The organism is Pseudomonas sp. C32, from assembly GCF_030417915.1.
Classification (GTDB): domain Bacteria; phylum Pseudomonadota; class Gammaproteobacteria; order Pseudomonadales; family Pseudomonadaceae; genus Aquipseudomonas.
Window position 1 is genome coordinate 224507 of the sequence record NZ_JAUHUK010000005.1, and the last position, 55342, is coordinate 279848.

General features: G+C 60.7%; 56 protein-coding genes and 1 riboswitch (2 of these 57 cut by a window edge). Of the genes, 29 read left to right on the forward strand and 27 right to left on the reverse strand.

The annotated features are described in order from the left end of the window. Window positions 1-626, reverse strand: partial view of a monofunctional biosynthetic peptidoglycan transglycosylase gene (gene mtgA, locus QYH43_RS08095; protein WP_095057387.1) — the 5' portion only. Its footprint begins 97 nt before the window's first position; only the first 626 of its 723 coding nucleotides appear in the window; the start codon lies at window positions 624-626; the stop codon falls past the left edge of the window. A 74-nt stretch (window positions 627-700) separates the two neighbouring features. Here mtgA and QYH43_RS08100 point away from each other — a divergent pair, with 74 nt between their 5' ends. From QYH43_RS08100 to trmB, 4 genes are all read left to right on the forward strand, one after another. Beyond that, the gene (locus QYH43_RS08100) at window positions 701-1081 is read left to right on the forward strand and encodes a DUF423 domain-containing protein (protein ID WP_095057388.1); all 381 of its coding nucleotides are present in this window, start codon (window positions 701-703) and stop codon (window positions 1079-1081) included. 71 nt (window positions 1082-1152) lie between these two features. Further along, window positions 1153-1353: a sulfur carrier protein ThiS gene (gene thiS, locus QYH43_RS08105; protein ID WP_162184594.1), complete on the forward strand. Its 201-nt coding sequence runs from the start codon at window positions 1153-1155 to the stop codon at window positions 1351-1353. 60 nt (window positions 1354-1413) lie between these two features. Beyond that, on the forward strand, window positions 1414-2208 hold the full coding sequence (locus QYH43_RS08110) for a thiazole synthase (protein ID WP_095057389.1): 795 nt from the start codon (window positions 1414-1416) through the stop codon (window positions 2206-2208). 9 nt (window positions 2209-2217) lie between these two features. Beyond that, window positions 2218-2943: a tRNA (guanosine(46)-N7)-methyltransferase TrmB gene (gene trmB, locus QYH43_RS08115; protein WP_301156846.1), complete on the forward strand. Its 726-nt coding sequence runs from the start codon at window positions 2218-2220 to the stop codon at window positions 2941-2943. Window positions 2944-3421: 478 nt separating this feature from the next. Here trmB and QYH43_RS08120 read toward each other — a convergent pair whose 3' ends face one another. The 9 genes from QYH43_RS08120 to QYH43_RS08160 form a co-directional block, all read right to left on the reverse strand. Continuing rightward, a complete protein-coding gene (locus tag QYH43_RS08120; protein ID WP_095057391.1) occupies window positions 3422-3745 on the reverse strand; it encodes a DUF3392 domain-containing protein in 324 nt (107 codons plus the stop codon). Window positions 3746-3767: 22 nt separating this feature from the next. Continuing rightward, window positions 3768-4973, reverse strand: a complete 1206-nt coding sequence (gene hemW / locus QYH43_RS08125) for a radical SAM family heme chaperone HemW (RefSeq protein WP_301156847.1) — start codon at window positions 4971-4973, stop codon at window positions 3768-3770. After that, window positions 4970-5566: an RdgB/HAM1 family non-canonical purine NTP pyrophosphatase gene (gene rdgB / locus QYH43_RS08130; protein ID WP_095057393.1), complete on the reverse strand. Its 597-nt coding sequence runs from the start codon at window positions 5564-5566 to the stop codon at window positions 4970-4972. Before rdgB ends, hemW begins: the two co-directional genes overlap by 4 nt. Beyond that, window positions 5563-5997, reverse strand: a complete 435-nt coding sequence (locus QYH43_RS08135) for a DUF4426 domain-containing protein (RefSeq protein ID WP_301156848.1) — start codon at window positions 5995-5997, stop codon at window positions 5563-5565. The genes rdgB and QYH43_RS08135 overlap by 4 nt, the downstream gene beginning before the upstream one ends. A 26-nt stretch (window positions 5998-6023) precedes the next feature. Next, on the reverse strand, window positions 6024-6644 hold the full coding sequence (gene metW / locus QYH43_RS08140; RefSeq protein WP_095057395.1) for a methionine biosynthesis protein MetW: 621 nt from the start codon (window positions 6642-6644) through the stop codon (window positions 6024-6026). Window positions 6645-6651: 7 nt separating this feature from the next. After that, complete coding sequence (locus tag QYH43_RS08145; RefSeq protein ID WP_301156849.1) at window positions 6652-7791, reverse strand: homoserine O-acetyltransferase; 1140 nt, start codon at window positions 7789-7791, stop codon at window positions 6652-6654. A 182-nt stretch (window positions 7792-7973) separates the two neighbouring features. Continuing rightward, window positions 7974-8564 (reverse strand): YggT family protein, encoded by a 591-nt coding sequence (locus QYH43_RS08150; protein WP_095057397.1) that lies wholly within the window; start codon window positions 8562-8564, stop codon window positions 7974-7976. Window positions 8565-8574: 10 nt separating this feature from the next. Continuing rightward, window positions 8575-9393 carry a pyrroline-5-carboxylate reductase gene (proC, locus tag QYH43_RS08155; protein ID WP_301156850.1) on the reverse strand — a complete coding sequence of 273 codons (819 nt, stop codon included), beginning with the start codon at window positions 9391-9393 and terminating at the stop codon, window positions 8575-8577. Between the two features lie 21 nt (window positions 9394-9414). Then, window positions 9415-10113, reverse strand: a complete 699-nt coding sequence (locus tag QYH43_RS08160; protein ID WP_301156851.1) for a YggS family pyridoxal phosphate-dependent enzyme — start codon at window positions 10111-10113, stop codon at window positions 9415-9417. A gap of 56 nt (window positions 10114-10169) precedes the next feature. Between QYH43_RS08160 and QYH43_RS08165 the strand changes: the two genes are divergently transcribed. Beyond that, window positions 10170-11204 (forward strand): type IV pilus twitching motility protein PilT, encoded by a 1035-nt coding sequence (locus tag QYH43_RS08165; RefSeq protein ID WP_301156852.1) that lies wholly within the window; start codon window positions 10170-10172, stop codon window positions 11202-11204. A 139-nt stretch (window positions 11205-11343) separates the two neighbouring features. On the opposite strand, the gene QYH43_RS08170 is transcribed toward QYH43_RS08165, so the two are convergent. Then, window positions 11344-11961, reverse strand: coding sequence for a C40 family peptidase (locus QYH43_RS08170; protein WP_095057401.1), 618 nt, complete (start codon window positions 11959-11961; stop codon window positions 11344-11346). A gap of 250 nt (window positions 11962-12211) precedes the next feature. On the opposite strand from QYH43_RS08170, the gene QYH43_RS08175 reads away from it, so the two are divergent. After that, the gene (locus QYH43_RS08175; RefSeq protein WP_095057402.1) at window positions 12212-12640 is read left to right on the forward strand and encodes a TM2 domain-containing protein; all 429 of its coding nucleotides are present in this window, start codon (window positions 12212-12214) and stop codon (window positions 12638-12640) included. Window positions 12641-12737: 97 nt separating this feature from the next. Here QYH43_RS08175 and QYH43_RS08180 read toward each other — a convergent pair whose 3' ends face one another. The 7 genes from QYH43_RS08180 to gshB all read right to left on the reverse strand — a co-directional run bounded on the left by QYH43_RS08180 (window position 12738) and on the right by gshB (window position 18746). Continuing rightward, complete coding sequence (locus QYH43_RS08180; protein ID WP_095057403.1) at window positions 12738-14009, reverse strand: dihydroorotase; 1272 nt, start codon at window positions 14007-14009, stop codon at window positions 12738-12740. After that, a complete protein-coding gene (locus tag QYH43_RS08185) occupies window positions 14006-15010 on the reverse strand; it encodes an aspartate carbamoyltransferase catalytic subunit (protein ID WP_007897943.1) in 1005 nt (334 codons plus the stop codon). Before QYH43_RS08185 ends, QYH43_RS08180 begins: the two co-directional genes overlap by 4 nt. A 27-nt stretch (window positions 15011-15037) precedes the next feature. Beyond that, window positions 15038-15541: a bifunctional pyr operon transcriptional regulator/uracil phosphoribosyltransferase PyrR gene (gene pyrR / locus QYH43_RS08190; RefSeq protein WP_095057404.1), complete on the reverse strand. Its 504-nt coding sequence runs from the start codon at window positions 15539-15541 to the stop codon at window positions 15038-15040. An 82-nt stretch (window positions 15542-15623) separates the two neighbouring features. Further along, window positions 15624-16061 (reverse strand): Holliday junction resolvase RuvX, encoded by a 438-nt coding sequence (ruvX, locus tag QYH43_RS08195; RefSeq protein ID WP_095057405.1) that lies wholly within the window; start codon window positions 16059-16061, stop codon window positions 15624-15626. After that, window positions 16061-16633 carry a YqgE/AlgH family protein gene (locus QYH43_RS08200; RefSeq protein ID WP_095057406.1) on the reverse strand — a complete coding sequence of 191 codons (573 nt, stop codon included), beginning with the start codon at window positions 16631-16633 and terminating at the stop codon, window positions 16061-16063. Before QYH43_RS08200 ends, ruvX begins: the two co-directional genes overlap by 1 nt. Before the next feature lie 182 nt (window positions 16634-16815). Continuing rightward, complete coding sequence (locus QYH43_RS08205; protein WP_095057407.1) at window positions 16816-17715, reverse strand: energy transducer TonB; 900 nt, start codon at window positions 17713-17715, stop codon at window positions 16816-16818. A 77-nt stretch (window positions 17716-17792) separates the two neighbouring features. Beyond that, the gene (gene gshB / locus QYH43_RS08210; RefSeq protein WP_095057408.1) at window positions 17793-18746 is read right to left on the reverse strand and encodes a glutathione synthase; all 954 of its coding nucleotides are present in this window, start codon (window positions 18744-18746) and stop codon (window positions 17793-17795) included. Window positions 18747-19105: 359 nt separating this feature from the next. Here gshB and pilG point away from each other — a divergent pair, with 359 nt between their 5' ends. From pilG to madM, 15 genes are all read left to right on the forward strand, one after another. Next, entirely contained in the window at window positions 19106-19510 is a 405-nt protein-coding gene (gene pilG / locus QYH43_RS08215; RefSeq protein ID WP_095057409.1) for a twitching motility response regulator PilG, read from the forward strand. A gap of 57 nt (window positions 19511-19567) precedes the next feature. After that, complete coding sequence (gene pilH, locus QYH43_RS08220) at window positions 19568-19933, forward strand: twitching motility response regulator PilH (protein WP_027926574.1); 366 nt, start codon at window positions 19568-19570, stop codon at window positions 19931-19933. A 10-nt stretch (window positions 19934-19943) separates the two neighbouring features. After that, window positions 19944-20483 carry a chemotaxis protein CheW gene (locus QYH43_RS08225; RefSeq protein WP_301156853.1) on the forward strand — a complete coding sequence of 180 codons (540 nt, stop codon included), beginning with the start codon at window positions 19944-19946 and terminating at the stop codon, window positions 20481-20483. Window positions 20484-20648: 165 nt separating this feature from the next. Next, window positions 20649-22682 (forward strand): methyl-accepting chemotaxis protein, encoded by a 2034-nt coding sequence (locus QYH43_RS08230; protein ID WP_256580309.1) that lies wholly within the window; start codon window positions 20649-20651, stop codon window positions 22680-22682. Between the two features lie 37 nt (window positions 22683-22719). After that, window positions 22720-28722, forward strand: a complete 6003-nt coding sequence (locus QYH43_RS08235; RefSeq protein ID WP_301156854.1) for an Hpt domain-containing protein — start codon at window positions 22720-22722, stop codon at window positions 28720-28722. Then, window positions 28715-29173 carry a chemotaxis protein CheW gene (locus tag QYH43_RS08240; RefSeq protein ID WP_095057413.1) on the forward strand — a complete coding sequence of 153 codons (459 nt, stop codon included), beginning with the start codon at window positions 28715-28717 and terminating at the stop codon, window positions 29171-29173. Before QYH43_RS08235 ends, QYH43_RS08240 begins: the two co-directional genes overlap by 8 nt. A 218-nt stretch (window positions 29174-29391) precedes the next feature. Then, on the forward strand, window positions 29392-31062 hold the full coding sequence (gene mdcA / locus QYH43_RS08245) for a malonate decarboxylase subunit alpha (RefSeq protein WP_008050304.1): 1671 nt from the start codon (window positions 29392-29394) through the stop codon (window positions 31060-31062). Continuing rightward, the gene (locus QYH43_RS08250) at window positions 31062-31934 is read left to right on the forward strand and encodes a triphosphoribosyl-dephospho-CoA synthase (protein ID WP_301156855.1); all 873 of its coding nucleotides are present in this window, start codon (window positions 31062-31064) and stop codon (window positions 31932-31934) included. The genes mdcA and QYH43_RS08250 overlap by 1 nt, the downstream gene beginning before the upstream one ends. Continuing rightward, a complete protein-coding gene (locus QYH43_RS08255) occupies window positions 31934-32233 on the forward strand; it encodes a malonate decarboxylase subunit delta (RefSeq protein ID WP_095057416.1) in 300 nt (99 codons plus the stop codon). Before QYH43_RS08250 ends, QYH43_RS08255 begins: the two co-directional genes overlap by 1 nt. After that, entirely contained in the window at window positions 32226-33077 is an 852-nt protein-coding gene (locus QYH43_RS08260) for a biotin-independent malonate decarboxylase subunit beta (protein WP_301156856.1), read from the forward strand. Before QYH43_RS08255 ends, QYH43_RS08260 begins: the two co-directional genes overlap by 8 nt. Beyond that, entirely contained in the window at window positions 33074-33877 is an 804-nt protein-coding gene (gene mdcE, locus QYH43_RS08265; protein ID WP_301156857.1) for a biotin-independent malonate decarboxylase subunit gamma, read from the forward strand. Before QYH43_RS08260 ends, mdcE begins: the two co-directional genes overlap by 4 nt. Beyond that, window positions 33871-34491, forward strand: a complete 621-nt coding sequence (locus QYH43_RS08270; protein ID WP_095057419.1) for a malonate decarboxylase holo-ACP synthase — start codon at window positions 33871-33873, stop codon at window positions 34489-34491. Before mdcE ends, QYH43_RS08270 begins: the two co-directional genes overlap by 7 nt. Then, the gene (gene mdcH, locus QYH43_RS08275) at window positions 34488-35399 is read left to right on the forward strand and encodes a malonate decarboxylase subunit epsilon (protein ID WP_301156858.1); all 912 of its coding nucleotides are present in this window, start codon (window positions 34488-34490) and stop codon (window positions 35397-35399) included. Before QYH43_RS08270 ends, mdcH begins: the two co-directional genes overlap by 4 nt. 64 nt (window positions 35400-35463) lie before the next feature. Further along, entirely contained in the window at window positions 35464-35880 is a 417-nt protein-coding gene (madL, locus tag QYH43_RS08280; RefSeq protein WP_053163237.1) for a malonate transporter subunit MadL, read from the forward strand. A gap of 1 nt (window position 35881) precedes the next feature. Further along, complete coding sequence (gene madM, locus QYH43_RS08285) at window positions 35882-36646, forward strand: malonate transporter subunit MadM (RefSeq protein WP_053163234.1); 765 nt, start codon at window positions 35882-35884, stop codon at window positions 36644-36646. Window positions 36647-36755: 109 nt separating this feature from the next. Here madM and QYH43_RS08290 read toward each other — a convergent pair whose 3' ends face one another. Next, window positions 36756-37670 carry a LysR substrate-binding domain-containing protein gene (locus tag QYH43_RS08290; protein WP_053163230.1) on the reverse strand — a complete coding sequence of 305 codons (915 nt, stop codon included), beginning with the start codon at window positions 37668-37670 and terminating at the stop codon, window positions 36756-36758. 234 nt (window positions 37671-37904) lie between these two features. Between QYH43_RS08290 and QYH43_RS08295 the strand changes: the two genes are divergently transcribed. Then, entirely contained in the window at window positions 37905-38522 is a 618-nt protein-coding gene (locus QYH43_RS08295) for a hemolysin III family protein (RefSeq protein WP_301156859.1), read from the forward strand. 83 nt (window positions 38523-38605) lie between these two features. Here the strand turns inward: QYH43_RS08295 and QYH43_RS08300 are convergent, their stop codons facing one another. Continuing rightward, entirely contained in the window at window positions 38606-39325 is a 720-nt protein-coding gene (locus tag QYH43_RS08300; RefSeq protein WP_095057423.1) for a 16S rRNA (uracil(1498)-N(3))-methyltransferase, read from the reverse strand. Between the two features lie 145 nt (window positions 39326-39470). Beyond that, a complete protein-coding gene (locus QYH43_RS08305) occupies window positions 39471-40877 on the reverse strand; it encodes an adenosylmethionine--8-amino-7-oxononanoate transaminase (RefSeq protein WP_301156860.1) in 1407 nt (468 codons plus the stop codon). Between the two features lie 222 nt (window positions 40878-41099). On the opposite strand from QYH43_RS08305, the gene QYH43_RS08310 reads away from it, so the two are divergent. Then, entirely contained in the window at window positions 41100-42824 is a 1725-nt protein-coding gene (locus QYH43_RS08310) for a flavin monoamine oxidase family protein (protein WP_301156861.1), read from the forward strand. Window positions 42825-43199: 375 nt separating this feature from the next. Here the strand turns inward: QYH43_RS08310 and QYH43_RS08315 are convergent, their stop codons facing one another. Next, the gene (locus QYH43_RS08315) at window positions 43200-43685 is read right to left on the reverse strand and encodes a hypothetical protein (protein WP_301156862.1); all 486 of its coding nucleotides are present in this window, start codon (window positions 43683-43685) and stop codon (window positions 43200-43202) included. A 481-nt stretch (window positions 43686-44166) separates the two neighbouring features. Between QYH43_RS08315 and QYH43_RS08320 the strand changes: the two genes are divergently transcribed. Together QYH43_RS08320 and QYH43_RS08325 are read left to right on the forward strand one after the other, a co-directional pair. After that, window positions 44167-44718 (forward strand): cytochrome b, encoded by a 552-nt coding sequence (locus QYH43_RS08320; RefSeq protein ID WP_095057427.1) that lies wholly within the window; start codon window positions 44167-44169, stop codon window positions 44716-44718. Between the two features lie 32 nt (window positions 44719-44750). Next, window positions 44751-45338, forward strand: a complete 588-nt coding sequence (locus QYH43_RS08325) for a YceI family protein (RefSeq protein WP_095057428.1) — start codon at window positions 44751-44753, stop codon at window positions 45336-45338. A 158-nt stretch (window positions 45339-45496) separates the two neighbouring features. On the opposite strand, the gene QYH43_RS08330 is transcribed toward QYH43_RS08325, so the two are convergent. The 4 genes from QYH43_RS08330 to ahcY all read right to left on the reverse strand — a co-directional run bounded on the left by QYH43_RS08330 (window position 45497) and on the right by ahcY (window position 51033). Then, on the reverse strand, window positions 45497-47371 hold the full coding sequence (locus QYH43_RS08330; protein WP_301156863.1) for a DEAD/DEAH box helicase: 1875 nt from the start codon (window positions 47369-47371) through the stop codon (window positions 45497-45499). 225 nt (window positions 47372-47596) lie between these two features. Then, the gene (locus QYH43_RS08335; protein ID WP_095057430.1) at window positions 47597-48412 is read right to left on the reverse strand and encodes an ABC transporter substrate-binding protein; all 816 of its coding nucleotides are present in this window, start codon (window positions 48410-48412) and stop codon (window positions 47597-47599) included. A gap of 191 nt (window positions 48413-48603) precedes the next feature. Next, window positions 48604-49449, reverse strand: a complete 846-nt coding sequence (gene metF, locus QYH43_RS08340; RefSeq protein ID WP_053163204.1) for a methylenetetrahydrofolate reductase [NAD(P)H] — start codon at window positions 49447-49449, stop codon at window positions 48604-48606. A 174-nt stretch (window positions 49450-49623) separates the two neighbouring features. Then, window positions 49624-51033 (reverse strand): adenosylhomocysteinase, encoded by a 1410-nt coding sequence (ahcY, locus tag QYH43_RS08345; protein ID WP_301156864.1) that lies wholly within the window; start codon window positions 51031-51033, stop codon window positions 49624-49626. A 23-nt stretch (window positions 51034-51056) separates the two neighbouring features. Continuing rightward, window positions 51057-51159, reverse strand: a riboswitch (S-adenosyl-L-homocysteine riboswitch). Window positions 51160-51357: 198 nt separating this feature from the next. Between ahcY and QYH43_RS08350 the strand changes: the two genes are divergently transcribed. Further along, window positions 51358-51762: a hotdog domain-containing protein gene (locus QYH43_RS08350; RefSeq protein ID WP_103396738.1), complete on the forward strand. Its 405-nt coding sequence runs from the start codon at window positions 51358-51360 to the stop codon at window positions 51760-51762. Window positions 51763-51922: 160 nt separating this feature from the next. Continuing rightward, on the forward strand, window positions 51923-52810 hold the full coding sequence (locus tag QYH43_RS08355; RefSeq protein WP_095057434.1) for a formate/nitrite transporter family protein: 888 nt from the start codon (window positions 51923-51925) through the stop codon (window positions 52808-52810). A 12-nt stretch (window positions 52811-52822) separates the two neighbouring features. Here QYH43_RS08355 and QYH43_RS08360 read toward each other — a convergent pair whose 3' ends face one another. Beyond that, window positions 52823-53992 (reverse strand): MFS transporter, encoded by a 1170-nt coding sequence (locus QYH43_RS08360; RefSeq protein WP_095057435.1) that lies wholly within the window; start codon window positions 53990-53992, stop codon window positions 52823-52825. A 278-nt stretch (window positions 53993-54270) separates the two neighbouring features. On the opposite strand from QYH43_RS08360, the gene QYH43_RS08365 reads away from it, so the two are divergent. Together QYH43_RS08365 and QYH43_RS08370 are read left to right on the forward strand one after the other, a co-directional pair. After that, complete coding sequence (locus QYH43_RS08365) at window positions 54271-55104, forward strand: EamA family transporter (protein WP_301156865.1); 834 nt, start codon at window positions 54271-54273, stop codon at window positions 55102-55104. Between the two features lie 49 nt (window positions 55105-55153). Next, on the forward strand, window positions 55154-55342 hold the start of the coding sequence (locus QYH43_RS08370) for an MAPEG family protein (RefSeq protein WP_095057437.1). 195 nt of this gene lie beyond the right edge of the window; 189 of the gene's 384 nt are visible here — the first part of the coding sequence; its start codon is at window positions 55154-55156; its stop codon lies off the right edge, out of view.

Sequence of the window (55342 nt, forward strand, 5' to 3'; positions counted from 1 at the left end):
CGCGCCACGTACCCGGTCGGATGGCTGGCACTCCATACCCGAGGATTGGGCAATACGGCAGCGAGCATGCTCGATTGTTGACGGCTGAGGTTCTTGGCGCTCACACCGAAATGATGCCTGGCTGCCGCTTCGGCGCCAAACACGCCGTCATCCCATTCGACACTGTTCAGGTAAACCTCAAGGATCCGCTGCTTGGGCCAGAAAATTTCGATCAGCCCGGTGAACCAGGCTTCCAGGCCTTTGCGCAGCCAGCTGCGGCCGGACCACAGGAACAGATTCTTCGAGACTTGCTGGCTGAGCGTGCTGGCACCGCGGATGGTGCCGCCAAGTTCGTTGTGGGCCAGGGCTTTCTGAATCGCGCCGAAGTCGAAACCCCAATGCTCCGGGAATTTCTGATCTTCGCCCGCAATCACGGCGAGCTTCAGGTCATCGGAGATCTTGTCCCAGGGTTCCCAGTCACGTTGCAGATCGATAGGTTCGCCGTCGAACCAGGATTCGATCTTGCGCTCGACCATCAGCGTCGTCCCCGGTGGAGGCACGAACCGAAAAATCAGCACCAGCAAAACGCTGCCGCCCATGAACCAGAGCACGGCCTTGGTGAAACGACGGAAATAGATACGCAGCATAGAGATGGCTTGGCCGAACCCGTTGAGCGGGCCATTATACAGACCCTGCTGATCGAGACTGACTGGAGTTCTTCATGCTGCGTGGCTTTTTGATGCTGGCCGCTTTTTTCGGTTTCACCGGTGTCGGTCTTGGGGCCTTTGCCGCCCATGGATTGAAAAACCGCCTGAGCGCCGAGTACCTGGCGATTTTCCATACCGGCGTCACCTACCAGTTGGTGCACACACTGGCGTTGTTGGGCGTCGCATTACTGGCCACGCAGATTCCCGGGCGTCTCGTGACGTGGGCGGGTGCATCGTTTGCCATCGGTATCTTGTTGTTCTCCGGCAGTCTGTACGTGTTGACGCTGACCGGTGTCAGCAAGCTCGGGATCATTACGCCTTTCGGTGGCCTGGCCTTCCTGGTGGGCTGGTTTTGCCTTGGGTTGGCCGCCTGGCGCTTGCCGCTGACCGCTTGACGCTTGTTGCTGACCTTTAGGTCATGATCGGGCTAGAATGCCAGCCCCTAAAAATGATGGCGGCATTCGGCATGCGCATTCAGTTGAACGGTGAATCCTTGGAACTGCCCGACGGTGAAACCGTTGCGGCCCTGCTTACCCGTCTGGACCTGACCGGTCGCCGGGTGGCGGTCGAACTCAATCTGGATATCGTCCCGCGCAGTCAGCATGCAGACACTGCATTGAACGACGGCGACAACGTCGAAGTGGTGCACGCCATCGGCGGCGGCTAGCAGCCTCGGCCCAGTGGCCACAGAATTCTGCAAGTACCTCACCCCTACAGAGGATTTCCCATGAGCATCGTTCGTAGCGACAAGCCTTTCGTCCTGGCCGGTCGTACTTACCAGTCGCGTTTGCTGGTCGGTACCGGCAAGTACCGTGACATGGAAGAAACCCGCCAGGCCATCGAAGCCTCGGGTGCCGAGATCGTCACTTTCGCCGTGCGCCGCACCAACCTCGGTCAGATCGAGGGCGAGCCGAACCTGCTCGAAGTGCTGTCGCCGGATCGCTACACCTTCCTGCCAAACACCGCCGGTTGCTACGACGCTATCGAGGCCGTGCGCACTTGCCGTCTGGCCCGTGAGCTGCTCGATGGCCACAATCTGGTGAAGCTGGAAGTGCTGGCCGATCAGAAAACCCTGTTCCCCAACGTGATCGAAACCCTCAAAGCCGCCGAAACGCTGGTCAAGGAAGGTTTTGACGTGATGGTCTACACCAGCGATGACCCGATCATCGCCCGCCAATTGGCGGATATCGGCTGCATCGCGGTCATGCCGCTGGCCGGTCTGATCGGTTCGGGTCTGGGCATCTGCAATCCGTACAACCTGCAGATCATCCTGGAAGAAGCCAAGATTCCGGTGCTGGTGGATGCCGGTGTGGGTACCGCGTCCGACGCCACCATCGCCATGGAATTGGGTTGTGATGCGGTGCTGATGAACTCGGCCATCGCCCACGCCCAGCAGCCAGTGATGATGGCCCAGGCCATGCAACACGCCATCCTTGCAGGTCGCATGGCCTACCTCGCCGGCCGTATGCCGAAAAAACTCTATGCCAGCGCCTCTTCGCCGCTGGATGGTCTGATCAAGTAAGAGCCATTGATGACTGAATCGAACGACACGCCAATCCCGACGGAAGAAGGCGACGAGCGCCAACACCGCCGCATCAAGAGTTTCGTGATGCGCGCCGGGCGCATGACCGAAGGCCAGCAAAAGGGCCTGGAGCAGGGCACGCCGCTGTTCGTGCTGCCACTGGCCGATGCGCCGGTGGACTTCGACCAGGTGTTCGGTCGCTCGGCTCCGCGCTCGCTGGAAATCGGTTTCGGCATGGGCCATTCGCTGCTGGAAATGGCCGCGGCTTCGCCAGACCAGGACTTCATTGGCGTGGAAGTGCACCGTCCGGGTGTCGGCGCACTGCTCAATGGCGTGCTGACGCAGGGCCTGACCAACCTGCGGGTCTACGATTGCGATGCGATCGAAGTGCTCAACCGTTGCGTGGCCGATAACAGCCTCGATCGCCTGATGCTGTTTTTCCCGGACCCGTGGCACAAGAGCCGTCATCACAAGCGCCGTATCGTTCAGGCATCCTTCGCTGAGCTGGTGCGCAGCAAGTTGAAAGTCGGCGGCATTCTGCACATGGCCACCGATTGGGAACCGTACGCCGAGTACATGCTGGAAGTGATGAACGTTGCGCCGGGTTATAGCAACCTGGCTGAAGACGGCAAGTGCGTGCCCCGCCCGGCCGAGCGCCCGATCACCAAGTTCGAACGCCGCGGCGAACGTCTTGGGCATGGCGTGTGGGATTTGAAGTTCGAAAAACTGTCGTAAGCCGTAACGCTTCAAACCTGTAGGAGCCGGCTTGCTGGCGATGGAGTGTCAGTCAACGTTGAGGTGGCTGACCCGCATCGCCAGCAAGCCGGCTCCTACGGTTTTTTGTACGCCCCGATATCAGCGGCGGTCAGCAACTACGCCAATCAACACCAGTACCCGTAACCCGGCTGAATACGGCAAGTGCGTATCACGTCCAACCTGTAGGATCCGGCTTGCTGGCGATGGAGTGTCAGTCAACGTTGAGGTGGCTGACCCACATCGCCAGCAAGCCGGCTCCTACGGTTTTTTGCGCGCCCCGATATCAGCGGCGGTCGGCAACTACGCCAGTCCCCGTAACCCGGCTGAATACGGCAAGTACGTATCACGTCCAACCTGTAGGAGCCGGCTTGCTGGCGATGGAGTGTCAGTCGACATTGAGGTGGCTGACCCACATCGCCAGCAAGCCGGCTCCTACGGTTTTTTGTACGCCCCGATATCAGCGGCGGTCAGCAACTACGCCAATCAACACCAGTACCACCAGCAACACCGGCGCGAGGCTGTAGTTGTTGAACTGGCTCAGGCCGCGAACAACCCAAGGCGTGGCATAGATCAGCGCAGCGCCGCTGCCGATCATGCACAGCAGGGCCATCATCGGTACGCGCAGGGCGCCGGCAATGTTGCCCAGGCGTTGCTCGACCCAGCCTTTGAAATCCGCACCGAACAGCACCAGCAGGCAGCCCACCAGGGCCAGGGCGATTTCCGAGAGATTGCTGCGGCTCCAGCGAGACACGGTGGCGAGCAGGTCGAGTACCAAATCCATTCGTTTTCCCTTAAGGCTGAAATCAGCTCAGAAATTTCTGCAACAAGTCGTTGAGGAAGAGTTGTCCGCGCTCGGTAGCCGCCAGACGTGACGGTTCGACCTGCAACAGGCCGCTTTGTTCGGCTTCGCGACGCGCTTCGGCGAGGCTTTCCAATGTCATGCCGGTGCGCTCCGGATAGAGCCGCGATTCGACGCCCTCCGTCAGGCGTAGCGCGTTCATCAGGAATTCGAACGGCATTTCATCGTTGGTCAGCGCTTTCTCGCCCGCCTTGAAGCTTTTCGCCGGATTCAGGTAATCCTTTGGCAAACGCGTCTTCCAGGTGCGGACGATGCGCCCGTCCGGATGGCTGAGCTTGCCGTGGGCGCCGGCACCGATACCGATGAAGTCACCGAAACTCCAGTAATTGAGGTTGTGCCGCGCCGGGCGACCGGGTTGGGCATAGGCCGAGACTTCGTATTGCGCGTAACCGTGTTCGGCCAGCAGCGCTTGGCCCGCCTCCTGAATGTCCCACAAGGTATCGTCTTCCGGCAGCGTCGGCGGCTGGTTCCAGAACACCGTGTTCGGTTCCAGAGTCAGCTGATACCACGACAGGTGCGTCGGTTTCAGGGCGATGGCGGTGCGCAGGTCATTAAGGGCGTCGTCCAGGGATTGATCGGGCAAACCGTGCATCAAATCCAGGTTGAAGTTATCGAACCCGGCCTGACGTGCCATGCCCGCGGCGCGGACGGCTTCGTCACCGTTGTGAATCCGGCCCAGCGCCTGGAGTTTTTCCTGCTGAAAGCTCTGGATGCCGATCGACAGGCGATTGATCCCCAGTTTCCGGTAGGCCACAAACTTGTCTTGTTCGAAGGTTCCCGGATTGGCCTCCAGGGTGATTTCGATGTCGCTGGCAAACGGGATGCGCTGTTCGACGCCTTTGAGCAAGCGACCCAAGGCCTCGGCACTGAACAGGCTCGGCGTGCCACCACCAAAGAAGATCGAACTCAACTCGCGGCCATAAACGGCGTGCAGATCCTGATCGAGATCCGCCAGCAGTGCATCGACGTACTCTTCTTCCGGCAGCACGGGGCTGGCGGTGTGGGAGTTGAAGTCGCAATAAGGGCATTTACGCACGCACCACGGGATGTGGATGTACAGCGCGAGAGGGGGCAGCACGGGCAGGGCGGCCCGAGGCGATTGCGCATCGCCGCCGAAGATCAGCGGCGACGCGGTGGATTCGCGGGTCATTTCAGGCCCAGACGCTGGCGCAGCAGATCCATTGCACGGGCGCGGTGGCTGATCTGGTTCTTGTCGGCCGGGCTCAACTCGGCGCTGGAGCAGTTGCGCTCCGGCACCCAGAACAGCGGGTCGTAGCCAAAACCGTGTTCGCCACTGGCAGCGGTCAGGATGTGCCCGTGCCACAGGCCTTCGCAGAGGATCGGTAACGGATCGTCGGCGTGACGCACCAGCGCCAACACACAGACGAACTGTGCACCGCGTTCAGCTTCAGGCACGTCTTTGAGCACGTCGAGCAGTTTGGCGTTGTTCGCCGCGTCGCCCTTGCCGTCGGCGTAACGCGCCGAATAGATGCCTGGCGCGCCGCCGAGGAAATCCACCGCCAGCCCGGAATCGTCGGCCAGCGCCGGAAGCCCGGAAATGCGTGCGGCATTGCGTGCTTTGAGGATGGCGTTTTCGACGAACGACAAACCCGTCTCTTCAGGCTCGATGCTGCTGAACTCGCCGATCGAGCGCAGGTGCACCGACTCGCCGAGCATGGCCTGGAGTTCTTTGAGTTTGCCGGCGTTATGGCTGGCCAATACGAGTTGCGTGAAGTTGATCATTGGCCGGGGAAGAGCTCTTGGTTGAAATTGATGGTGTTGATTTTGTCACCGGTCTGCACCTTGATGTCGAAGGTGCGGACTTCCTGCTGATCCACCGGAAATTGCGCGATGTAGTAGATCGCGCCTTGCTCGGTGATCTGCTTGAACTTCAGAGGCACGGTTTGGCTGGTCAGGTCTTTGACCGAGCCACTGACCTGGGCCATCAGTGGCTTGCCTTCCTTGATGACCGAAATGTTGATCACACCCTGGTTCTTGCTGCGGATCAGTTCAGCCGATTTGGCGATATCGGGTGTCAGGTACGTGGAGTTGAAGGTGTTGTAGTGCACCGTCACGTCGCCAAAGGTTTCCTGGCGCTCGCCCTTGATGGCGTCGGCGGCCATGGCGGTGACGCTCAGGCAGGCAGTGAGTAGAAACAGCGCTAGACGACCCATGATCGTTCTCCTCGAAATGTGGTGGTTCAGACCGCGACCTTGTGGTCTGCAAGCCCCGGGCTGCTGACGCGGTAAATACCGATCTCACCTAACAGATTAGGCCAAAGCTTACTGGCCCACCCGTGTCGATGCTGTTGATCCACGGCAAGCCGATCAATGACCTTCGCTTCACGTTCGCGGCACAAGGCTTCAAAGTCGGCGAAGGTGCAGAAGTGAATGTTCGGCGTGTTGTACCAGGTGTACGGCAGGAATTCGGAAACCGGCATCCGGCCCTTGCTCGCCAGGTACCAGCGGCAGCGCCAGTGGCCGAAATTGGGGAAGGTGATGATGCATTGGCGGCCGACGCGCAGCATTTCGTCGAGGATCTTGTCCGGGTAATGCACGGCTTGCAGCGCCTGGGTCATGACCACGACGTCGAAGCTGTTGCTGGCGAAGTTGCCCAGGCCCTTGTCCAGGTCCTGCTCGATGACGTTGATGCCCTTGGCTATGCACTCGGCGATGTTGTCCGCGTCGTTTTCCAGGCCGTAGCCGGTCACTTGCTTGTTGTCGCGCAGCCACGTCAGCAGCTCGCCGTCGCCGCAACCGAGGTCGAGCACGCGGCTGCCGGCGGGGATCCATTCCTGGATGATTTCCAGATCAGCTCTCATGGCTATCTCACAACGTAATGCGGTTCATGTAATTGCCGAACGCCTGCAAGTAACGCGGGATCGGAATCAGAAAGGCGTCGTGGCCTTGCGGCGCATCGATCTCGAGGTAGCACACGTCTTTGCGCGCCGCCATCAGCGCATCCACCAGTTCCCGCGAACGGGCAGGGGAAAAGCGCCAGTCGGTGGTGAACGACATCACGCAGAACTTGGCCGTGGCGTTTTCGAAGGTTTTTGCCAGGTTATCGTCGAAGTTGGCCGCCGGATCGAAATAGTCCAGGGCCTTGGTCATCAACAGATAAGTGTTGGCGTCGAAACGCCCGGAAAACTCTTCGCCCTGATAGCGCAGGTAGCTTTCGACCTGGAACTCGACGCTGTGGAAGTCGTAGTTGAGCTTCTCGCTTTTCAGGCCGCGACCGAATTTCTCGCCCATGGAATCGTCGGACAGGTAGGTGATGTGCCCGACCATCCGCGCCAGCATCAGCCCGCGCTTGGGGATCACACCTTGTTCCTGGAACGAGCCGCCGTGGAACTCCGGGTCGGTGAGAATCGCCTGGCGCGCCACTTCGTTGAAGGCAATGTTTTGCGCCGACAGCTTGGGGGCCGAGGCGATGGCCAGGCAGTGACGGATGCGCTCAGGGTAGGTGATGCTCCATTGCATCGCCTGCATGCCGCCGAGACTGCCGCCGATCACCGCCGCGAATTGGCGGATACCCAGCAAATCGGCCAGCCGCGCCTGGCTGTGCACCCAGTCTTCCACGGTCAACACCGGGAAGTCGGCGCCGAACGGTTTGCCAGTTTCCGGGTTGATGCTGCTCGGGCCGGTGGAGCCGTTGCAGCCTCCGAGGTTGTTCAGGCTGACCACGAAGAACTTGCTGGTATCGATCGGTTTGCCGGGGCCGATGCAGCTGTCCCACCAACCGGGCTTGCGGTCGTCGACGCTGTGATAACCGGCAGCGTGGTGATGGCCGGACAAGGCGTGACAGATCAGCACAGCGTTGCTCGCCGTGGCGTTCAGCGTGCCGTAGGTTTCGTAGATCAGGTCATAGGCTGGAAGCGAGCGACCGCAGGCCAAGGCCAGGGGGTCGCTGAAGTGCGCCGTTTGCGGCGTCACCAGACCAACAGAATCGGGGGGGAAGGCAGCTGGCATCGACCCTGCTCTCATTGAAATGAGGCGTAAGTCTAAAGACCGCTGGGGTTAGCGGCAAGCAACGATCGGGCCTGAATTTTCCCTGTAGGACCGAGGTGTGGCCATCGCGAGCGAGCTCGCTCCTACAGGGGGAACGCATTCCAATGCAGGAGCGAGCCTGCTCGCGATGAACGATGACGCGATTAGATCAGAATGCGCAGGATTTCCGGCATCATCGTCATGGCAGCAAGGTTGTTGATTACCAGCATGTCGATCAGCTTGAGTGCCAGGAACGCGAAGATCGGCGACAGATCCAGCCCGCCCAGGTTGGGCAGGAACTTGCGGAACGGCGCCAGGGCCGGTTCGCAGAGGTCGTTGACCAGTTCAGCGCCCGGGTTATGGCTGCCCGGAGCGACCCAGGACAGAATCACGCTGATGATCAGGGCGAAGAAGAAGATCTTCAGGAACAGCGCGGTCACGCCGATGAGAGACCAAATCAGCAGTTGCAGCGGGTTGCCGGTGGTGCCGTAGGTCAGCAGCAGGGTCAGGGCCATCAGTGCCAGTTGCACCAGAATCGCCAGCACCAGCGAGGACATGTCCAGGCCGAACATGCTCGGGATGATCCGGCGCAGTGGTTTGAGCAGCGGCTGGGTAGCCTTAACGATGAACTGGCAGAGCGGGTTGTAGAAGTTCGCCCGCACCAGTTGCAGCACGAAGCGCATCAGCACGATCAGCAGGTACAGGCTGCCGAGGGTTTGCAGCACGTAGACCGCTGCAGTGTTCAATCCAATCATGAAAAGCTCCTTATTTGCCCAGTTGTTCGGCCATCTCGGCCGAGCGGTGCGCGGCGGCGCCGAGTGCTTTTTCGACCAGAGATTCGAAACCGTTGGCCTGGAACGACTTGATGGCGGCTTCCGTGGTGCCCGCAGGCGAGGTCACGCGACGGCGCAACTCAGCGGCGTCGACGTCGCTGGAGACGGCCATATGCGCGGCGCCCAAGGCAGTTTGCAAGGTGAGTTGCGCTGCGATGTCCGCTGGCAGGCCAAGTTTTACGCCGGCAGCGGTCATCGCCTCGATCAGCAGGAAGAAGTACGCCGGACCCGAACCGGAAACGGCGGTGACGGCGTCCAGTTGCTGCTCTTCATCCAGCCACAGGGCGATGCCGACTGCGGACAGCAGCTCTTGAGCCTGTTGACGCTGATCGGCAGTCACTTCGGCGGTCGCGAACAAACCGCTCACGCCCTGACGCAACAGGGCCGGGGTGTTGGGCATGCAGCGCACGATCGGGTGGGCGCCGAGCCAGTTGTTCATGCTGGCGCAAGTGATACCGGCGGCAATCGATACCACCAGTTGATTGGGCTTGAGGCTTGGGCGAAGGGCTTCGCAGACGGTTTTCATCGCCTGGGGTTTGACCGCCAGCACGACCACGTCGGCGCCTTCGATGGCCTGGGCGTTGTCAGCGAAGGTTTCGATGCCGTGCTCGGCGCTCACGCGGGCGCGGGTTTCGTCACCCGGATCGCTGGCGCGGATCTGCGCGGCATCCAGACCCTTGGCCCGCAGGCCGCCGATCAGGCTGGCGGCCATGTTGCCGGCACCGATAAAGGCAATACGCGTCTTGCTCATGTCAGGTCCTTAAAAGAGAGTTCATGGTTGACCATGCATTTGTGAATAGTCGCGAGCACCAAACAGGGCGGTACCAATACGCACCCAGGTGGCGCCTTGAGCAATGGCCGACTCGAGATCGTGGCTCATGCCCATGGAAAGTGTGTCGAGCGGCAAGTTCAGGCTGGCTTGCAGGCTTTGCACAGCAGCAAAGGCAGCATCCTGTTCGGCGCGGTCTTCAGTCGGCTCGGGAATTGCCATCAACCCGCGTAACTTCAAACGCGGCAGGGCGCTGATGGCGTGGGCCAGGGCCGGCAGGTCGGCCGGCGTGCAGCCGGATTTGCTGGCTTCATCGCTGACATTGACCTGGATACAGATGTTCAAGGGCGGTAAATCGGCAGGGCGTTGCTCGGACAGGCGTTGTGCGATTTTCAGACGATCCACGGAATGCACCCAGTCGAAATGCTCGGCGATGGAGCGAGTCTTGTTCGATTGAATGGGGCCGATGAAGTGCCAGATCAAGGGCAGGTCAGCCAGTTCAAGCTGCTTGCCCAGTGCCTCTTGCAGGTAGTTCTCACCAAAGTCACGCAGGCCGGCGGCATAGGCTTCGCGCAGGGCTTCGGCGGGTTTGGTCTTGCTCACGGCCAGCAGCTGGACGCTGTTTTCGGCGCGGTTGGCAGCAAGTGTTGCGGCATGTATGCGCGAACTAACCTGAAGAATGTTGTCTGCTATGGTGGACATCAAGAGGCGCCAGCGGTCTGAAGGTTCGCGGCATTCTACTGGAATTGAGAGGCGCAATGGATATCACTGAACTGCTGGCGTTCAGCGCCAAACAGGGTGCATCCGATCTGCATTTATCTGCCGGCCTGCCGCCGATGATTCGGGTGGATGGCGATGTACGACGGATCAATCTGCCAGCGCTGGACCATCAGCAAGTCCAGGCGCTGATCCACGCCATCATGAACGACGCCCAGCGGATGGACTTCGAAAAGCACCTGGAAACCGATTTTTCGTTCGAAGTGCCTGGTGTGGCGCGTTTTCGGGTCAATGCGTTCCACCAGAACCGTGGTGCGGGCGCGGTGTTCCGCACCATTCCCTCGAAAGTGCAGAGCATGGAAGAGCTGGGCATGGGCGAAGTGTTTCGCAAAATGACCGATGCACCACGCGGCCTGGTGTTGGTCACCGGGCCGACCGGTTCCGGCAAATCGACCACGCTGGCGGCGATGATCGACTACCTCAACACCCACCGCCATCACCACATTCTCACCATCGAAGATCCCGTCGAATTCGTGCACGAACCGCGTAAATGCCTGATCAATCAGCGCGAGGTGCATCGCGACACCCGCAGTTTCGCCGCAGCCCTGCGCTCGGCATTGCGCGAAGACCCTGATGTGATTCTGGTGGGGGAGATGCGTGACCTGGAGACCATTCGCCTGGCATTGACCGCCGCCGAGACGGGCCACCTGGTGTTCGGCACGTTGCACACCACATCGGCGGCGAAGACCATCGACCGGGTGGTGGACGTGTTTGCACCAGACGAGAAAGCGATGATGCGTTCGATGCTCGCTGAATCGCTGGTGGCCGTGGTGTCGCAGACACTGATCAAGAAGATTGGCGGCGGGCGCATTGCCGCGCACGAAATCATGCTGGGGACTTCGGCAATCAGGAACTTGATCCGCGAGAACAAGGTGGCACAGATGTTCTCGTCGATTCAGTCGGGCGGGTCGTTGGGGATGCAGACGCTGGATATGAGCTTGAAGGAATTGGTGAACAGAGGGTTGATCAGTCGAGATCATGCGCGGGAGAAGGCGCGGTCACCGGATGGTTTTTGAGGGTTAGTGCTACCTGTGGCGAGGGAGCTTGCTCCCGCTGGGCTGCGAAGCAGCCCCAAAAATCCGGGAGCGCTGCGCACTCCAGCGGGAGCAAGCTCCCTCGCCACAAGTGTTCGGCTTCAGACGAGCACTTGGCTAATCAGCGCTGAACAACCCGCAACGCGTTCTGTTCTTTTGGCAGTACGCGCTTGGCAACCACGTAGTGCTTTTCCCAGTACGGCTTCTTCAGGGTGTCGATGGAAACCGACTTGCCACGACGCGGTGCGTGGATGAAGCGGTCGTTGCCCAGGTAGATGGCAACATGATTGACTCGACGGCTCTTGATGTTGAAGAAAATCAGGTCGCCCGGCTTCAGGTCTTCGCGATCCACTTTCTCGCCATGACCCTTGGCCATGGCATTGGAAGTGCGAGGCAGGTCAAAGGTGGCGTCGTTGAACGCGTACTTCACCAGACCGCTGCAATCGAAGCCTTTGCTCGGGCTGCTGCCGCCCCAACGGTACGGCGTACCCAGGACGTTCACAGCGCGGCTCAGCACATTGCTGCTTTCCTTGGATGCCATAGGTGGCACCAGGCTGCTTTTGCTGGTCAACTCTGGAGCGGTTTTGACCGATTTACTGCTTTTGCTGGAAGGGGCAGAAGCGTGGGATTTTGGGGTGTAACCATTAACGTTTGGAAGACGTTGCTCACGATTGGTGGCGTGGGCGGCCAGTGGCATCAAAAGGCAAATGGTTAGCCATGTCTTTAAAAATGAACGCATTAAGCAAGGCTCGGATAGGTGAACGCGCAACTTTATAACAGCTTTTTTTGCCCTTCCGAGGCCGTTGGTCGATTCAACCCGGAGGTCAACGGAACCAATCAAGCGGCATTTGGGTGAAATTGTCGGACAGAAGTCAGGTGCTATAAGGCTTTGGCGGGAATGACAGTAGCATTTGCCATACGTCGGGTGCCTGTAAAAAAGTCACAAAGAATTCAAGAATATTTATCTATCGTGTGAAACGAGGTTATCCATGAACCCCTATCAACAAACTGTTCAGCAGCAAGATACGCACAGCAAAGTCATCGGTTATTTGCTGTGGGTTTTCGGTTTTACCGGTGCTCACCGCTTTTATTACGGCAAGCCGGTGACCGGAACGATCTGGTTCTTCACCTTTGGATTGTTGGGGATTGGCTGGCTCATCGACCTGTTCCTGATTCCGGCAATGGACCGCGAGGCTGATTTTCGGTTTACCGCAGGGCCGATCGAATACAACGTGGCGTGGATTCTGCTGACGTTTCTCGGCGTATTCGGTGTGCACCGGATGTATCAGGGGAAATGGATCAGCGGGCTGCTGTACCTGGTGACGGGCGGGTTGTTCTTTTTGGGAGTGCTGTATGACTTCTGGACGCTGAATGATCAGGTTTCCGTGCGTAACGCCCAGAATCGCGGCGCCTTTTAAGTAAGCCATCGCTAGCAGGCTAGCTCCCACAGGTGATTTGTGTTGTTCACAGATCCTGTGTGGGAGCTAGCCTGCTAGCGATTGGGGCAACGCGGTCTTAAGCCTGGTGGCTGATCCGTCCGTCCACCAGGGTGTAACGCACTACGCCCGGCAGGCTGTGGCCAATGAACGGGCAGTTCTCGCCTTTCGACAGCCAGGTTTCACCCGCGACGGTCGAAGCCGCAGGGTCGAACAGCACGATATCCGCCGCACCACCCACCGCCAATTTTCCCGCCGGCAGGCGCAAGGCCTCGGCAGGACCGGCACTGAGGCGTGCCAGCAGCGTCGGCAAATCCAGCAAGCCGTCTTCCACCAGTGTCATCGCCAGGGGCAGCAGCAATTCAACACTGCTGATGCCCGGCTCGGTCGCGCCGAACGGTGCCAGTTTGGCGTCACGCTCGTGGGGTTGGTGGTGGCTGGAAATAGCCGAGATCACTCCCGACTTCACCGCAGCACGCAGGCCATCGCGGTCGGCGCGGGTGCGCAGCGGCGGCTGGACGTGATACAGGCTGCTGAAATCGATCAGCGCTTCGTCGGTCAGGATCAATTGATACAGCGCCACGTCCGCCGTGACGTTCAGGCCGCGAGCCTGAGCCTGGGCAATCAGTTCCACGCCACGGGCGCTGGTGAGCTGGCTGAAGTGCGCGCGCACGCCACTTTGCTCGACCAGAAGCAGGTCTCGGGCCAGAGCCACGGTTTCGGCGCTTTCCGGAATGCCCGGCAGGCCAAGGAAACTGGCAGTCGGGCCTTCGTGGGCCAGTCCGCCTTCGGCGAGGTCGTGATCCTGGGAGTTGAAAATCACCGTCAGGTCGAAGGTAGCCGCGTACTCCAGCGCCCGGCACAGGGTGCGGGTGTTGCGGAAACTCTCCAGACCATTGCCGAAGGCCACGCAACCGGCATCGCGCAGGGCGACCAGTTCTGCCAGCTGTTCGCCGTCCAGGCCTTTGCTCAGGGCGCCGATCGGGAAGACTTTGGTGTTGCCGGCCTCGCGGGCGCGGTCGAGGATCAGTTCGGCCACGGCCGAGGTGTCCAGCACCGGTTTGGTTTTTGGCGGGCAGCACAGGCTGGTAACGCCACCGGCCGCGGCGGCGCGGGTTTCGCTGACGATCGAGCCTTTACGGCTGTAACCCGGCTCGCGCAGGGCGACGTTGAGGTCGACCAGGCCAGGCGCGGCCACCAGGCCTTGGGCGTCGAGGGTGTCGACGGCGACAAAACCGGCCGGTGCGGCGCCAAGGGCGACGATCTTGCAGGCTTCGATATGAATGTCGGTCACTTGATCCAGGCCGCTGCTTGGATCGATGACGCGTGCGCCGAGAATGCTGAGCTTCACTGGGCGTTCTCCTGCTCGAATTGACGTTGCGCAGTCTGCCCGCTCATGGCCATCGACAGCACGGCCATACGAATCGCGATGCCGTAGGTGACCTGGTTGAGGATCACCGAGTGCGGACCGTCGGCCACCGCCGACTCAATTTCCACGCCGCGGTTGATCGGCCCCGGGTGCATGACGATGCAATCGGGTTTGGCCCCGGCCAGGCGCGCGGTGGTCAGGCCGAACAGGCGGTAGAACTCACCTTCGCTCGGCAACAGGCCACCGGTCATGCGCTCACGCTGCAAGCGCAGCATGATCACCACGTCGACGTCTTTCAGGCCTTCGGTCATGTCGGTGTAAACCTTCACACCGTATTGCTCGATGCCGATCGGCAGCAGGGTTTTCGGTGCAATCACGCGAATGTCCGGGCAGCCGAGGGTTTTCAGCGCCAGCATGTTCGAGCGTGCGACCCGCGAGTGCAGGATGTCACCGACGATGGCCACCGAGAGGTTTTCAAAACCACCCTTGTGCCGGCGAATGGTGAGCATGTCGAGCATGCCCTGGGTCGGGTGCGCGTGACGGCCGTCACCACCGTTGATGATTGCCACTTGCGGGCACACATGCTCGGCGATGAAGTGCGCGGCGCCGGAGTCACCGTGGCGCACAACGAACATGTCGGCAGCCATGGCTTCAAGATTGCGCAGGGTATCGAGCAGGGTTTCCCCCTTGCTTGCCGACGATGTCGACACGTTCAGGGTAATCACGTCTGCCGACAGGCGCTGGGCCGCCAGTTCGAAGGTGGTGCGGGTGCGGGTCGAGTTCTCGAAGAACACGTTGCACACGGTCTTGCCGCGCAACAACGGGACTTTTTTCACAGCCCGTGCGCCCACTTCGAGGAAGGAGTCGGCAGTGTCGAGGATTTCCGTCAGCAACTCGCGGCGCAAACCGTCGAGCGAGAGGAAGTGACGCAGCTGGCCCTGATCATTGAGCTGCAGCGGGCGCTTGGTTTCTAGAGGCGTCATCGCGAGGGGGACTCTCAATAGGGCGAATTAAAGGGCGAGGTCTTGCAGTTCGAGCGCAAGCTCCGGACCGGACAGCTTCACGCGCTCGTGGGCGGCCAGCGACAGGGTCGCACCGACTACGTTCGGACGGATCGGCAGTTCGCCGGCGTCCAGGTCTAGCAGGCACACCAGCGTCACGCTGGCCGGACGGCCGTAGTCGAACAATTCATTCAGGGCGGCGCGGACGGTCCGGCCGCTCATCAGCACGTCATCGATCAGCACCAGGTGCTGGCCTTCGATTTCGAACGGTAGCGCCGAAGGGCGCACTTGCGGGTGCAGGCCGTTCTGGCTGAAGTCGTCGCGATAGAAGGAAACATCCAGGGTGCCGAGGGGCTCGTCGCTGCCCAGTTCCTTGAGCAAGGCCTGGGCGACCCAGACGCCGCCGGTACGAATGCCGATGTAGCGCGGTTCGCTGATAGCACGGTGTTCCAGATGGGCCTTTAGACGCGTGGCCATCTGGCTGATCAGTTCGGCGGGATTGGGCAGGCTCATGGTTGCTCCTTCTTGGGCCCGAGCCGGTGCTGCTTCAACGGCAGGCTCGGGTTGTAGCTAAGAGAGGCGTGTAAACGACTCGTCAGGATTCGAACAATGCAGTGTTTGCGTCGAGCCAGCCTTGCAGCAGCAGGGCGGCGGCGATGGCGTCGACCGGGTTGTCGCGGTAGCTGCCCTTTTGTCCGCCGCGATCACGTCGCTCGCCTTTGGCTTCAAAGGTCGTCAGGCGTTCATCGTGGGTGTAGAAGGGCAGGTTGAAACGGCCGTTCAAACGGCGGGCGAACTTTTCGGCTCGCAGGCACATGTCGCTCGGTGTGCCGTCCATGTTCAATGGCAGGCCAACCACCACGGCATCGGGTTTCCACTCTTTAATGAGGGCCTCGACCTGGTTCCAGTCAGGAATGCCGTTCTGCGCTTTCAAGGTGCACAGCTCACGGGCCTGGCCGGTGATCACCTGGCCGACCGCAACGCCGATCTGTTTGGTGCCGTAGTCAAATCCGAGAATCAGCCGCAGGGCCATCAGGCGTGCCCCGCCTGGCTGGTGAGCAGGCTGAGATTGACGCCCAGGTGTTTGGCGGCCGCTTCCAGGCGCATTTCGCTGCTGGTATTGAACAGGATGTCGGCGTCGAAGGGGCAATTCAGCCAGGCGTTCTGGGCCAGTTCGGCCTCCAGTTGACCGGCTTCCCAGCCCGCATAACCGAGGGCAATCAAGCTTTTTGCCGGACCGACACCGTCAGCGATGGCGAACAATACGTCCTGAGAGGTCGACAGGGACAATTCGTCCTCCAGATCAACGGTTGCCTGGAAGCTCAGACCTTTAGGGTGCAGCACAAAACCGCGATCGGTTTGCACTGGGCCACCGATGAAGATCGGCACATGCTGGCAGAGCGCTGGCGGCTCGATATCCGGGCGCAATTGCTCAAGAATATCGGCCAGGCTCAGGTCTTGCGGACGGTTGATCACCAGCCCCATGGCACCATTGGCCGAGTGCTCGACGATATAGGTCAAGGTGTGCGCAAAGTTCGGGTCGGCCATGTGTGGCATGGCGATCAGGAATTGATGCTTGAGGTAGCTGGGGCTGACGTTTTTCATGAGCGCTAGTGTGGCGTTCGAGGGGCGAACTGACAAGCTGGGGAGTGATGTTTGCTTGAGATTGGTCGCTGGTTCGCATGGTCAAACGGGTGTAACGCGGTCCTGCAGGAGCCGGCTTGCTGGCGAATGCGATTTCAAGGACGCCATCGCCAGCAAGCCGGCTCCTACAGGTCATAGGCCCGTCAGTTGCTGGAGAGTCGATCGCCGCGGGCAAACTTCCAGGTGCGGATGATTTCCAGGCGGTCGATGTCCGACAGGTCGCCGGTAAACGGTGCAAAAGGCGCCGCCAGTCGCACAATCCGCTGGGCCGCCTGATCCAGCAGCGGTTGCCCGGAAGATTCCAGTACCAGCACTTCATACAACGAGCCGTCGCGGTTGATCGAAACCATCAGGCGCAGGTTGCCGTAGATCTGTTTGCGCCGTGCTTCGTCGGGGTAATTGAGGTTGCCGATACGCTCGACCTTCTTGCGCCATTCGTCTTTGTACCAGGCGCCCTTGTCGCGCATGGTCGAGGCGGCGCTCAGGCGGTGGATGCGCGGGCGCTTGGCGTACAGCTGTTGTTCGGCCGCCAGTTCCGCTTCGAGGCTGGCGATGTCGCTGGACAACTGCTCGCTGTCGAACGTCGGCGCCTGGACCATGGGTTTGGCTTCGGTCTTGGGCTCTTCGGTCTTGGCGGGGGCTTTTTTAGGTTTTGGCGCGATGGTGGTCACGGCAGCCTTTGGCGGCGCTTGCTGCACTTCTGGCTTGGCGGCCGGTGGTGGCGTGACCTTCTGTACTTTGTTGTCCTGGAAGGGCGCGACCTCGGTGGTCTTGGGAATCGCCTTTTTATCCAGCGTGCCGCTGCCTTGCTGATTTTCCTGGGCGAGGAAATCGGCTTTTTCAGGCTTTTTTTCGCTTTTGAACGTGGCGAGGGTGATTTCCAGGGTTTTGCTGATCTGCTTGGGCTCGACCACTGCAAACCCGACGCCCAGCAACAGCGCCAAGTGGATCAGCGCCGCGAGAAACAGGGTAAAACCGAGGCGATCGGCCGGGCGCACGCCACGGTGGGCGAGTTCTGCGGGCAGATCGGACGGGAGTGTCATGACAAGGAAACCAACATCGCGTTTTTCACAGGCCGGGCATGATAACGCAATGTGGGTTCTTCATCGGCTGTTCTATATCAACGCGCTTTGAGCTTCTGATCGATGGCATCCATAAGCATGCCGCCGATGTCGGTGCCAAACGCGTTGTCGATCTCGCGAATGCACGTCGGGCTGGTGACGTTGATTTCAGTCAGGTGCTCGCCGATCACGTCCAGACCAACGAACAGCAGGCCTTTTTCACGCAGGGTCGGGCCGACTTGTGCGGCGATCCAGCGATCCTTGTCGGTTAGTGGACGCGCTTCGCCACGGCCACCGGCCGCCAGGTTGCCACGGGTTTCGCCTGCCGCGGGAATGCGTGCCAGGCAGTAGTCCACCGGCTCGCCGTCGATCATCAGGATGCGTTTGTCGCCGTCCTTGATCGCCGGCAGGTAGGCCTGGCCCATGATCTGCTGGGCGCCGAGGGCGGTCAGGGTTTCGAGGATCACCGAGAGGTTCGGGTCGCCAGCGCGATGACGGAAGATCGACGTGCCGCCCATGCCGTCCAGCGGCTTGAGGATCACATCGCCGTGTTTGGCGGCGAATTCACGCAGCACGTCGGCACGGCGGCTGACCACGGTCGGCGGCGTGCACTGCGGGAACAGCGTAGCGAACAGCTTTTCGTTGCAGTCACGCAGGCTTTGCGGCTTGTTGACCACCAGCACGCCGGCGCGCTCGGCCTGCTCCAGCAGATAGGTGGAGTAGACGAACTCCATGTCGAACGGCGGATCCTTGCGCATCAGGATCACGTCCAGATCGCTCAGCAACGCATCGCTTTCGGCGCCCAGTTCGAACCATTTTTCCGGGTTGGCGAACACCTGCAACGGCCGCATCCGCGCCCGGGCCTGGCCTTCGGCCTGGTACAGGTCGCGCTGCTCCATATAGAACAGTTCCCAGCCACGCTTCTGCGCGGCCAGCAGCATGGCCAGCGAGCTATCCTTTTTATAGGAGATGCTGGCGATAGGGTCCATGACAATCCCGACGCGAACGCTCATTGGGTTTTCCTCGAAATTTGGGGGAGCGAGAACCGCTTTTCTGTAGAAGCGAGCATGCTCGCGATGAACCCAAGAACACCGCGGGGTGTCAGGTTTCGCGCGTCATCGTTGACGTCAATCGCGAGCATGCCCGCTCCTACAGTTAATAGAAGCAGTGCCGTATAAAAGTGGCGTCAGAGTGGCGCTGAGTGTGTTCCCGGTCAAGGAAAAACCACCTTGAGGGTCGGCCGATAGATTGGTACTGGAGACTGTGCTAAAAAGACTGCCGAGTGGTACTGGCCCTTGAGTATCAAGGGCTTCGAGCCGCGTTAGCCGGCAAACGGACAATTTGTTTCGCAAAGGCGACGGTAGAGCATTTTATGGAACAGCAAACCAGCGCCTTGAAGGTCATGGTGATCGACGATTCGAAGACGATTCGCCGCACCGCCGAAACGTTGCTCAAGAATGTGGGTTGTGAGGTCATCACGGCCATCGACGGTTTCGATGCCCTGGCCAAGATTGTCGATAACCACCCCGGCATCATCTTTGTCGACATCATGATGCCGCGCCTGGATGGCTACCAGACCTGCGCCCTGATCAAGAACAACAGCGCGTTCAAGTCCACGCCAGTGATTATGCTGTCGTCCAAGGACGGGCTGTTCGACAAGGCCAAGGGGCGCATCGTCGGCTCCGATCAGTTTTTGACCAAGCCGTTCAGCAAGGAAGAATTGCTTGATGCGATCCAGGCCCATGTGCCGGGGTTCGCCGCTGTATTGCCGCAGTAGGACACGCACAGTGATGCTCGGCCAACGGGTCTGGCGTCGACAAAAATGGGGAAGACCATGGCACGTATTCTGATCGTCGATGATTCGCCGACCGAAATGTACAAACTGACCGGCATGCTGGAAAAGCACGGTCATGAAGTGTTGAAAGCCGAAAACGGTGCCGACGGCGTTGCGCTGGCCCGTCAGGAAAAGCCCGACGCGGTCCTGATGGACATCGTCATGCCCGGCCTCAATGGTTTCCAGGCGACCCGTCAGCTGACCAAAGACCCGGACACCGGGCACATCCCGGTGATCATCATCACCACCAAGGATCAGGAAACCGACAAGGTCTGGGGTACGCGCCAGGGCGCCAAGGACTACCTGACCAAGCCAGTCGATGAAGAAACCCTGATCAAGACCCTGAACAACGTGCTGGCCGGTTGATCGGTCGCCCATGAACGAATCGCTGACGGCTTTCGAGCTGCTGCTGCAGATCGACCAGCGCTGTCGTTTGCTGGCGGCGGACTTGCCGTCCCAGCCGACTCGACGGGACAGTTGGAGCGGCATCGGTTTTCGCCTGGGCGAGCACTGGTACGTGGCGCCCATGAGTGAAGTCTGCGAGGTGCTGCACGAACCACGCTTCACTCAGCTGCCGGGGGTCAAACCCTGGGTCAAGGGTGTCGCCAATTTGCGCGGACGCTTGCTGCCGATCATGGATCTGGGGGGCTTCTTCGGGCATGAGCAGTCGGCGGCGCGCAGGCAACGGCGGGTGTTGGTGGTCGAGCACGGGGATGTGTTTGCCGGGCTGATGGTCGATGAGGTCTTCGGCCTCCAGCACTTTGCCCAGGACAGCCTGGAGCCGGTGTCGGCAGATGATTTGCGGGGGCCGATGTCGACGTTCGTCAAAGGACGTTTTCAGCGTGAGCAGTGCTGGCAGGTGTTCAGCCCGTTTGCGTTGGCGCAGTCCCAAGGGTTCATGAACGTCGCGTTGTAACTGCGACCCTTGTAGGAGCGAGCTTGCTCGCGATGGTGGATCAGTCGACACCCATGTGGCTGACATCCATCGCGAGCAAGCTCGCTCCTACAGGGATTTCGGCAAGCTGCGCAAGTGTGGGTTAACAGGCGAGTACCGATGACAAAAGCAAAAGCAGGCAAGCCAATGGAAGGGTCGCGCAGCCGGTCGCAGATTATCGTGCTGTTCATCGCGCTGATCATCTTCATCATGCTGCTGTTCGCCAACTTCGCGTACCTCAACACCCAGGCCACCTACGATAAACAGTACATCGGCCACGCCGGCGAGCTGCGCGTGCTGTCCCAGCGCATCGCCAAGAATGCCACCGAGGCTGCCGCCGGCAAGGCCGCTGCATTCAAATTGCTTAGCGACGCGCGCAACGATTTCGCCTTGCGCTGGGGTTATCTGAAGAAGGGTGACCCGTCCACCGGCCTGCCTCCGGCACCGTCCGCCGTGCGCCCTGAAATGCGGGCCGTGCAGCAGGACTGGGATCGCCTGCTGAAAAACACCGACGCCATTCTCTCCAGCGAACAGACCGTGCTGTCGCTGCATCAAGTCGCTGCGACACTGGCCGAAACCGTGCCGCAGTTGCAGGTCGAGTACGAAAAAGTCGTCGAGACCCTTTTGCAACGAGGTGCGCCCGCCGCGCAGGTGGCGATGGCCCAGCGTCAGTCGTTGCTGGCCGAGCGGATTCTGGGTGCGGTGAACACCGTGTTGTCCGGCGACGAAAACTCGCAACAGGCCGCCGACGTCTTCGGCCGTGATGCGGCGCAGTTCGGCAAAGTGCTCAACGGCATGCTCCAGGGCGACCCGGCGCTCAAGGTCAGCCAGGTGGAAGACCGCGATGCCCGTGCGCGGCTCCAGGAGATTTCCGAGCTGTTCGAATTCGTCTCGGGGTCGGTGGATGAAATCCTCGAAACTTCGCCGGAGCTGTTCAAGGTCCGAGAGTCGGCGACCAATATTTTCAGCCTGTCGCAAACCCTGCTCGACGAAGCCTCGCAGCTGGCCGGTGGTTTCGAAAACTTCGCCGGCGGACGCGACACCCATACCATCGGCGGCTATGTGCTGGGCTTGGCGGCGCTGATGTCGATCATCCTCATCGGTCTGGTGATGGTCCGTGAAACCAATCGCCAACTGCGCGAAACCGCCGAGAAAAACGAGCGTAACCAGAACGCGATCATGCGCCTGCTCGATGAAATCGAAGACCTGGCCGATGGCGACCTGACGGTAACGGCTTCGGTGACGGAAGACTTCACCGGCACCATTGCCGACTCGATCAATTACTCCGTGGACCAATTGCGCGATCTGGTGGCGACCATCAACCTCACCGCTGGCCAGGTCGCCGCTGCCGTGCAGGAAACCCAGGCCACCGCCATGCACCTGGCCCAGGCCTCGGAGCATCAGGCCCAGCAGATTTCCGAAGCGTCCACGGCGATCAACGACATGGCCGAATCCATCGACCAGGTGTCGGCCAACGCCGCTGAATCCTCGGCGGTGGCCGAGCGCTCCGTGGAAATCGCCAACAAGGGCAACGAGGTGGTGCACAACACCATCCACGGCATGGACAACATTCGCGAGCAGATTCAGGACACCGCCAAGCGCATCAAGCGTCTGGGTGAGTCCTCTCAGGAAATCGGCGACATTGTCAGCCTGATCGATGACATTGCCGATCAGACCAACATCCTCGCGCTCAACGCCGCGATCCAGGCTTCCATGGCGGGCGATGCCGGGCGCGGTTTTGCCGTGGTCGCCGATGAAGTGCAACGTCTGGCCGAACGCTCGTCAGCCGCTACCCGGCAGATCGAAACTCTGGTGCGGGCGATCCAGACCGACACCAACGAAGCGGTCATCTCCATGGAACAGACCACCACCGAGGTGGTGCGCGGCGCGCGTCTGGCGCAGGATGCCGGGGTGGCCCTGGAAGAAATCGAAGGCGTCTCCAAGACCCTGGCGGCGCTGATCCAGAGCATTTCCAATGCCGCACAGCAGCAGACAACGTCGGCCGGGCAGATTTCCCTGACGATGAACGTGATCCAGCAGATCACCACACAGACGTCGTCTGGCTCCTCCGCCACGGCCGAGAGCATCGGCAACCTGGCGAAAATGGCCAGTCAGTTACGCCGGTCGGTGTCCGGCTTCACCTTGCCGGCGGCCAAGGCGCAGGTTGTGGATAAAGCTTGAACCGCCCATGGGTATCTGAATTGTGATTGGAGTGGTTATGGGTGATCGGCACGACTATGTGGCCCTTGAGTGGGTCAAAGGCGAGATTGCCGAAACGCTGAAGCAGGCTCATCACGCGATCGAAACCGTGCTCGATGACCCGCAGGCGACGCACGCGCTGGATGAAAGCCTTTCGTGCATCCATCAGGTTCACGGCAGTTTGCAGATGGTCGAGTTCTACGGCGCGGCCTTGCTCGCCGAAGAGATGGAACAGCTCGCCCTGGCCTTGCAGGACAATCGCGTGAGCCATCGCGACGAGGCGTTGCACCTGTTGATGCAGGCCTTGGGGCAATTGCCGATTTATCTGGATCGAATACAAGGCGCACGCCGCGATCTGCCGCTGGTGGTGTTGCCGCTGATCAACGATCTGCGCAGTGCCCGTGGCGAAAACCTGTTGTCGGAAACCAGTCTGTTCAGTCCACAACTGCCCGACTTGCCGTCGCTGACGGATGAGGCGCTGGCACAGCTCGAGCCGGTGGATTTCCCCGGTGTGGTGCGCAAGCTGCGGCAGATGTTGCAGATGGCATTGGTGGGGTTTCTGCGTGAGCAGGACAGCGAAACCAACCTCGATTACCTGGCCAAAGTCTTCGCCCGCCTCGAAGGCGTGTCCGGCAACGCACCCTTGAGTCCGTTGTGGCAGATCGCTTCGGCGCTGGTCGAAGGCATGCGGAGCGGCGTGATCGCCAACAGCCCGGCACTGCGCAGTCTGTTCAAGGACGCCGACAAGGAACTCAAGCGCCTGCTCGAACAGGGCATGCGCGGCATCAATCAGCCGGCACCGCCGGAGTTGCTCAAGAGCTTGCTGTTCTACATAGCCAAGGCCGAACATCCCACCGGGCAGATGCTGACCATGAAAGAACGCTACTCGCTGGACGACGCACTGCCCGACAGCGCGATGGTCGATGAAGAACGCGCGCGGCTGGCCGGTCCCGACCGCGACGCCATGCGCTCGGTGCTGGCGGCTCTGTGCGAAGAGCTGGTGCGGGTCAAGGAGCGCCTGGACCTGTTCGTACGCAGCGACCGCCAGCACACCTCCGATCTCGACAGCCTGCTGGCGCCTTTGCGGCAGATTGCCGACACCCTGGCGGTGCTGGGTTTCGGCCAGCCGCGCAAGGTCATCATCGATCAACTGGCGGTGGTGCTGAGCCTCGCCCAGGGCCAGCGTGCGCCGGATGACGCGATCCTCATGGACGTCGCCGGGGCGCTGCTCTACGTCGAAGCGACGCTGGCCGGCATGGTCGGCACCGTGGAACCCGAGAGCCAGGAAGACAGTCGCCTGCCGACCACTGACCTGACGCAGATCCACCAGATCGTGATCAAGGAGGCCCGCATCTGCTTGCAGCAGGCCAAGGACATGATCGTCGACTACATCGACGCGGACTGGGACTGCCAGCATTTGCAGGCATTGCCGGCCTTGCTGACTCAGGTGCGTGGCGCGCTGGCGATGATTCCGCTGAGCCGTGCGGCGAGCCTGGTCGAGACCTGTAATCACTTCATTCGCGAGCATTTGCTGCTTGAACCGGGTCAACCGGGTTGGCAGGAACTGGACAACCTCGCCGACGTGATCACCAGCATCGAGTATTACCTTGAGCGTCTCAGCGATGACCCGGAAGCGCCTGGCGAAAGTGTGCTCGACGTCGCGGAAAAAGGTCTCGCGGCCCTCGGCTTTTTCCCCAGCGAGCAACATGTACCGGTACTGGATGATGTGCTGAGCCCCAGTGAAGCGCAGTCCATGCAACTGATGCAGGAACTGGATGATCCGCAGCTCGTTCAGACCCTGGCCGACATGCTCGCCAGCCCGGTATCGGCACTGAACCCTCCCGCGCTGAACACGCCGGGCAGCCTGTTGCCGCCTCCCGCGGGTGAGGCGCCGGTGGACGAGGAGCTGCGGGAAGTCTTCCTGGAAGAAACCGACGAAGTCCTGGAAATCCTTCGCGAATACCTGCCGCGCTGGTCGATCAACCCCGACAACCGCTCGGCCCTCAGTGAACTGCGTCGCGCCTTTCATACGCTCAAGGGCAGCGGCCGGATGGTGCGCGCGCTGGTGCTTGGCGAGCTGGCCTGGGCGGTGGAAAACCTGCTCAACCGCGTGCTGGAACACAGCGTCGAACCGGGTGCCACGGTGCAACAGCTGATCGGCGATGTGCTGAACCTGCTGCCGGGGCTGGTGGCCGAATACGCCGCGAACGCCCAGCGTCAGCGCAACGATGTCGATCAGTTGGCCGCCCGCGCCCATGCCTTGGCCAAGGGTGCCGAGCCGGTGTCCGACGAGGACACGCAAGACGTGTCGGCGCTCGATCCGTTGTTGCTGGAGATCTTCCGCAAGGAGGCCGAAACCCATCTCGGCAGCCTTGACCGCTTCCTCGAGCAGGCCGCCGAACACGTGCCGTTGCAGGCCAGCGACGAGTTGCAACGGGCCTTGCACACCCTCAAGGGCAGCGCCTCCATGGCGGGTGTCCTGCCGATTGCCGAACTGGCGACGCCGCTGGATCAGTTGGCCAGGGAATACAAGGCGCATCGGATTGCCCTGGACCTGGACGAAGTCGAATTGTTGCTGGAAGCCGAAGGGCTGTTTCACTTGGGTTTGCGTCAAATCAAGCGCGATCCGCTGGCGACAATTCCTGGTGCCCAGCGCGTGATCGAGCAGGCCAGGGCCTTGCTGGCCGAGCGTCTGGAAACCCACCTGAGCGAGCCAAATACCGGGCTGCGCCTCAAGCGTGATCCGCAGTTGATCAACAACTTCCTCGCCCAGGGTATGGACATTCTGCTGGACGCCGAAAGCCTGTTGGAGCGTTGGCAGCAACACCCCGGCGAGCGTCAGGAACTCAGCGCGCTGCTGGACGAACTGACCACCCTGGGCGAAGGCGCGCACCTGGCCGACCTGCATCCGGTGGATGAATTATGCGAAGCCTTGCTCGACCTCTACGGCGCTGTGGAAGAAAGCAGCCTGGCGGTCAGCGAACGGTTTTTCCAGGAGGCGCAGGGGGCCCACGAGGCGCTGATCAACATGCTCGACGAACTGGCCGCGGGCCAGGAAGTCAGCCCGCAACCGCAGCGGATCAGGGCTTTGCGCGACTTGCTCGATGAAGGCCTCGATCCATCGGCCATGGGCCTGATTCGCAGCGACGGCAGCCGCACCCTGAGCATCCGCGAATTGGGCGACGCCACAGCGGATCTGGCACGTTCCAATGTAGGAGCTGGCTTGCCAGCGATGGACGTCAGCGAAGTCGCGTTTCCATTGGAAGAATACGGTGCCGGTGAGTCCTTCGCTGGCAAGCCAGCTCCTACAGAGGGCCGAGCGGCCGGGCTGGACGATGAAATCGTCGAGATTTTCCTCGAAGAAGCGGTGGATATTCTCGACAGCGCCGGCCAGGCCTTGCAACGCTGGCTGCGCGACCCGGACAACGCCGCGCCGCTGTCCTCCCTGCAACGGGACTTGCACACCCTCAAGGGCGGGGCGCGCATGGCCGAAGTCGGGCCGGTCGGTGACCTGGCCCATGAACTGGAGAGCCTTTACGAAGGCCTGGTCGATCGCCGCTACGCTTTCAGTAACGCGCTGGCCTTGCTGCTGCAACAGAGCCATGACCGCTTGGCACTGTATCTGGAACAGCTGCAACGCAATCAGTCCCTGAGCGGCAGCGAAGAGCTGATTGAGTCCATCCGCGCCTACCGTCAGGGTCACGCGGGCAACGCCGACGTGAGCGAACCCGCCGCCAGTAACGACTCGCCGGGCCATGATCCCGAGCTGCTGGAGATCTTCCTGGAGGAAGGTTTCGACATTATCGAAAGCTCAGGTGCAGCCCTGGCACGTTGGCAGGCGCAGCCTTCGAACCGTCAGGAAGTGGAAACCCTGCTGCGCGACCTGCACACCCTCAAGGGTGGCGCGCGGATGGTGGAAATCACCGCGATCGGTGATCTGGCCCATGAACTGGAGTTTCTCTACGAAGGCTTGTCCACCGGCATATTGCAGCCGACCCCACCGTTGTTTGCACTGTTGCAGCGCAGCCATGACCGGCTCGCCCTAATGCTCGATGCCGCCCGCGCCGGCGAACCGATGCCACCGGCCGATCGCCTGATCGACGCAATCAAGAATTTCAGCCACCCGGCCGTGCCGCAAACATCTGTTGCACCCGCCACAGCAAAACCCGAACCGCTGGCACCGCAACAGGATGTCGGTGCGGACATGGTCAAAGTCTCGGCGGAGCTGCTCGATGATCTGGTCAACCTGGCCGGCGAAACGTCGATTTTTCGTGGCCGGATCGAACAACAGGTCAGCGATGCGCAGATCGCGCTGAACGAGATGGAAACCACCATCGAGCGGATGCGCGACCAGTTGCGCCGTCTCGACACCGAAACCCAGGGGCGCATTCTCAGTCGTCAGCACGTCGACGCGGAGCGTCTGGGCTACGAAGACTTCGACCCGTTGGAAATGGACCGTCATTCACAGTTGCAGCAACTGTCCCGCGCGTTGTTCGAATCCGCGTCCGACCTGCTCGACCTCAAGGAAACCCTCGATCGGCGCAATCAGGACGCGGAAAACCTGTTGCAGCAGCAGGGCCGCATCAACACGGAATTGCAGGAAGGCCTGATGCGCTCGCGCATGGTGCCGTTCGAGCGGATGCTGCCGCGTTTGCAGCGCATCGTCCGCCAGGTGGCCAGCGAGCTGGGCAAGGACGTGGATTTCATCGTCGATAACGCCGAAGGCGAGATGGATCGCAACGTGCTTGAACGCATGGCCGCGCCGCTGGAGCACATGCTGCGCAACGCGGTCGACCATGGCCTGGAGTCCGCCGAGGCTCGGTTGGCGGCGGGGAAACCGGCGAAGGGCAAGATCACCCTCGACCTGCTGCGCGAGGGCGGCGACATCATTTTCGACATCCGCGACGACGGCGCCGGTGTGCCGCTCGAAGCGGTGCGGCGCAAGGCGATCAAGCGCGGCCTGCTCACCGCAGACAGTGTCATCAGCGATCACGACGTGTTGCAGTTCATCCTGCAACCGGGGTTTTCCACCGCCGAGAAAATCACCCAGATCTCTGGGCGCGGCGTCGGCATGGACGTGGTACACGAAGAGGTGCGGCAACTGGGTGGGACCATGAGCATCGACTCGGTGCCGGGGCAGGGCGTGCATTTCCGTATTCGCCTGCCGTTTACCGTGTCGGTCAACCGGGCGCTGATGGTGCAAGGTGGCGAGGATCAATACGCGATCCCGCTCAACACCATCGACGGTATCGTCCGCGTACTGCCCAATGAGCTCGAAGGCCATTATCGGCTCGATCCGCCGACCTACGAGTACGCGGGTCAGCGTTATGAGTTGGTTTACCTGGGCGAGTTGCTCAAAACCAGTCCCCGTCCGAAGCTGTTGGGCCAGAGCCTGCCGCTGCCGGTATTGCTGCTGCAGTGCAACGAACGGCACGTGGCCGTGCAAGTGGATGCCATGGCCGGCACCCGCGAAATTGTGGTCAAGAGCCTGGGGCCGCAGTTTGCAGCGGTGCAAGGCGTGTCCGGGGCGACGATCCTCGGCGATGGCCGGGTGGTGCTGATTCTGGATTTGCTGGCACCGATCCGCGCCCTGCAAGCCCATGTGCCGCAACGTGCGTCGGGCCACGAGGTCGAGGCCGAGCCGCAGCGGCCATTACTGGTGATGGTGGTCGACGATTCGGTCACGGTGCGCAAGGTCACCAGCCGTTTGCTCGAACGTCATGGCATGAACGTGTTGACCGCCAAAGACGGCGTCGACGCCATGTTGCTGCTCGAAGAGCACATGCCCGACCTGATGCTGCTCGACATCGAGATGCCGCGCATGGATGGCTTCGAGGTCGCGACCCAGGTGCGCAATGACGAACGCCTGCAACACCTGCCGATCATCATGATCACCTCCCGTACCGGCCAGAAACACCGCGACCGCGCCATGGCCATTGGCGTCAACGACTACCTCGGCAAGCCGTACCAGGAATCGGTGTTGCTCGAAAGCATCGCCCTGTGGAGCAAAATTCATGCTTGAGCACCGCACCCGTCACCTCACCGGCCTGCTGCTGCCCCTGTCCGACCGCAACCTGATCCTGCCCAACGTCGCCGTTGCTGAACTGGTCGATTATCAGCAGGGCACGTTCGATCTGGACACACCGCCGTGGTATCTGGGGCGGGTGACTTGGCGCAACCGGCAGATTCCGCTGTTGAGTTTCGAATCGGCCTGTGGCCAGAAAACCGTGATTGGCGAGCGTGCACGCATCGTCATTCTCAATGCCCTTGGCGGTCGTGCGGATCTGAAATTTATCGCCCTGCTGGTGCAGGGCATCCCGCGCTCCTACAAGCTCGACAGTCAGTTGAGCTACGTGGACGTGCCGTTGTGTTCGCTGGAGCAGGCGGCGGTGCAAGTGGGGGATCAAGTGGCCAAGGTGCCGGATCTGTTGGCGCTTGAGGCGTTGCTGGTGGATGCCGGGTTGATCGGCTGATCGCGAGCAAGCTTGCTCCTACAGAGTTATCGGATGTACTCGGCATTGGCGTACAACCGAAATACCTGTAGGAGCTGGCTTGCCAGCGATGGGACCGCCATGAACGCCGCCCATATTGATCATTAACCTGAGCGTAACGATCCTCCACTCTGCTTGATTGATACGCCCCACCCAACGCTCCTAAGGTAGCTCCACGACAGCGAACCCGTGGAGTGGTCATGACAACAACAATATCCCCCGACTCGCGATGGACGCGGCGGCGCAGCGAAAAGCAGCGGCGTCTCGAGCTGGTGCGAGGTCTTGCCGACGGCGTGGTGTTGCCCACCGATAACATCGTCGCGGCGCTGGAAGCGCTGATTCTGCCCGGTGACCGCGTGGTGCTCGAAGGCAACAACCAGAAGCAGGCGGATTTCCTTTCTCGCTCCCTGGCCAAGGCCGACCCCGAGAAGCTGCATGACCTGCACATGATCATGCCCAGCGTCGGACGCTCCGAACACCTGGACCTGTTCGAGCGTGGCATCGCCCGCAAGCTCGACTTCTCTTTCGCCGGTACCCAAAGCCTGCGCATCAGCCAGTTGCTTGAAGACGGCCTGCTGGAAATCGGCGCGATCCACACCTACATCGAGCTCTACGCACGGCTGGTGGTGGACCTGATTCCCAACGTTGTGCTGTCGGCCGGGTTCATGGCCGACCGCGCCGGCAACATCTACACCGGGCCGAGCACCGAAGACACCCCGGCGCTGATCGAACCGGCGGCCTTCAGCGACGGCATCGTCATCGTCCAGGTCAATCAGCTGGTGGACGACGTCAGCGACCTGCCGCGTGTGGACATTCCCGCCTCCTGGGTCGACTTCGTGGTGGTGGCCGACAAGCCGTTCTATATCGAACCGCTGTTCACCCGCGACCCTCGGCACATCAAGCCCGTGCACGTGCTGATGGCGATGATGGCGATTCGCGGGATCTACGAAAAACACAACGTGCAGTCGCTTAATCACGGCATCGGTTTCAATACCGCTGCCATCGAACTGATCCTGCCGACCTACGGCGAATCCCTCGGCCTCAAAGGCAAGATCTGCCGTAACTGGACCCTCAACCCGCACCCAACACTTATCCCGGCGATTGAAAGTGGCTGGGTCGAAAGCGTGCATTGCTTCGGCACCGAGTTGGGGATGGAGAACTACATTGCGGCGCGACCGGATGTGTTCTTTACCGGACGCGACGGCTCCCTGCGTTCCAATCGGATGTTCAGCCAACTGGCCGGGCAATACGCCGTGGACCTGTTCATCGGCGCGACTTTGCAAGTCGATGGCGACGGTCATTCCTCCACCGTTACCCGCGGGCGCCTGGCCGGTTTCGGCGGGGCACCGAACATGGGCCACGACCCGCGCGGTCGCCGCCACGGCACTCCGGCCTGGCTCGACATGCGCAACACCGATGTGGCCGAACCGATGCTCGAGCGCGGCAAGAAACTCGTGGTGCAGATGGTCGAGACCTTCCAGGAGGGCGGCAAACCAACCTTCGTCGAAACCCTCGATGCGGTCGATGTGGCGAAGAAAAGCGGCATGCCGTTGGCGCCGATCATGGTCTACGGCGACGACGTGACCCACCTGTTGACCGAAGAAGGCATCGCCTACCTGTACAAGGCGCGCTCACTGGAAGAGCGCCAGGCGATGATCGCCGCCGTCGCCGGGGTGACCGCCATCGGCCTGCGCCACAACCCCAAAGACACTGCGCGCATGCGCCGCGAAGGCCTGATCGCCTTGCCTGAGGACCTCGGCATCCGCCGCACCGACGCCACTCGCGAGTTGCTCGCGGCAAAAAGTGTGGCCGATCTGGTGGAGTGGTCCGGTGGCCTCTACAACCCGCCCGCCAAGTTCAGGAGCTGGTAATGCGCGCACTTAACCTGCAACCCAAAACCCTGAGCCTGGCCGAATGGCTGGCGGACCTGGCGGTGGACGCGCTGATCGACGAAGCTGATCTGTCGCCGAAACCGGCACTGGTCGACCGTCGCGGCAATGGCGCCCACACCGATTTGCACCTGGGGCTGATGCACGCGTCGGCGTTGTCCTTGTGGTCGGCCTTTAAGGAAATGGCTGAAGCCGCCATCAAGTGCGGCGAGATCGGCTTACCCCTGCGCGAAGCTGTGGGTCGCATCGGTCGCGAAGGCGAGCAAGCCATGCTCGACACCACCGGCGGGGTGAACACCCACCGCGGGGCGATCTGGGCCTTGGGCTTGTTGATCACTGCCGCGGCGCTGGAGCCTCAATCCTGCAGCGCCAATAGCGTGGCGTTACGGGCTGCGCGGTTGGCCCTGCTCGACGATCGTTTTGCTCCACGCCCGCTCAGTCACGGTGTGCAAGTCGCCCAACGCTACGGCGCTCGCGGCGCCCGTGAAGAAGCGCAACTGGGTTTTCCGGCGGTGACCCAACGGGCTCTGCCACAACTGCTGCGCAGTCGCGCCGCCGGCCATGGGGAACAGAACGCCCGGCTCGATGCGCTGCTGGCGATCATGACGAATCTGGCCGACACCTGCGTGCTGTACCGCGCCGGGGAAGAAGGCCTGCATACCATGCAATCCGGCGCTCAAGCGGTGCTCGACGCGGGCGGCACTGCCAGCCTCGCGGGCCGTCGCCGTCTGCATGAACTGGATCAACAACTCATCGCATTGAATGCCTCGCCCGGTGGTGCCGCCGACTTGTTCGCCGCCACTCTGTTGCTCGACCGTATCGAGCGCGACGGCATCCTTCAGGGAGCGTTTTGATGGAAACCTTATCCTTTGAATTCCCCGCCGGGCAGCCGCCACGCGGTCGTACCCTGGTGGGCTGTGTCGGCTCGGGTGATCTGGAAGTGCTGATCGAACCGGGTCAGGCCGGCAAGCTGACGATCAACGTACAGACCTCGGTCAATGGCAGTGAACAACGCTGGCACCATCTGTTCGCACGGATGTTCGACGGCCAGACGCCACCGGCGATGGACATCGATATCCACGATTTCGGCGCGACTCCCGGTGTGGTGCGTCTGCGTCTGGAACAAGGCTTCGAGGAGATCGGCCATGACTGACAGCGCATCCCTGCTCAACAAGCTCAGCTTCGTCGAACTCGGTGCGCGGCAACGGGCCAAGGCGTTGCTCGACGCCGGTACCTTCCGCGAGCTGCTCGACCCCTTTCAGCGGATCATGTCGCCGTGGTTGTCGCGCCAGGGCGTGGTGCCGCAAGCCGACGACGGCGTGGTGATCGCCAAGGGCAATCTCGATGGTTTGCCGGTGGTGATCGCGGCCATCGAAGGGGCGTTCCAGGGCGGCAGCCTCGGTGAAGTCGGCGGAGCAAAAATTGCCGGCGCACTGGAACTGGCCGCCGAAGACAACCGCAACGGCATCCCGACCCGCGCCGTGCTGCTGCTGGAAACCGGCGGCGTGCGCTTGCAGGAAGCCAATCTGGGCCTGGCGGCGATTGCCGACATCCACGCCGCGATTGTCGATTTGCAGCGGTATCAACCCGTGGTCGGTGTGGTGGCGGGCAGTGTCGGTTGCTTTGGTGGCATGTCGATTGCCGCCGGGTTGTGCAGCTATCTGTTGGTGACCCAGGAGGCGCGACTCGGACTGAACGGCCCGCAGGTGATCGAGCAGGAAGCCGGGCTTGAGGAATACGATTCCCGCGACCGGCCTTTCATTTGGAGCCTGGCCGGTGGCGAGCAGCGCTTCGCCAGTGGCCTGGTGGACCGCTATGTTGCCGACGACGTGGCGCAGATCCGACAGCAGGTGGGTGAGTTACTCCAGCAAGGTTTGCCGGCGCAACCCCGTAGCCAACAGGTCGAGCTGTTCCTGCAACGGTTGGCGCGTCTGGACGCCGAACCGCAAATCGAGCCGTCTGTGGTTCGCGATCTGTACCAAGGAGAACGCCCATGAGTTCGTATTCCCTGCGAGGCTTGAACTGGTTCAACGCCTTGAGCGCCGGGGCGAAAGCGGTCGAAGGTTTGCCCGCTTCGCTGAAGGTCGCGGACGGTTCGCTGGGCAATCAGCCGGTGCGTTTCATTGCGGTGGTGGCCGATCCGGAAAACCGATTCGTCCGTGCACGCAACGGCGAGGTGGGCTTGCTCGAAGGCTGGGGCCTGGCCAAGGCCGTGGATGAAGTCATCGCCGCCGATCAGAACAAGACACACAAGCGCGCCGTGATCGCTATCGTCGACGTGCCGAGCCAGGCTTACGGTCGACGCGAAGAAGCCCTCGGCATTCATCAGGCACTGGCCGCTGCGGCGGACAGTTATGCCCGTGCCCGTCTGGCGGGTCATGCGGTGATCGGTTTGCTGGTGGGCAAGGCAATGTCCGGGGCGTTTCTGGCCCACGGCTATCAGGCCAATCGCTTGATCGCCCTGCGCGATCCGGGGGTGATGGTGCACGCCATGGGCAAGGCATCGGCGGCGCGGGTGACCTTGCGCAGCGTCGAAGAACTCGAAGCCCTGGCGGCCAGCGTGCCGCCGATGGCCTATGACATCGACAGCTATGCCAGCCTCGGTCTGCTGTGGGAAACCCTGTCGGTGGAACAGATCGAGCAGCCGACGGCAGCGGATCTGGTGCGGGTGACCGAGTGCCTGTATCAGGCGATTGGCGATGTGGCTGCTGGTGACCGTGATCTGAGCGGTCGTCTGGGGGCGGCCAATCGGGCGGCGTCGAGCAAGGTTCGCCAATTGCTGAGAGCGCAGTGGTGAGCACGCTATTGGCTCACGACCTGCTGTGGGGCATGACCCCGCAGCAGTTGCCTGTGGATGCGCCTGCCTGGGTGATCGAGTCGATCAGTGCCGGTCAGCCGGTGGTGGTCCGTCGCGCCTTGAGCGCGGCGGGGCAGGTGGCTGTGGGCGTGCGCGGTCCGTTGCGCGAACAGCGATTTGCCGCGTTGATGCAAGTCTCTTCCCTTACGCGGCGGGTGCGGCCTGAAGAGCTTCGCCATGTTCAAGGCCAGCGCGATTTCCCGGCGCTGCGGGCCTTGGCGCAACTGCGCTCGCACCTCGATGACAGTGGTTGGGTCTGGGGCGTCAGCGGCAGCGCCGGGTTCGAGTTGGCCAGTGGATTTGCCGCTTTGCACGAGGGTAGCGACCTCGATCTGATCCTGCGTACGCCGAGTCCGTTGAGTCGTCGCGACGCCCAGGCGTTGGTGGCCGTTCTTGATGCCGTCTTGTGCCGCGTTGACCTGCAATTGCAGACACCGTCGGGCGCCGTTGCCTTGCGCGAATGGGCCGGCACTTCGTCGCGGGTCCTGCTGAAAAGTGCCACCCAAGCCACGCTGGTGACTGATCCGTGGAATCCTCAGGAGCAAGCAGCATGAGCAGCTTGCTGGTGTTCCCCGGCCAGGGCGCACAACAACCCGGCATGCTCGCGCGTTTGCCTCGGGAAACGTTGAACGAGGCAAGCGACCTGCTCGGTGAAGATGTGACGCAGCTGGACTCTGCCGAGGCGTTGCGGTCGACGAGGGCGGTGCAGCTTTGCCTGCTGATCGCCGGTGTCGCCGCTTCACGCCAGTTGGCCATGGCCCCGGACTACGTGGCCGGCTTGTCGATCGGCGCTTACCCGGCAGCGGTGGTGGCCGGTGCCCTGGGTTTCAGCGATGCGTTGCATCTGGTCAGCCTGCGCGGTGAGTTGATGCAACAGGCTTATCCACAGGGCTACGGCATGACCGCAATCATCGGTCTGGACCTGGCCACCGTGGAAGGGTTGCTGGCCCGGGTGCACAGCGCGCAAATGCCGGTTTATCTGGCCAATATCAACGCCGATAACCAGCTGGTGATTGCCGGTAGCGACGCGGCGATGAAAGCGCTGGCAGAGTTAGCGAAAGGTTGCGGGGCTGGCCTGGCCAAACGTCTGGCAGTGAGCGTGCCGTCCCACTGCCCATTGCTTGAGGCGCCCGCACAACGGTTGGCCGAAGCCTTCGCTCAGGTGTCGCTGCACACCCCGAAAATCGGCTACCTGAGCGGCAGTCGCGCGCGACCGCTGATCAAGCCCGAAGCCTTGCGTGACGACCTGGCCTTCAACATGTGCCGCATCGTCGATTGGCGCGGCACGGTACAAAGCGCTTACGAGCGCGGCGTACGTCTACAGATCGAACTGCCGCCCGGTGCGGTGTTGACCGGGCTGGCGCGCCGGGTGTTCGAGCAGGGCACCGTGATTGCCTACGACGGTGCCCGGCTCGATACCTTGCAGACGCTGATGCGTGAGGAGGGAAGTCGCCACTCTTAAATCCCCGACTTAAGGCATCGAACAACAAAAACAACATTCGAAATGCACTTTGAGGACTACGACGATGATTATTTACGGTGTGGCGCTGTTGGCGATCTGTACGCTGGCAGGGGTGATCATGGGTGACATGCTCGGTGTGTTGCTAGGCGTGAAGTCAAACGTCGGCGGCGTCGGGATCGCGATGATCCTGCTGATCTGCGCACGGTTGTGGATGCACCGCCACGGCGGCATGACCAAGGATTGCGAACTGGGCGTCGGCTTCTGGGGCGCGATGTACATCCCGGTGGTGGTGGCGATGGCGGCGCAGCAAAACGTGGTCACGGCACTGCATGGCGGTCCGGTGGCGGTGTTGGCGGCGATCGGTTCGGTAGTGATCTGCGGTTGCACCATTGCCCTGATCAGCCGGACCCACAAAGGCGAGCCCTTGCCCGATGAACCGGTGGATGTAACGCCGGTTGGCGCTCCGGCAGGAGGTCGCTGATATGTGGGATCTCATCAAGAGCGGTCTGGAACACAACGGTCTGGTCACCGCATTCGCCTTTGTCGGCGTGATCATGTGGGTGTCAGTGCTGATTTCCAAACGCCTGACCTTCGGGCGCATCCACGGCTCGGCGATTGCCATCGTCATCGGCCTGGTGCTGGCTTGGGTCGGCGGCACAATGACCGGGGGGCAAAAAGGCCTGGCGGACCTGACGCTGTTTTCCGGCATCGGGTTGATGGGCGGTGCCATGCTGCGGGATTTCGCCATCGTCGCCACGGCGTTTGAAGTTCAGGCCACGGAGGCGAAAAAGGCCGGTTTGATCGGTGTGATTGCGCTGCTGTTGGGCACAGTGCTGCCGTTTATTGTCGGTGCTTGCCTGGCCTGGGTTTTCGGTTACCGCGATGCGGTGAGCATGACCACCATTGGTGCCGGTGCGGTGACCTACATTGTCGGGCCAGTGACCGGCGCGGCCATTGGCGCCAGTTCCGATGTGGTGGCGCTGTCGATTGCCACCGGTCTGATCAAGGCGATTCTGGTGATGGTCGGCACGCCGATGGCGGCGCGCTGGATGGGCCTGGATAACCCGCGCTCGGCGATGGTGTTCGGTGGGCTGGCCGGGACGGTCAGTGGCGTGACCGCCGGATTGGCGGCGACGGATCGGCGCCTGGTACCTTATGGCGCGTTGACCGCGACCTTTCACACCGGGCTTGGCTGCCTGCTCGGGCCTTCGTTGTTGTTCTTCATCGTTCGCGGGATTGTCGGCTAAACCGCGAGTTGTATTGCCTGGTCTGACGTCATCGCCGGCAAGCCGGCTCCTACAGGATTTACGCAGTCTTTGTAGGAGCCGGCGTGCCGGCGATGGGGGCAACACGGTTTCAAGCCTGCCGATTGGCGTACATCCGACATTCCGCCAGCAACGCCAGCAGATTCGGATCACGCTCCTTGGCTTTCAGGAACACCACGCCAATGTGCTGCTGCAACCGGTACTTTTCCTGCAATGGGATCAGCTTCACACGGTTCTCGTACACCGCCGCGATCCTTCCTGGCAGCAACGCATAACCGACGCCCGAACTGACCATGCTCAGCAGGGTGAAGATGTCGTTGACCTGCATCGCCACCTTCGGTTCGAACCCTGCCTGCTCGAATACCCGCTTGCCGTCCTGATGGGTGGCGAAGCCCTGGGTCAGGGTGATGAAGGTTTCGGCGCGAACCTCGGCCAGGTCAACTTCGGTTCGTTGGGCAAACTTGGAGTCGGCGGGTGTGGCGAGGAAGATGTCGTCGGAAAACAGCGGGATCTGCTCGCAATCCGGATCGTTGACACTGTCGTCCAGCGACACCAGGATCGCATCGACCTCCATGTTCTTTAGCTTGTAGAGCAGGTCGAAATTGGAGCCCAGAATCAGGTCGATGTTGAGTTCGCTACGGCGGATCTTCAAACCCATGATCAGCTGCGGCACTGTCTTCACTGTCAGTGAATACAGTGAGCCGAGTTTGAAGCGTTCGGCGGAGAACCCGGCGGCTTCGCGAGTCAGGCGCACGCTTTCGACGACATCCTGAATCAGCTTCTGCGCCCGCTCCTCCAGCACATAAGCGCTTTCCAGCGGTGTCAGGTTGCGGCCTTCGTGCTTGAACAACGGGCAGCGCAGGGCGCTTTCCAGGGAATGGATCGCCCGATGCACGCTGACGTTGCTGGTCTGCAATTCGGCAGCGGCCCGCGCCAGGTTGCCGGTGCGCATGAAGGCCAGGAATACCTCAAGCTTTTTCAGGGTCAACTCTTCATCGATCAGCATGGGGTGTGGCTCTTATTCGAATGCCTCGATTGTGCCTAATTCCATAAGCCCACGCAGGCCTTTGTAGGCGCTGGCTTGCCGGCGATAGCAATCTTGAAAGCAGCGCAAAATTCCATGGCCCCATCGCCGGCAAGCCGGCTCCTACAGGGGGATTTGTGTTCTGAAACATTGCGCTTTTACGCTTCAGGCCTGAGCCTTGCGTTCTGCGGCAATGAATTGCGAGGTGAGCAACCTATGTATCACGGGGAAAGACTGAACGCATGGACGCACTTGGTGGGAGCGGTCGCGGCGACGGTCGGCGTGGTGTGGATGCTGGTGATCGCCAGCCTCGACGGCAGTCCATGGAAGATCGTCAGCGTGGCGATTTATGGGTTTACCTTGATGTCGCTCTACAGCGCTTCGACCGTTTACCACAGCGTGCGCGGGCGCAAAAAAGCGATCATGCAGAAGGTCGATCACTTTTCGATCTACCTGTTGATCGCCGGCAGCTACACGCCGTTCTGCCTGGTGAGCTTGCGCGGGCCGTGGGGCTGGACGTTGTTCGGGATTGTCTGGGGGCTGGCGTTGATCGGCATCCTGCAAGAGATCAAACCGCGCTCGGAGGCGCGGGTCCTGTCGATCGTGATTTACGCGGTGATGGGCTGGATCGTGCTGGTGGCGGTCAAGCCGCTGTTGGCTGCATTGGGTATAGCAGGGTTTGCCTGGCTGGCGGCCGGCGGGATTTTCTACACCGTGGGCATTATCTTTTTTGCCCTCGATCATCGCCTGCGGCATGCCCACGGGATCTGGCATCTGTTCGTGATCGCCGGGAGCTTGCTGCACTTTGTGGCGATTTTCTTTTATGTCCTCTAGACCGCGTCGCGGCCTTCGCCAGCAAGCCGGCTCCTACAGATGCCTTTGATCTTTGTAGGAGCTGGCTTGCCAGCGAAAGGGCCCTAGAAGTCACCCCAAAGCTGCTGGGCCACCGCCAATGCCACCACCGGCGCGGTTTCGGTGCGCAACACGCGCGGGCCGAGGCGGGCAGCATGAAAGCCGCTGACCTTGGCCTGCTCGACTTCCGCATCCGACAACCCGCCCTCCGGCCCGATCAGAAACGCCAGGGTCGCAGGCTTGGCGTGGCTGACCAATGGCTCCGCCACCGGATGCAGCACCAATTTCAATTCGGCTTCAGTCTGTTTCAACCAGTCGGCCAGCAGCAACGGCGGATGGATCACCGGCACTGTGGAGCGGCCACATTGCTCGCAGGCGCTGATTGCCACCTGACGCCAGTGCAGCAAGCGCTTGTCGGCGCGCTCGTCCTTGAGCCTGACTTCGCAACGGTCGCTGAAGATCGGCGTGATTTCGCTGACACCCAGTTCGGTGGCTTTCTGAATCGCCCAGTCCATGCGCTCGCCACGGGACAAACCCTGGCCGAGATGGATGTGCAGCGGCGACTCGACCTGGCCGGCAAAACTGTCGTCAATCTGCACCACGACGCGCTTCTTGCCGACCTCGACCAGCGTGGCGCGAAACTCCTGGCCCGAGCCATCGAACAGTTGCAGCGCATCGCCCTCGGCCATGCGCAGCACGCGGCCGATGTAATGGGCCTGGGCCTCGGGCAGTTCGTGCTCGCCGATGCTCAGGGGGGCGTCGATAAAGAAGCGGGACAGTCTCATTGTGGTTCTCTGCTGAATTCGATCGGAGTCGCTTTTTGTGGCGAGGGAGCTTGCTCCTGCTGGACCGCGAAGCGGTCCCAAAACTGACGACTGCTTCGCAGCCGAGCGGGAGCAAGCTCCCTCGCCACAGGTATTGCCTGATGCTTTAACCCGGATCGCGGAACCCGGGATGGAAATCCTTCGGCACCGCCACGCTGACGCTGTCGCGGGTCGCAATGTCGATGCCTTCGCTGGCGACTTCGGCGAGGAAGTCGATCTGCTCCGGGGTGATCACATACGGCGGCAGAAAATACACCACGCTGCCCAACGGCCGCAGTAATGCACCGCGCTCCAGCGCATGCTGGAACACCTTCAAACCACGGCGCTCCTGCCACGGATAGGCTTCTTTGGTTGCCTTGTCCTTGACCATCTCGATGGCCAGCACCATGCCGGTCTGACGCACTTCGCTGACATTCGGGTGATCGACCAGATGCGCAGTCGACGACGTCATGCGCTGCGCCAGGGCTTTGTTGTTCTCGATGACGTTGTCTTCTTCGAAGATGTCCAGCGTCGCCAAGGCTGCCGCGCACGCCAGCGGATTGCCGGTGTAGCTGTGGGAGTGCAGGAAGGCGCGCAGGGTCGGGTAGTCGTCGTAAAACGCGCTGTAGACCTCGTCGGTGGTGATACATGCCGCCAGCGGCAGGTAACCGCCGGTCAGGGCCTTGGACAGGCACAGGAAGTCCGGGCGGATGCCGGCCTGTTCACAGGCGAACATCGTCCCGGTGCGGCCGAAGCCCACGGCGATTTCGTCGTGGATCAGGTGCACGCCATAACGGTCGCAGGCTTCGCGCAGCAGCTTGAGGTACACCGGGTGGTACATGCGCATGCCGCCGGCGCCCTGGATCAGCGGCTCGACGATCACGGCAGCAACGCTGTCATGATTCTCTGCCAGGGTCTGTTCCATGGCCGCGAACATGTTGCGCGAATGTTCTTCCCAGCTCATGCCCGCCGGTCGCAGGTAGCAATCGGGGCTCGGCACTTTGATGGTGTCCATCAACAGCGCTTTGTAGGTTTCGGTGAACAGCGGCACGTCGCCGACCGACATCGCCGCCATGGTTTCGCCGTGGTAGCTGTTGGTCAGGGTGACGAAGCGCTTCTTGTTGGGTTGTCCACGGTTGAGCCAGTAGTGAAAGCTCATTTTCAACGCCACTTCGATGCAGGACGACCCGTTATCGGCGTAGAAGCACCGGGTCAGGCCCTCCGGCGTCATCTTCACCAGGCGCTCGGACAGCTCGATCACCGGTTGATGGCTGAAACCGGCGAGGATCACGTGCTCCAGCTGATCGACCTGATCCTTGATGCGCTGGTTGATCCGCGGATTGGTGTGACCGAACACATTGACCCACCAGGAACTGACCGCATCGAGGTAGCGCTTGCCTTCGAAGTCTTCCAGCCAGACGCCTTCACCGCGCTTGATCGGGATCAGCGGCAGTTGTTCGTGATCTTTCATCTGGGTGCAGGGATGCCACAACACCGCGAGGTCGCGTTGCATCCACTGATTATTCAGGCCCATTTTCACTCTCCTGGAGACGGTCCGAGACAAGCGCGGACAAACAATCGGGCAAGCCTATGCAATGCGTGGCACGGGGACAACCCATTGCGTGGATTGAGCTACTTTGTATAGGTCGATAGACGCCGCTGGCGGCGTTTTGAAGGCTGACGTATTCTTCGCCGTTCTTGGGCCGTCTGGCTCGCAAAAACTGCTGTTTTCTCTTGTATTTCCGGAGTTCGCTGAATGTCTGTCGGTTGGCTGCGCGCCTGTGCGCTGGTGATGTTGGGGCTGTTCAGCGTGTCTGCGCTGGCCAAGGATAAAACCGCAATCGTGATCGGCGGCGGGGTCTCGGGCCTCACGGCGGCTTACGAGCTGCAAAACAAGGGCTGGCAGGTCACTTTGCTGGAAGCCAAGTCGAGCCTGGGCGGTCGTTCCGGCATGGCCACCAGCGAGTGGATTGGCAACGACAAGACCCAGCCGGTGCTGAACAAGTACGTGTCGACCTTCAAGTTGAGCACGACGCCAGCGCCTGAGTTCGTGCGGACCCCCGGCTATCTGATTGACGGTGAGTATTTCTCCGCCGCCGACCTGACGACCAAGCAACCGGCCACTGCCGAGGCGCTCAAGCGCTACGAAAAAACCGCGGACGACCTGGCGCGTTCTATCGACGACCCGCAGAACCCGGCAGCCAACAGCACGCTGCACGCCCTGGACCAGATCACCGTGTCCAACTGGCTGGACCGCCTGAACCTGCCCGCCACGGCCCGTCAGTTGGTGAACCAGCAGATTCGCACCCGCTATGACGAACCTTCGCGCCTCTCGTTGCTGTACTTCGCCCAGCAGGGCCGCGTTTACCGTGGCGTGTCCGACCGTGACCTGCGCGCTTCGCGACTGGTCGGTGGCAGCCCGGTGCTGGCCCAGGCGTTCGTCAAGCAACTGAAAGCCATCAAGACCAGCTCCCCGGTCTCGGCCATCATTCAGGAAAAGGACGGCGTGACCGTCAAAGTCGGCAGTGTCGGCTATCAGGCGGATTACGTGGTTCTGGCCGTGCCGTTGCGCGCCCTGAACAAGATTCAGATGACTCCGGCGCTGGACGCCCAGCACCTGGCAGCGATCAAGGGCACCAACTACGGTTGGCGTGACCAGATCATGCTGAAGTTCAAGGCCCCCGTGTGGGAAAGCAAGGCGCGGATGTCCGGTGAGGTCTACAGCAACACCGGCCTCGGCATGTTGTGGGTCGAGCCAGCCCTCAAGGGCGGCGCCAACGTGGTGATCAACCTGTCGGGTGACAACGCGCGGGTAATGCAGGCGTTCGGCGACAAGCAGATGGCCGACCAAGTGTTGATTCGCCTGCACACGTTTTATCCACAGGCGCGTGGCTCGTTCACTGGTTATGAAATCCGTCGCTACAGCACCGACCCTTCGATGGGTGGCGCCTACCTGGCCTTCGGCCCGGGCCAGATCAGCAAGTTCTGGCGCCTGTGGGAACGTCCGATCCAGCGTGTAGCTTTTGCCGGCGAACACACCGACACCCTGTACCCGGGCACCCTGGAAGGCGCATTGCGCACCGGTCAGCGTGCGGCCGATCAGGTTGAAGACATGGCCGCGGGCAAGTCGTTTGAACCGGCCAAAGTGCTTCCGGCAGCCGCGGCAGCTGGCGCAGCGGCGGCGAAGAAGGGCAACTTCTTCAGCAACCTGTTCGGTGGCTCGGATGAAGCCAAGAAACCAGAACCGGTCAAGGCACCTGAGCCAGTTGCACCGCCAGCTCCGGTAGTTGCACCAGCCCCGGTTGAAGCGCCGAAGCCTGCGGCCCCGGTGAAAACCGAGCCTGCGAAGAAAGCCCCGGCCAAAGCACCCGCGAAGAAGACCGAGGCGAAAAAAGCCCCGGCCAAGGCCCCGGTGAAAAAAACCGAATCGGCCAAGACGCCGGCGGCTAAACCAGCGGCTACAACGCCAGCGAAGGCGTAACAAGACTTCGTGGTGAACAGAAGCGCGGCCCATGGGCCGCGCTTTTTTTGCTCGTTTGTCAGGCATGAGCAGGTCCTACACGCTTCTGTGGAGCATCGGAGACATCCTACAAAACCATCAGATTGGTATGATAGAGTGCGCTCGACTTTGAATTGTATGCTCTTCAAAAAAACCGGAGGGCATATGAAAGTATTGGTAGTAATAACTATGTTGATGGCACTTTCTGGGTGTGTGACCGATAGTTATACCAGCGGCAGACTGATATTTTATAAAAATGACTTTCAGCTTGCTCACAGATGCCAAGTGGATTCCTATAAGCCCGAGTGCTCGGTTAATTAGTATGCTCATGCCAATAGTAATTCTTGGTTGCTATAACTACCATTCGTAAACTTCCATGCTGACCATTATGGTTTTCTTGCGCTTTGGCTTTGGGGAACGACCTGGAATGAATCCAAAGCGTGCCCAACACAGGTTACCTGTTCGCCTGTCGTAAATGATCAAATTTCCATCATCTTGAATGACCATGCATGCGTTGTACCAGAGCGATCTGTCGTTGCTGTGAGTACTTTCGGCAATCCATAAGCGCTTCTTGGATGGGTCATATAGAAAGCCACTGTTGCTGATTACAAACTGCAGCTTTTGATTCATTTTTTTTTGAAATAAGGTTTTGCTATAAATTTGATTGGTGTCCGCAACCCAAGCGACGGTGCCGTTGTCCGTGATAACCAAATTTCCGTCAGTCTGTAATGTTAATCGAAATCGTCCACTTTCGGATATGATGTACTGTTCTGCTGACATCATTTGATTTGCGGGTAATACCGGGGAACCGCTTGCTTGAAAGGGGGTATATGTAATAGCCATCTGTGTACCTTGATTGATGAGTTGTTGAGCCCTCATTCAAACAGGTAAAAAACCGGAAGTGGCTATATATATTTATAGCGTTGCTCAAAAGCTTGGGACTTAACTCGCTGTAGGAGCGAGCCTGCTCGCGATGGTCGTCAACGATAACGTGGGGTGCCTGAATGCCCGCGTTGCCTGGACCATCATCGTCGGAACGCCGCCCGGAGCAAGCGCGCTCCTACAGAACCCCTGACTGATCGCCGGGCCCAAGGTCCGGTTTTTTTGCCCGGAAAAAAGGCGGGGGCAGAAATCGAATAAGTCTTTTGATACAGGTGTTCTCTGGTTTGGATTCAGTTTTCTCCAAAATTTCGGCTTTAATCTTTCCTTAACTTGCTTGCTTCAGGCTCTTGATCGCATTTTTCGATATTTCAAAGCGAAATTTTCGGCTTTAAATCGATAGATAAATCGATAGTCTTGGGCCAGCACTTACAGGATCTAGGCAATGCAGCTACGAAACTCTACTTCCCGTTACGGTTGGATCAGCATCGTCATGCATTGGGGTGTAGCGCTGGCGGTATTCGGTTTGTTTGCTCTCGGGCTGTGGATGGTCGGTCTCGACTACTACAGCACCTGGCGCAAAGACGCACCGGATCTGCACAAGAGCATCGGCCTGGTGTTGCTGGGCGTGATGGTGCTGCGGGTGCTGTGGCGCTTTATCAGCCCGCCGCCACCGACCTTGTCGAACTACAGCCGCATGACACGCCTTGGCGCCAGTTTCGGCCATGGTTTTCTGTATCTCAGTCTGTTCGCTGTGATGATTGCCGGTTACCTGATTTCCACCTCAGAAGGTGTCGGGATTCCGGTGTTTGGCTTGTTTGAAGTCCCTGCGCTGGTATCCGGTCTGCCGGACCAGGCAGACATCGCTGGTGCGATTCACCTCTATCTGGCGTGGGCGCTGGTAATTTTTTCCGGCCTCCATGCGTTGGCAGCATTGAAGCACCACTTTATCGACCGTGATGTGACCCTCAAGCGAATGCTGGGTCGCAAAGCCTGAAATTCAACCTCGACTCCAAAGGAAAACAAAGCATGTTGAAAAAGACTCTGGCCGCTCTGGCAATCGGTTCGGCCCTGATGTCCGCCGGTAACGTAATGGCCGCTGACTACGTGGTCGACAAAGAAGGCCAGCACGCCTTCGTCGACTTCAAGGTCAGCCACCTGGGCTACAGCTACATCACCGGTACTTTCAAGGACATCGACGGCAAGTTCAGCTTCGATGCCGCGAAGCCTGAAGACAGCAAGATCGAGTTCAACGTGAACACTGCCAGCGTGTTCACCAACCACGCCGAGCGTGACAAGCACATCTCCAGCAAAGACTTCCTGAACGGCAGCAAAGCCACGTTCGTTTCCACCAGCGTCAAATCCACCGGCAAGAACGCCGCGGGCAAGGACACTGCTGACGTAGCTGGCGACCTGACGATCCTCGGCGTAACCAAGCCAATCGTGGTCAAGGCCACTTTCCTGGGTGAAGGCAAGGATCCGTGGGGCGGCTACCGTGCAGGCTTCGAGGGTACCTTCAGCCTCAAGCGTTCCGATTTCGGCAAGCAGAAAGACCTGGGCCCAGCGTCTGACACTGTTGAAATGTACGTGTCCTTTGAAGGTGTGAAAGCGAAGTAATGCTGAGACCGTAGGAGCCGGCTTGCTGGCGATAGCGTCTTCCGCAACACAGCAAAACCGAGTTGCCCCATCGCCAGCAAGCCGGCTCCTACAGGTTATTCGCCATAAAAAATGCCCCGGTTCTTTCGAACCGGGGCATTTTTTATTACTGCGTTAAATCAGCGATTGCGGGTCAGCAATGCCGGTTTTTCGCCGCGTGGACGGCTTGGCAGTTGATCCAGCTGCTCAGGTGTCGGGAAGCGGTCAGCCTTCGACTCCTTGTGCATGATCTTCGGTGCCGGACCGCGCGGGTTCTGCACGGCAGGCTCCGAACGCGGTTGATCGTCACGGGCCGGGCGGCGATTGCGTGAGTCTTCACGACGCGCCTGACCGTCACGTGGCGCACCGCTGCGTGGACCGCTGCGTTTGGCGGGCGGCGTACCGGTGCTGGCACCGTCGCTGCTGCGTGGACCACTTTGACGCGCACCCTGTGGCTTGCCGGTGCGTGGAGCGCCCGAGCCTGCGGCGGTGCCTTGTGCCGGAGCGCCCGGACGGCGGCCACGGCCTTGAGCAGGTTTTTGCTGCGGCACGTAGTCGACGCGGTTACCGAAGTTATCGACATCGTCGTCCAGGAACTCGTCCGGTGCACGATCAGCAGCGGCGCGTGGCGGCTGCGACGGCTGACGCTGTTCACGGGCCGGAGTGCCTTCGCGAGGCTTTTGCTGACGGGCAGGACGCTCGCCGCGTTCGGCCGCCGGTTTTTCCTTGCCCTTGTCCTTGCCTTTGTCCTTGCGACCGCCGCCACCACCACCGCCGTTCGGACCGTCGCCGCGCGGGCCACGTGGATTGCGCGGGTTGCGGATGTCCGGACGCTCGCGTACTTCGGGCTTTTCAGCCTCGATGGTGCTGGCATCGAAGCCCATCAGGTCGCCGTCGGCGATTTTCTGCTTGGTCATGCGTTCGATGCTTTTCAGCAGTTTTTCTTCGTCCGGGGCCACCAGAGAGATCGCCTCGCCCGAACGACCGGCACGGCCGGTACGGCCGATGCGGTGCACGTAGTCTTCATCGACGTTCGGCAGTTCGAAGTTGACCACGTGTGGCAACTGGTCGATGTCGAGGCCGCGGGCGGCGATGTCGGTGGCAACCAGGATGCGCACGGAGCCGGCCTTGAAGTCGGCCAGGGCTTTGGTGCGGGCGTTCTGGCTCTTGTTGCCGTGGATCGCGACGGCGCTGAGGCCGTGCTTGTCCAGGTACTCGGCCAGGCGGTTGGCGCCGTGCTTGGTGCGGGTGAACACCAGCACCTGCTCCCAGGCGCCAGCGGTAATCAGGTGCGCCAGCAGCGAACGCTTGTGGCTGGCCGGCAGACGGAATACACGTTGTTCGATGCGCTCGACCGTGGTGTTCGGCGGCGTGACTTCGATGCGTTCCGGGTTGTGCAGCAGCTTGCCGGCGAGGTCGGTGATGTCTTTGGAGAAGGTCGCCGAGAACAGCAGGTTCTGGCGTTTGGCCGGCAGACGGGCCAGGACCTTCTTCACGTCATGGACGAAGCCCATGTCGAGCATGCGGTCGGCTTCGTCCAGCACGAGGATTTCCACGTGGGACAGGTCGACGCTGCCTTGACCGGCCAGGTCGAGCAGACGGCCAGGGCAGGCCACCAGCACGTCAACACCACGGGACATGGCCTGAACCTGCGGGTTCATGCCGACGCCACCGAAGATGCAGGCGCTGACGAACTTCAGGTCACGGGCATAGACCTTGAAGCTTTCATGCACTTGCGCCGCGAGTTCGCGAGTTGGGGTCAGGACCAGTACGCGCGGTTGGCGCGGGCCGTGACGCTGGGATTTGTCCGGGTGACCGTTGGGGAACAACCGCTCCAGGATCGGAAGGGCGAAACCGCCGGTTTTACCGGTACCTGTCTGTGCCGCAACCATCAGGTCGCGACCTTGCAACACGGCGGGAATGGCCCGCTGTTGCACCGGAGTAGGCTCGGTATAGCCCGCTGCCTCGATGGCGCGGACTAAAGCCTCGGAGAGACCGAGGGAAGCAAAGGACATGAGTAATCCTGTTCTAAGTTAGGGCTTGGCCCAATGGGAGTCTTGCCTGGCGCGAATGGCGTTTAAGAAGAACGCAATCCCGTCCGGTCCTGCTTCGGTCACGAAGGCTCGTCTGGAGCGCTCGCGCGGGCTGCAAAGCTGCGCTGTAGCGGGGTCGAGATGCCTTTAACGATTCCGAGCGTCCGGGCGTGAGCCTGGCGGGAAGGCCGGAGTATAACAGAGCAATCACTGCGCGCTGCTTTCATGCTGCTCAACGGCTTTTTCCGTGGAAGCGGTGGTTTTATCGTTCTTCACGTTGATGGCCGGCCCCGCGCCGTAACGCGCGCTCAATTCGGCGTAGGCGGGTTCGCGCTTGAACCGTTTGAGTTCCGCGCCGAAACGCTGCACCAGCAGATCCATGCCGGCGTTGCGCCGCACGGCGAGATACTGGCTTTGCTGGCTGATGACCATCGGGTTTTCGGTGATCCTGTCACGAATCTTCAGCTCGTCGAGCAAATGCTGGCCGACCCGGCGATCGGTAATCAACAGGTCGATCCGGCCGCGCACCAGCTTGCCGAAGTTGGCTTCATGGCTCGGTGCCGGTTCGCGGGTGAACAGCGTCGAGTCGCTGAAATCCTTGCTGTAGAGGTAACCCGGTGAGGTGCCGATGGTCAGGCCGCGCAGGTCTTCGAGCGTGCGAAACGGATACGGCCGGTCATTGGCGTAGAACATCACGAACTGCACGTCGGAAAGAGGTTCGCTGGGGTAGAGCAGGGTCGCGTCGCGCTCGTCGCTGTGGAAAATGTCCAGTGCGCCATCGGCCTGGCCGGATTCGAGCATCGACAGGCAACGTTTCCACGGCAGGAACTGCCATTCGACTTCGATGCCCAGGCGTTTGAACACGATGGCGGTGGTTTCGTAGTCGAGGCCCTGTGGTTTGCCGCTGTCCTCATAGACGTAAGGTGCCCACGGCTCGGTGACAATGCGCAACTTCTCGCCCTGGGCGGCAAAGCTCAGGCAAGTGAAAACAAGCACGGCGATTAACTGTGTGATCAAAGGCATGGGCTGAGATTACGACGAGAAACCGGAAAGAGCCAGAAACCGACGGCAGATGCTCTAACTCCGTGGGTTGGCGCACAATTACAGTGCGTTAAAAGCAAAAGATCGCAGCCTGCGGCAGCGCCTACAGGGATTACACATACCCTGTAGGAGTTGCTGCAGGCTGCGATCTTTTGATCTTGCTTGAACGACTTTTAGCGCGGCAACTTCAGGTTGTTCCACACCGCCAGGCTCGCTTCAGCCTGATTCAAGGTGTAGAAGTGCAAGCCCGGAGCGCCACCCTGCAGCAAGCGTTCACACATCTCGGTGATGACTTGCTCACCAAAGCCTTGAATGCTTTGGGTGTCGTCGCCGAAGGCTTCCAGTTGCTTGCGGATCCAGCGCGGGATTTCCGCACCGCAGGCATCGGAGAAGCGCGCGAGTTTGCTGTAGTTGGTGATCGGCATGATGCCTGGCACGATCGGGATGTTCACGCCCAACGCCCGTACACGCTCGACAAAGTAGAAGTAGCTGTCGGCGTTGAAGAAGTACTGGGTGATCGCACTGTCGGCGCCGGCGTTGGCCTTGCGCACGAAATTGGCGATATCGTCTTCGAAATTACGCGCTTGCGGATGCATTTCCGGGTAAGCGGCAACTTCGATGTGGAAATGATCGCCGGTCTCTTCACGAATGAATTCAACCAGGTCATTGGCGTGGCGCATTTCGCCGCTGGCCATGCCCATGCCCGAAGGCAGGTCACCGCGCAGCGCTACGATGCGCTTGATGCCGGCTGACTTGTACTGGGCCAGCAGGCCGCGCAAGTCTTCCTTGCTGTCGCCTACGCAAGACAGATGCGGGGCGGCAGGCACTTTGACTTCGCTTTCGAGCTGCAACACGGTGTTGAGCGTGCGATCACGGGTCGAACCGCCAGCGCCGTAGGTGCAGGAGAAGAAATCGGGGTTGTAGGTGGCCAGCTGACGAGCAGTGGCGAGCAGCTTTTCATGCCCAGCATCGGTCTTCGTAGGGAAGAACTCGAAGCTGTAGCGACGATCTTGGGACATGGTCATACCCTTTAAAACGCGTAAGCCTGTGAGCCGGTTTGCCCGCAATCGCCAGCAAGCCGGCTCCTACAGGATTTGCGTCGTACGCGTTACTCACATACGACCGTCCCTTGTAGGAGCCGGCTTGCTGGCGAATCAGGCGACGCGGTGTATCAGCACACCGCGATCAACCAATCAGTAGCGGTAAGCGTGCGGCTTGAACGGACCTTCGACGGTCACGCCGATGTAATCGGCCTGGGTCTTGGTCAGTTGAGTCACAACGCCGCCGAAGCCGCGAACCATTTCCAGGGCCACTTCTTCGTCGAGTTTCTTCGGCAGTACTTCAACGGTCAGGCGCTCGGCTTTCTGGGCTGGCGACAGGTCGGCGTACTTTTGGCCGAACAGGAAGATCTGGGCCAGAACCTGGTTGGCGAACGAACCGTCCATGATGCGGCTCGGGTGACCCGTGGCGTTACCCAGGTTAACCAGACGGCCTTCGGCCAGCAGGATCAGGTAGTCGTCGTTCTGTGGGTCGAAATCGCCAGCGCCGGTACGGTGGATCTTGTGAACCTGCGGCTTCACTTCTTCCCATGCCCAGTTCTTGCGCATGAAAGCGGTGTCGATTTCGTTGTCGAAGTGGCCGATGTTGCAGACAACAGCACGCTTCTTCAGGGCTTTGAGCATGTTCGAGTCGCAAACATTGACGTTGCCGGTGGTGGTCACGATCAGGTCGATCTTGCCCAGCAGCGCTTTGTCGATGCTCGCTTCGGTACCGGTGTTGATACCGTCGATGAACGGCGAAACCAGTTCGAAACCGTCCATGCAGGCTTGCATGGCGCAGATCGGGTCGACTTCGGAAACTTTAACGATCATGCCTTCCTGACGCAGGGACTGGGCCGAACCCTTGCCCACGTCGCCGTAGCCGATGACCAGCGCTTGCTTGCCGGACAGCAGGTGGTCGGTGCCGCGCTTGATCGCATCGTTCAGGCTGTGACGGCAGCCGTACTTGTTGTCGTTCTTGGACTTGGTCACCGAGTCATTGACGTTGATGGCCGGGATTTTCAGCTCGCCCTTGGCCAGCATGTCCAGCAGACGGTGAACACCGGTGGTGGTTTCTTCGGTCACGCCGTGAACGCGGTCCAGAACGGCTGGGTACTTATTGTGCAGCAGTTCGGTCAGGTCGCCGCCGTCGTCGAGGATCATGTTGGCGTCCCATGGCTGGCCATCCTTCAGGATGGTCTGTTCCAGGCACCACTCGTACTCTTCTTCAGTTTCGCCTTTCCAGGCGAAAACCGGGATGCCGGCAGCGGCGATGGAAGCAGCGGCCTGGTCCTGAGTCGAGAAAATATTGCAGGACGACCAGCGTACTTCGGCACCCAGGGCAACCAGGGTTTCGATCAGCACGGCAGTCTGAATGGTCATGTGGATGCAGCCAAGGATCTTGGCGCCTTTGAGTGGCTGCTCGCCGGAGTACTTGCGGCGCAGACCCATCAGGGCTGGCATTTCGGATTCGGCGATGATGGTCTCGCGACGGCCCCAGGCAGCCAGGGACATGTCGGCGACTTTGTAATCATTAAAATCTGCAGGCGTGATAACAGCGCTCATGAAGAGCCTCCATTCGTAATGTATGCGAATGGGCGCCGTTGTGCGTTTAGTGTCCAGCCAGTGAAGGCCAGGCAACGCCCCATCCGAGCCTGACAGGTCAAACCTGCTGCAGCGCCCCTCGGACAGGTGGCGGGAAAACGGTAGCAAATGAAGATGACCGTTTTGAAACGGTGGCGATTATAGCGGGCTATGCTGATCTTCCAAAGCGTTTCTGTCGGCCAATGTCCGAACGGTAATCGAGGCGATAGTCCAGGCGTGATAGAGCTCTGGCCCGCGCTCTGCCAAGATACTGCCCATCATTCGGCAAGACGCTCAGGAGTGAACATGAACTTCCACACCCGCAAATGGGTAAAACCCGAAGACCTCAACCCCAACGGCACGCTGTTCGGCGGCAGCCTGTTACGCTGGATCGACGAAGAAGCGGCGATCTACGCCATTGTCCAGTTGGGCAACCAGCGCGTGGTCACCAAGTACATTTCCGAAATCAACTTCGTCAGCGCCTCGCGCCAGGGCGACATCATCGAACTGGGCATCACCGCCACCGAGTTCGGCCGCACCTCGATCACCCTGACCTGCGAAGTGCGCAACAAGATCACCCGCAAGAGCATCCTGACGGTGGAGAAGATGGTGTTCGTCAATCTCGGCGAAGACGGCTTGCCGGCACCGCACGGCCGGACCGAGATCAAGTACGTCAAAGACCAGTTCCAGGACGACGCCAGCGTCGAATAACGCGCGATCCGCAGGCTGCGATCTTTTGACTTTGATCTTGGCGTCATCTCTGGCTGCTTAAAATCAAGATCAAAAGATCGCAGCCTTCGGCAGCGCCTACAGAACGTAAGGCCAACCCCGCGTGTCGTAGCTAAATACCCCGCTACCGGTTGCGCACCCCATGAACTCGGCACAAGACGGCAAGACCCCTGATCTTTCCACGAAAGAGCAGCACGAGGTCGAAAAAAACCAGCCACCGCGCGCGGCGGTGTTGCACGAAATCATCCGAACCCAGGGCGATCAGGAGCTGGAGCGCAGCGTTGCCGCACTGTGGTGGTCGGCGCTCGCCGCCGGGCTGACCATGGGCCTGTCGTTGATGGCCATGGGGCTGCTCAACGCTCGCCTGCCGGACGGCGAGGGATTCAAGGTGATTGCCAGTTTCGGTTACTGCGCGGGGTTCCTCGCGGTGATTCTTGCCCGTCAGCAACTGTTCACCGAAAACACCCTGACGGCCGTGCTGCCGATCATGAGCAAACCGACGCTAGGCAATTTCGGTCGCTTATTGCGGCTTTGGACGGTGGTGCTGTTCGGCAATCTGTGCGGCACTTTATTGGTGGCGTACGTGATGCTGGAATTGCCGATTTTCGACAGCAAGACCGACTTGGCCTTCCTCGACATCGGCCGCAAGGTCATGGAAAACGACGCCAGCCAGATGTTCGCCAAGGGCATCGTCTCCGGCTGGATGATCGCCACCATGGTATGGATGATTCCATCCATGGAGAGCGCCAAGATGTGGATCATCATCCTCATCACGTACTTCATGGCGCTGGGGGACTTCACGCATATCGTGGTGGGTTCGGCGGAGGTGTCCTATCTGGTGTTTGCCGGGGAATTGCCATGGCGTGATTTCTGGCTGGTATTCGCCGGTCCGACGTTGCTGGGCAATATCATCGGCGGCAGCTTTATCTTTGCCCTGATCAGTCATGCGCAGATTCGCAGCGAAAGCGGACCACCCAAGGAGCCTGCGACTCATGCACAGGCGCCTGAGTCGCAATCGCTCAAGAAGTAAATATCACGACACTCAGCCAGCCACGTTCAGTGCGGCGGCGGTTCGACGCTGGCGGTAGATAAAGTACAGCGCGGTCAAGACCGTCAGCACGCTGACCAGTGCACCGGTCCATGGCAGGTCCGCCAGATCGGCACCGCTGGCAACCACCAGTCCGCCAATCCATGCGCCGGCCGCGTTACCGAGATTGAACGCGCTCTGGTTCAAGGTCGAGCCCAGGTTCGGCGCTTCGTGGGCCTGATCGATAATCAGCAATTGCAGGATCGGGCACAGCGCAAACGCAAAAATTCCCCACAGCACCAGCGTAATGGCGGCCGGGATCACCGAGTGGCTGGTCTGGCTGAAAGCGGCCAAAACCACTACGACGGCCAGCGCCATCCCCACCAGTGACGGCAACAAACGGCTGTCGGCCAGTCGGCCTCCGAGCATGCTGCCAGCGGTCAAACCTACGCCGAACAACAGCAGCATGATGGTCACGCCGTGGGGGCTGACGCCGGTGATGTCCTGCAGGATCGGCGCGATGTAGGTGAATACGCTGAACAGGCTGGTCGAGGCCAGTACGCTCATACCCAGCGCCAACAGCACGTTGGCCTTGCCCAATACCTTGAATTCACTCGCGAGATTGGCTTTGTCCATCGCGATGTGTTTCGGCAGCCAGAGCCACTGCGCGATCGCGGCAATCACGCCTATCACCGACACCGCCCAGAACGTCGAGCGCCAACCTGCATATTGTCCGAGGGCTGTGCCCAGCGGCACGCCGAGCACGTTGGCCAGGGTCAGGCCGGTGAACATCATGGCAATTGCCTGGGCGCGTTTGTTCGGTGCGACCAGCCCTGCGGCCACCACTGAACCGATGCCGAAGAACGCGCCGTGACACAGCGCCGTCACCACCCGCGCGGCCATCAGCGTGGCGTAGTTCGGCGCCAGTGCGCAGAGCATGTTGCCCAGGATGAACATCAGCGTCATGCCCAGCAGTGTGGCTTTGCGCGGCATGTTGGCGGTGCCGACCGCGAGGATCGGCGCGCCAAACACAACGCCCAGGGCGTAGCCGGTGATCAACAGCCCGGCATGAGGAATGCTCACGGCAAGGTCACGGGCAACGTCGGGCAGCAGGCCCATGATCACGAATTCAGTGGTGCCGATGCCGAAAGCGGCAACAGCGAGGGCTAGCAAAGCGAGTGGCATGCGCAAGGTCTCTGTCGGTAGTCTTGACGCTGTGATCAGGCATACGCAGGCCGGTGTCCGCTCTCGATGAAAGCGGGCAGGGCGGGATTTTTTATTGGAATTAGTCGTGCGCAACTGAGTGCGGCGTGGTCGGTTGCAGTATAAACAGCCACTGACATATGGCGAATCAATTCTCTACCCCCCCCTTGTAGGAGCCGGCTTGCTGGCGATGACCTTCTTAAGGTCGCATCGCCAGCAAGCCGGCTCCTACAAAGGGGGGGCAATAAAAGGAGTGGGCCGTGCTTGCGACGGTGTTGGTGTTGGTGGCGGCGTTGTTGCACGCGGCGTGGAATACCCTGATCAAGTTCAGTGCCGAGCGGCTGCTGGTCGTGGCCTGCATGGACAGCGTGGCGCTGCTCTTTGTCGCCCTGATGCTGCCCTTCGTGGAATTGCCGCCGCTGGACATCTGGCCATGGATTCTGGCCTCGGCGGCGTTCGAATTGCTCTATCGCTATTTGCTGATCCAGGCTTATCGGGTCGGTGATCTGGGGCTGGTCTATCCGTTGATGAGGGGCCTGTCACCGCTGGTGGTGCTTGCCCTCACGCTGATCTTTGCCGGGGAAGTGCTGAGTCATCAGCAGATTTTCGGCATCCTGCTGATTCCTTTTGGCATGTTGTGCCTGCTCTGGCAGGGCGGTGGCGGAGCGCGTCTGCCGTGGTCGATGCTGCCGGTGGTGGTGTTGATCGGCCTGTGCATCGGTTGCTACACCTTCATCGATGGCCAGGCACTGCGGCGCTGGTCGCATCCATTGGATTATCTGGTCTGGGTCACGCTGCTCAGTGCCTGGCCGTTTCCGTTGCTGGCATGGGTGAGCAAGCGGCCGGCGTTCATGCTGTTCTGGCGCGAGCAGTGGCGATTGGGCCTGGCCGTCGGATTCTGCGTGTTGTTCAGCTACGCTCTGGTGCTGTGGGCCATGCAGCTGGGTTCGATTGCCGAAGCGGCGGCGCTGCGCGAGATCAGTGTGATCCTGGTGGTGCTGTTCGGAATGCGTTACCTGAAAGAACCTTTTGGCGGGCCGCGCCTCTTAGCTTGTGGGCTGGTTTTGATCGGCATACTGGTGATGAAATTTTGACCGCCGTTGATGGAATAGAATTTCTATAACTTGAAGAAGGGACTGCGTAATGACGGTTGCTCTGTGGTGCATTTTGATTGCGATTATCCTGCCGTACGTATGCGTTGGCGTTGCGAAGGTCATTGGCGGATACAGGCTGAGCGACAATCATGACCCTCGGGATTTTCTCGATTCGCTGGAAGGTTTGGGTAGACGGGCCAACTCGGCGCAGTTGAACAGTTTTGAGGTGACTCCGGCC

Excerpts from the sequence above, each read along its gene's own strand:
- QYH43_RS08100 (WP_095057388.1), top strand. The coding sequence starts at position 701 with ATGCTGCGTGGCTTTTTGATGCTGGCCGCTTTTTTCGGTTTCACCGGT.
- thiS (WP_162184594.1), top strand. The coding sequence starts at position 1,153 with ATGCGCATTCAGTTGAACGGTGAATCCTTGGAACTGCCCGACGGTGAA.
- QYH43_RS08110 (WP_095057389.1), top strand. The coding sequence starts at position 1,414 with ATGAGCATCGTTCGTAGCGACAAGCCTTTCGTCCTGGCCGGTCGTACT.
- trmB (WP_301156846.1), top strand. The coding sequence starts at position 2,218 with ATGACTGAATCGAACGACACGCCAATCCCGACGGAAGAAGGCGACGAG.
- QYH43_RS08120 (WP_095057391.1), bottom strand. The coding sequence starts at position 3,745 with ATGGATTTGGTACTCGACCTGCTCGCCACCGTGTCTCGCTGGAGCCGC.
- hemW (WP_301156847.1), bottom strand. The coding sequence starts at position 4,973 with ATGACCCGCGAATCCACCGCGTCGCCGCTGATCTTCGGCGGCGATGCG.
- rdgB (WP_095057393.1), bottom strand. The coding sequence starts at position 5,566 with ATGATCAACTTCACGCAACTCGTATTGGCCAGCCATAACGCCGGCAAA.
- QYH43_RS08135 (WP_301156848.1), bottom strand. The coding sequence starts at position 5,997 with ATGGGTCGTCTAGCGCTGTTTCTACTCACTGCCTGCCTGAGCGTCACC.
- metW (WP_095057395.1), bottom strand. The coding sequence starts at position 6,644 with ATGAGAGCTGATCTGGAAATCATCCAGGAATGGATCCCCGCCGGCAGC.
- QYH43_RS08145 (WP_301156849.1), bottom strand. The coding sequence starts at position 7,791 with ATGCCAGCTGCCTTCCCCCCCGATTCTGTTGGTCTGGTGACGCCGCAA.
- QYH43_RS08150 (WP_095057397.1), bottom strand. The coding sequence starts at position 8,564 with ATGATTGGATTGAACACTGCAGCGGTCTACGTGCTGCAAACCCTCGGC.
- proC (WP_301156850.1), bottom strand. The coding sequence starts at position 9,393 with ATGAGCAAGACGCGTATTGCCTTTATCGGTGCCGGCAACATGGCCGCC.
- QYH43_RS08160 (WP_301156851.1), bottom strand. The coding sequence starts at position 10,113 with ATGTCCACCATAGCAGACAACATTCTTCAGGTTAGTTCGCGCATACAT.
- QYH43_RS08165 (WP_301156852.1), top strand. The coding sequence starts at position 10,170 with ATGGATATCACTGAACTGCTGGCGTTCAGCGCCAAACAGGGTGCATCC.
- QYH43_RS08170 (WP_095057401.1), bottom strand. The coding sequence starts at position 11,961 with ATGCGTTCATTTTTAAAGACATGGCTAACCATTTGCCTTTTGATGCCA.
- QYH43_RS08175 (WP_095057402.1), top strand. The coding sequence starts at position 12,212 with ATGAACCCCTATCAACAAACTGTTCAGCAGCAAGATACGCACAGCAAA.
- QYH43_RS08185 (WP_007897943.1), bottom strand. The coding sequence starts at position 15,010 with ATGACGCCTCTAGAAACCAAGCGCCCGCTGCAGCTCAATGATCAGGGC.
- pyrR (WP_095057404.1), bottom strand. The coding sequence starts at position 15,541 with ATGAGCCTGCCCAATCCCGCCGAACTGATCAGCCAGATGGCCACGCGT.
- ruvX (WP_095057405.1), bottom strand. The coding sequence starts at position 16,061 with ATGGCCCTGCGGCTGATTCTCGGATTTGACTACGGCACCAAACAGATC.
- QYH43_RS08200 (WP_095057406.1), bottom strand. The coding sequence starts at position 16,633 with ATGAAAAACGTCAGCCCCAGCTACCTCAAGCATCAATTCCTGATCGCC.
- QYH43_RS08205 (WP_095057407.1), bottom strand. The coding sequence starts at position 17,715 with ATGACACTCCCGTCCGATCTGCCCGCAGAACTCGCCCACCGTGGCGTG.
- gshB (WP_095057408.1), bottom strand. The coding sequence starts at position 18,746 with ATGAGCGTTCGCGTCGGGATTGTCATGGACCCTATCGCCAGCATCTCC.
- pilG (WP_095057409.1), top strand. The coding sequence starts at position 19,106 with ATGGAACAGCAAACCAGCGCCTTGAAGGTCATGGTGATCGACGATTCG.
- pilH (WP_027926574.1), top strand. The coding sequence starts at position 19,568 with ATGGCACGTATTCTGATCGTCGATGATTCGCCGACCGAAATGTACAAA.
- QYH43_RS08225 (WP_301156853.1), top strand. The coding sequence starts at position 19,944 with ATGAACGAATCGCTGACGGCTTTCGAGCTGCTGCTGCAGATCGACCAG.
- QYH43_RS08230 (WP_256580309.1), top strand. The coding sequence starts at position 20,649 with ATGGAAGGGTCGCGCAGCCGGTCGCAGATTATCGTGCTGTTCATCGCG.
- QYH43_RS08235 (WP_301156854.1), top strand. The coding sequence starts at position 22,720 with ATGGGTGATCGGCACGACTATGTGGCCCTTGAGTGGGTCAAAGGCGAG.
- QYH43_RS08240 (WP_095057413.1), top strand. The coding sequence starts at position 28,715 with ATGCTTGAGCACCGCACCCGTCACCTCACCGGCCTGCTGCTGCCCCTG.
- mdcA (WP_008050304.1), top strand. The coding sequence starts at position 29,392 with ATGACAACAACAATATCCCCCGACTCGCGATGGACGCGGCGGCGCAGC.
- QYH43_RS08250 (WP_301156855.1), top strand. The coding sequence starts at position 31,062 with ATGCGCGCACTTAACCTGCAACCCAAAACCCTGAGCCTGGCCGAATGG.
- QYH43_RS08255 (WP_095057416.1), top strand. The coding sequence starts at position 31,934 with ATGGAAACCTTATCCTTTGAATTCCCCGCCGGGCAGCCGCCACGCGGT.
- QYH43_RS08260 (WP_301156856.1), top strand. The coding sequence starts at position 32,226 with ATGACTGACAGCGCATCCCTGCTCAACAAGCTCAGCTTCGTCGAACTC.
- mdcE (WP_301156857.1), top strand. The coding sequence starts at position 33,074 with ATGAGTTCGTATTCCCTGCGAGGCTTGAACTGGTTCAACGCCTTGAGC.
- mdcH (WP_301156858.1), top strand. The coding sequence starts at position 34,488 with ATGAGCAGCTTGCTGGTGTTCCCCGGCCAGGGCGCACAACAACCCGGC.
- madL (WP_053163237.1), top strand. The coding sequence starts at position 35,464 with ATGATTATTTACGGTGTGGCGCTGTTGGCGATCTGTACGCTGGCAGGG.
- madM (WP_053163234.1), top strand. The coding sequence starts at position 35,882 with ATGTGGGATCTCATCAAGAGCGGTCTGGAACACAACGGTCTGGTCACC.
- QYH43_RS08290 (WP_053163230.1), bottom strand. The coding sequence starts at position 37,670 with ATGCTGATCGATGAAGAGTTGACCCTGAAAAAGCTTGAGGTATTCCTG.
- QYH43_RS08295 (WP_301156859.1), top strand. The coding sequence starts at position 37,905 with ATGTATCACGGGGAAAGACTGAACGCATGGACGCACTTGGTGGGAGCG.
- QYH43_RS08300 (WP_095057423.1), bottom strand. The coding sequence starts at position 39,325 with ATGAGACTGTCCCGCTTCTTTATCGACGCCCCCCTGAGCATCGGCGAG.
- QYH43_RS08305 (WP_301156860.1), bottom strand. The coding sequence starts at position 40,877 with ATGGGCCTGAATAATCAGTGGATGCAACGCGACCTCGCGGTGTTGTGG.
- QYH43_RS08310 (WP_301156861.1), top strand. The coding sequence starts at position 41,100 with ATGTCTGTCGGTTGGCTGCGCGCCTGTGCGCTGGTGATGTTGGGGCTG.
- QYH43_RS08315 (WP_301156862.1), bottom strand. The coding sequence starts at position 43,685 with ATGGCTATTACATATACCCCCTTTCAAGCAAGCGGTTCCCCGGTATTA.
- QYH43_RS08320 (WP_095057427.1), top strand. The coding sequence starts at position 44,167 with ATGCAGCTACGAAACTCTACTTCCCGTTACGGTTGGATCAGCATCGTC.
- QYH43_RS08325 (WP_095057428.1), top strand. The coding sequence starts at position 44,751 with ATGTTGAAAAAGACTCTGGCCGCTCTGGCAATCGGTTCGGCCCTGATG.
- QYH43_RS08330 (WP_301156863.1), bottom strand. The coding sequence starts at position 47,371 with ATGTCCTTTGCTTCCCTCGGTCTCTCCGAGGCTTTAGTCCGCGCCATC.
- QYH43_RS08335 (WP_095057430.1), bottom strand. The coding sequence starts at position 48,412 with ATGCCTTTGATCACACAGTTAATCGCCGTGCTTGTTTTCACTTGCCTG.
- metF (WP_053163204.1), bottom strand. The coding sequence starts at position 49,449 with ATGTCCCAAGATCGTCGCTACAGCTTCGAGTTCTTCCCTACGAAGACC.
- ahcY (WP_301156864.1), bottom strand. The coding sequence starts at position 51,033 with ATGAGCGCTGTTATCACGCCTGCAGATTTTAATGATTACAAAGTCGCC.
- QYH43_RS08350 (WP_103396738.1), top strand. The coding sequence starts at position 51,358 with ATGAACTTCCACACCCGCAAATGGGTAAAACCCGAAGACCTCAACCCC.
- QYH43_RS08355 (WP_095057434.1), top strand. The coding sequence starts at position 51,923 with ATGAACTCGGCACAAGACGGCAAGACCCCTGATCTTTCCACGAAAGAG.
- QYH43_RS08360 (WP_095057435.1), bottom strand. The coding sequence starts at position 53,992 with ATGCCACTCGCTTTGCTAGCCCTCGCTGTTGCCGCTTTCGGCATCGGC.